At 73.3% G+C, this 57,671-nt stretch carries 42 protein-coding genes (1 of these 42 running past the window's edge); 9 read left to right on the forward strand and 33 right to left on the reverse strand.

Annotation, left to right across the window (positions count from 1 at the left end; translation table 11 throughout):
- Window positions 1-401 precede the first annotated feature (401 nt).
- The 9 genes from ABT048_RS33960 to eccD form a co-directional block, all read right to left on the reverse strand.
- On the reverse strand, window positions 402-2,087 hold the full coding sequence (locus ABT048_RS33960) for a ribonuclease J (protein WP_350525438.1): 1,686 nt from the start codon (window positions 2,085-2,087) through the stop codon (window positions 402-404).
- A gap of 168 nt (window positions 2,088-2,255) precedes the next feature.
- Window positions 2,256-3,155, reverse strand: a complete 900-nt coding sequence (dapA, locus tag ABT048_RS33965) for a 4-hydroxy-tetrahydrodipicolinate synthase (RefSeq protein ID WP_350525439.1) — start codon at window positions 3,153-3,155, stop codon at window positions 2,256-2,258.
- 227 nt (window positions 3,156-3,382) lie between these two features.
- Window positions 3,383-4,114, reverse strand: a complete 732-nt coding sequence (gene thyX / locus ABT048_RS33970; protein ID WP_350525440.1) for an FAD-dependent thymidylate synthase — start codon at window positions 4,112-4,114, stop codon at window positions 3,383-3,385.
- Window positions 4,111-4,569 (reverse strand): tetratricopeptide repeat protein, encoded by a 459-nt coding sequence (locus tag ABT048_RS33975; protein WP_350525441.1) that lies wholly within the window; start codon window positions 4,567-4,569, stop codon window positions 4,111-4,113. Before ABT048_RS33975 ends, thyX begins: the two co-directional genes overlap by 4 nt.
- Before the next feature lie 25 nt (window positions 4,570-4,594).
- Window positions 4,595-5,341, reverse strand: coding sequence for a 4-hydroxy-tetrahydrodipicolinate reductase (gene dapB / locus ABT048_RS33980; protein WP_350525442.1), 747 nt, complete (start codon window positions 5,339-5,341; stop codon window positions 4,595-4,597).
- Window positions 5,342-5,354: 13 nt separating this feature from the next.
- The gene (locus tag ABT048_RS33985) at window positions 5,355-6,707 is read right to left on the reverse strand and encodes a M16 family metallopeptidase (protein ID WP_350525443.1); all 1,353 of its coding nucleotides are present in this window, start codon (window positions 6,705-6,707) and stop codon (window positions 5,355-5,357) included.
- 122 nt (window positions 6,708-6,829) lie between these two features.
- Window positions 6,830-9,037 carry a polyribonucleotide nucleotidyltransferase gene (locus tag ABT048_RS33990; protein WP_350525444.1) on the reverse strand — a complete coding sequence of 736 codons (2,208 nt, stop codon included), beginning with the start codon at window positions 9,035-9,037 and terminating at the stop codon, window positions 6,830-6,832.
- A gap of 457 nt (window positions 9,038-9,494) precedes the next feature.
- A complete protein-coding gene (rpsO, locus tag ABT048_RS33995) occupies window positions 9,495-9,785 on the reverse strand; it encodes a 30S ribosomal protein S15 (protein ID WP_030245440.1) in 291 nt (96 codons plus the stop codon).
- Window positions 9,786-10,019: 234 nt separating this feature from the next.
- Window positions 10,020-11,483 carry a type VII secretion integral membrane protein EccD gene (gene eccD, locus ABT048_RS34000; RefSeq protein ID WP_350525445.1) on the reverse strand — a complete coding sequence of 488 codons (1,464 nt, stop codon included), beginning with the start codon at window positions 11,481-11,483 and terminating at the stop codon, window positions 10,020-10,022.
- 391 nt (window positions 11,484-11,874) lie between these two features.
- Between eccD and eccCa the strand changes: the two genes are divergently transcribed.
- Window positions 11,875-15,816, forward strand: a complete 3,942-nt coding sequence (gene eccCa, locus ABT048_RS34005) for a type VII secretion protein EccCa (RefSeq protein ID WP_350525446.1) — start codon at window positions 11,875-11,877, stop codon at window positions 15,814-15,816.
- A 470-nt stretch (window positions 15,817-16,286) separates the two neighbouring features.
- Entirely contained in the window at window positions 16,287-17,690 is a 1,404-nt protein-coding gene (locus ABT048_RS34010; RefSeq protein WP_350525447.1) for an APC family permease, read from the forward strand.
- 81 nt (window positions 17,691-17,771) lie between these two features.
- Here the strand turns inward: ABT048_RS34010 and ABT048_RS34015 are convergent, their stop codons facing one another.
- From ABT048_RS34015 to eccB, 6 genes are all read right to left on the reverse strand, one after another.
- Window positions 17,772-19,007 carry a hypothetical protein gene (locus ABT048_RS34015; protein WP_350525448.1) on the reverse strand — a complete coding sequence of 412 codons (1,236 nt, stop codon included), beginning with the start codon at window positions 19,005-19,007 and terminating at the stop codon, window positions 17,772-17,774.
- Between the two features lie 92 nt (window positions 19,008-19,099).
- Entirely contained in the window at window positions 19,100-19,642 is a 543-nt protein-coding gene (locus ABT048_RS34020) for a SigE family RNA polymerase sigma factor (protein ID WP_350525449.1), read from the reverse strand.
- 102 nt (window positions 19,643-19,744) lie between these two features.
- Window positions 19,745-21,046: a S8 family serine peptidase gene (locus ABT048_RS34025; RefSeq protein WP_350525450.1), complete on the reverse strand. Its 1,302-nt coding sequence runs from the start codon at window positions 21,044-21,046 to the stop codon at window positions 19,745-19,747.
- Window positions 21,047-21,129: 83 nt separating this feature from the next.
- Entirely contained in the window at window positions 21,130-21,423 is a 294-nt protein-coding gene (locus ABT048_RS34030; RefSeq protein ID WP_350525451.1) for a WXG100 family type VII secretion target, read from the reverse strand.
- A 102-nt stretch (window positions 21,424-21,525) separates the two neighbouring features.
- Window positions 21,526-21,831 (reverse strand): WXG100 family type VII secretion target, encoded by a 306-nt coding sequence (locus tag ABT048_RS34035; RefSeq protein ID WP_350525452.1) that lies wholly within the window; start codon window positions 21,829-21,831, stop codon window positions 21,526-21,528.
- 183 nt (window positions 21,832-22,014) lie between these two features.
- Window positions 22,015-23,715 carry a type VII secretion protein EccB gene (gene eccB / locus ABT048_RS34040; protein WP_350525453.1) on the reverse strand — a complete coding sequence of 567 codons (1,701 nt, stop codon included), beginning with the start codon at window positions 23,713-23,715 and terminating at the stop codon, window positions 22,015-22,017.
- A 221-nt stretch (window positions 23,716-23,936) separates the two neighbouring features.
- Here eccB and eccE point away from each other — a divergent pair, with 221 nt between their 5' ends.
- The 3 genes from eccE (at window position 23,937) to ABT048_RS34055 (ending at window position 28,515) form a co-directional block, all read left to right on the forward strand.
- A complete protein-coding gene (gene eccE / locus ABT048_RS34045; protein ID WP_350525454.1) occupies window positions 23,937-25,307 on the forward strand; it encodes a type VII secretion protein EccE in 1,371 nt (456 codons plus the stop codon).
- The gene (locus ABT048_RS34050) at window positions 25,307-26,074 is read left to right on the forward strand and encodes a hypothetical protein (RefSeq protein ID WP_350525455.1); all 768 of its coding nucleotides are present in this window, start codon (window positions 25,307-25,309) and stop codon (window positions 26,072-26,074) included. Before eccE ends, ABT048_RS34050 begins: the two co-directional genes overlap by 1 nt.
- 131 nt (window positions 26,075-26,205) lie before the next feature.
- Window positions 26,206-28,515 carry a MinD/ParA family ATP-binding protein gene (locus ABT048_RS34055; protein WP_350525456.1) on the forward strand — a complete coding sequence of 770 codons (2,310 nt, stop codon included), beginning with the start codon at window positions 26,206-26,208 and terminating at the stop codon, window positions 28,513-28,515.
- Window positions 28,516-28,599: 84 nt separating this feature from the next.
- Here the strand turns inward: ABT048_RS34055 and ABT048_RS34060 are convergent, their stop codons facing one another.
- From ABT048_RS34060 to rimP, 10 genes are all read right to left on the reverse strand, one after another.
- Entirely contained in the window at window positions 28,600-29,544 is a 945-nt protein-coding gene (locus ABT048_RS34060) for a bifunctional riboflavin kinase/FAD synthetase (protein ID WP_350525457.1), read from the reverse strand.
- Between the two features lie 66 nt (window positions 29,545-29,610).
- Window positions 29,611-33,249 (reverse strand): serine protease, encoded by a 3,639-nt coding sequence (locus ABT048_RS34065; protein WP_350525458.1) that lies wholly within the window; start codon window positions 33,247-33,249, stop codon window positions 29,611-29,613.
- 237 nt (window positions 33,250-33,486) lie between these two features.
- Window positions 33,487-34,416 (reverse strand): tRNA pseudouridine(55) synthase TruB, encoded by a 930-nt coding sequence (gene truB / locus ABT048_RS34070; RefSeq protein WP_350525459.1) that lies wholly within the window; start codon window positions 34,414-34,416, stop codon window positions 33,487-33,489.
- 42 nt (window positions 34,417-34,458) lie between these two features.
- The gene (locus ABT048_RS34075) at window positions 34,459-35,562 is read right to left on the reverse strand and encodes a DHH family phosphoesterase (RefSeq protein WP_350525460.1); all 1,104 of its coding nucleotides are present in this window, start codon (window positions 35,560-35,562) and stop codon (window positions 34,459-34,461) included.
- A gap of 2 nt (window positions 35,563-35,564) precedes the next feature.
- Window positions 35,565-36,005, reverse strand: a complete 441-nt coding sequence (rbfA, locus tag ABT048_RS34080) for a 30S ribosome-binding factor RbfA (protein ID WP_350525461.1) — start codon at window positions 36,003-36,005, stop codon at window positions 35,565-35,567.
- A gap of 153 nt (window positions 36,006-36,158) precedes the next feature.
- Window positions 36,159-36,455: a DUF503 domain-containing protein gene (locus ABT048_RS34085; protein WP_030289887.1), complete on the reverse strand. Its 297-nt coding sequence runs from the start codon at window positions 36,453-36,455 to the stop codon at window positions 36,159-36,161.
- A gap of 150 nt (window positions 36,456-36,605) precedes the next feature.
- A complete protein-coding gene (infB, locus tag ABT048_RS34090; RefSeq protein ID WP_350525462.1) occupies window positions 36,606-39,755 on the reverse strand; it encodes a translation initiation factor IF-2 in 3,150 nt (1,049 codons plus the stop codon).
- Between the two features lie 231 nt (window positions 39,756-39,986).
- Window positions 39,987-40,280 carry a YlxR family protein gene (locus tag ABT048_RS34095; RefSeq protein WP_350525463.1) on the reverse strand — a complete coding sequence of 98 codons (294 nt, stop codon included), beginning with the start codon at window positions 40,278-40,280 and terminating at the stop codon, window positions 39,987-39,989.
- 88 nt (window positions 40,281-40,368) lie between these two features.
- A complete protein-coding gene (gene nusA / locus ABT048_RS34100; RefSeq protein ID WP_350525464.1) occupies window positions 40,369-41,370 on the reverse strand; it encodes a transcription termination factor NusA in 1,002 nt (333 codons plus the stop codon).
- A gap of 55 nt (window positions 41,371-41,425) precedes the next feature.
- The gene (rimP, locus tag ABT048_RS34105) at window positions 41,426-41,965 is read right to left on the reverse strand and encodes a ribosome maturation factor RimP (RefSeq protein WP_350525465.1); all 540 of its coding nucleotides are present in this window, start codon (window positions 41,963-41,965) and stop codon (window positions 41,426-41,428) included.
- Window positions 41,966-42,258: 293 nt separating this feature from the next.
- Between rimP and ABT048_RS34110 the strand changes: the two genes are divergently transcribed.
- The gene (locus ABT048_RS34110) at window positions 42,259-43,305 is read left to right on the forward strand and encodes a ferritin-like domain-containing protein (RefSeq protein WP_350525489.1); all 1,047 of its coding nucleotides are present in this window, start codon (window positions 42,259-42,261) and stop codon (window positions 43,303-43,305) included.
- 69 nt (window positions 43,306-43,374) lie between these two features.
- On the forward strand, window positions 43,375-44,298 hold the full coding sequence (locus ABT048_RS34115; protein WP_350525466.1) for an aminoglycoside phosphotransferase family protein: 924 nt from the start codon (window positions 43,375-43,377) through the stop codon (window positions 44,296-44,298).
- Between the two features lie 25 nt (window positions 44,299-44,323).
- Here the strand turns inward: ABT048_RS34115 and ABT048_RS34120 are convergent, their stop codons facing one another.
- The 5 genes from ABT048_RS34120 to dxr all read right to left on the reverse strand — a co-directional run bounded on the left by ABT048_RS34120 (window position 44,324) and on the right by dxr (window position 49,924).
- Entirely contained in the window at window positions 44,324-44,872 is a 549-nt protein-coding gene (locus tag ABT048_RS34120; RefSeq protein ID WP_350525467.1) for a GNAT family N-acetyltransferase, read from the reverse strand.
- Between the two features lie 76 nt (window positions 44,873-44,948).
- On the reverse strand, window positions 44,949-45,824 hold the full coding sequence (locus ABT048_RS34125) for a GNAT family N-acetyltransferase (RefSeq protein WP_350525468.1): 876 nt from the start codon (window positions 45,822-45,824) through the stop codon (window positions 44,949-44,951).
- Between the two features lie 166 nt (window positions 45,825-45,990).
- Window positions 45,991-47,151, reverse strand: a complete 1,161-nt coding sequence (ispG, locus tag ABT048_RS34130) for a flavodoxin-dependent (E)-4-hydroxy-3-methylbut-2-enyl-diphosphate synthase (RefSeq protein WP_350525469.1) — start codon at window positions 47,149-47,151, stop codon at window positions 45,991-45,993.
- Between the two features lie 143 nt (window positions 47,152-47,294).
- Complete coding sequence (locus ABT048_RS34135; protein WP_350525470.1) at window positions 47,295-48,599, reverse strand: M50 family metallopeptidase; 1,305 nt, start codon at window positions 48,597-48,599, stop codon at window positions 47,295-47,297.
- Window positions 48,600-48,679: 80 nt separating this feature from the next.
- Window positions 48,680-49,924, reverse strand: coding sequence for a 1-deoxy-D-xylulose-5-phosphate reductoisomerase (dxr, locus tag ABT048_RS34140; protein WP_350525471.1), 1,245 nt, complete (start codon window positions 49,922-49,924; stop codon window positions 48,680-48,682).
- Between the two features lie 105 nt (window positions 49,925-50,029).
- On the opposite strand from dxr, the gene ABT048_RS34145 reads away from it, so the two are divergent.
- Entirely contained in the window at window positions 50,030-50,698 is a 669-nt protein-coding gene (locus ABT048_RS34145) for an SDR family oxidoreductase (RefSeq protein ID WP_350525472.1), read from the forward strand.
- A 166-nt stretch (window positions 50,699-50,864) separates the two neighbouring features.
- On the opposite strand, the gene ABT048_RS34150 is transcribed toward ABT048_RS34145, so the two are convergent.
- The 3 genes from ABT048_RS34150 to ABT048_RS34160 form a co-directional block, all read right to left on the reverse strand.
- Entirely contained in the window at window positions 50,865-52,307 is a 1,443-nt protein-coding gene (locus tag ABT048_RS34150; protein WP_350525473.1) for an aldehyde dehydrogenase family protein, read from the reverse strand.
- A gap of 347 nt (window positions 52,308-52,654) precedes the next feature.
- Window positions 52,655-54,223, reverse strand: coding sequence for a PucR family transcriptional regulator (locus ABT048_RS34155; protein ID WP_350525474.1), 1,569 nt, complete (start codon window positions 54,221-54,223; stop codon window positions 52,655-52,657).
- A gap of 177 nt (window positions 54,224-54,400) precedes the next feature.
- Window positions 54,401-56,473 carry an ATP-binding protein gene (locus tag ABT048_RS34160; RefSeq protein ID WP_350525475.1) on the reverse strand — a complete coding sequence of 691 codons (2,073 nt, stop codon included), beginning with the start codon at window positions 56,471-56,473 and terminating at the stop codon, window positions 54,401-54,403.
- A gap of 242 nt (window positions 56,474-56,715) precedes the next feature.
- On the opposite strand from ABT048_RS34160, the gene gabT reads away from it, so the two are divergent.
- Window positions 56,716-57,671 carry the 5' portion of a 4-aminobutyrate--2-oxoglutarate transaminase gene (gabT, locus tag ABT048_RS34165; protein WP_350525476.1) on the forward strand. Its footprint extends 400 nt past the window's final position, so 956 of the gene's 1,356 nt are visible here — the first part of the coding sequence; the start codon lies at window positions 56,716-56,718; the stop codon falls past the right edge of the window.

The raw sequence follows: 57,671 nt of genomic DNA on the forward strand, positions 1-57,671 counted from the left end.
AAAGGAATCTCCAACCCCAGAACAATCTGAGGCCGGGGATGTCAACATATCTGGCGTTGACTTTTGGCACGCTGTTGAGTTCTCAAGGAACGGACGCTTCCTTCGGATCGCCTTCCAGCGGACCCTCCGGGCTTCGTTCTTTCGTGTTTCCAGCTTATCAGATGTTTTCCGCTCCGTTTTCCGGAGTTTCATTCATCCAATCGGCTTTTGCCTTTCGGCGCTCCCGAACTCTACCAGAGTTTTTCGGGCCGTTTTCCCCGGTCGTTCTCGAATTCAGATTCGAGCCCGTTTCCGAGGGGCCGTCCCGTGGGGCAACCCGGAGAACATTACGCACCGGGCCGCCCCACGTCAAACCGGCCTCGGCCGGGGACGAACGAGCGTCAGGGCTCGACGAGCGAGCGTCAGACCTCGACCACGACCGGCAGGATCATCGGCCGGCGGCGGTAGTTGTCCGCGACCCACTTGCCGATGGTCCGGCGGACCAGCTGCTGCACCTGGCGGGGCTCCAGCACGCCGTCACCCGCCGAGCGGTCCAGGGCCTCCTGGAGCTTGGCGACGACGGGGACGAACGCGTTGTCGCCGATGCCGGAGCCGCGGGCCTGGATGGTCGGGCCACCGATGATCTTGCCGTTGGTCGAGTCGACCGCGACGAAGACCGAGATGAAGCCCTCCTCGCCGAGGATCTTGCGGTCCTTGAGCGAGGCTTCGCTGATGTCGCCGACCGAAGCGCCGTCCACGTAGACGTACCCGGCCTGCACCTTGCCGACGATCCGGGCGACGCCGCCCTCAAGGTCGACGCAGACGCCGTCCTCGGCGATGACCACGCGGTTGCGCGGCACCCCGGTGGCTACGCCCAGCTCGGCGGCCGCGCGCAGGTGGCGCCACTCGCCGTGGACCGGCATCAGGTTGCGCGGCTTGCAGATGTTGAAGAAGTAGAGCAGCTCGCCGGCCGAGGCGTGGCCGGAGACGTGCACCTTGGCGTTGCCCTTGTGCACGACCTTGGCGCCCCAGCGGGTCAGGCCGTTGATCACCCGGTAGACGGCGTTCTCGTTGCCCGGGATCAGGGAGGACGCGAGGACGACGGTGTCGCCCTCGACGATGCGGATCTGGTGGTCGCGGTTGGCCATCCGGGACAGCGCGGCCATCGGCTCGCCCTGCGAACCGGTGCAGATCAGCACGACCTCCTTGTCCGGGAGGTCGTCCAGCTGCTTGACGTCCACGACCATGTTGCCGGGGACCTTCAGGTAGCCCAGGTCACGGGCGATGCCCATGTTGCGGACCATCGAGCGGCCGACGAAGGCGACCTTGCGCTTGTACTCGTGCGCGGCGTCCAGGACCTGCTGGATGCGGTGCACGTGGCTGGCGAAGGAGGCGACGATGATGCGCTTGTCGGCGTTGGCGAAGACGTTCCGCAGCGCCGCCGAGATGTCCCGCTCGTGCGGGATGAAGCCGGGGACCTCGGCGTTGGTGGAGTCCACCAGCAGCAGGTCCATGCCCTCCTCGGCCAGCTTGGCGAAGGTCGGCAGGTCGGTGAGGCGGCCGTCGAGCGGCAGCTGGTCCATCTTGAAGTCACCGGTGGCCACGACCATGCCGGCGGGGGTGCGGACGGCCACGGCGAGGGCGTCCGGGATGGAGTGGTTGACCGCGATGAACTCGCAGTCGAAGGGGCCGATGCGCTCGCGCTCGCCCTCCTTGACCTCCAGCACGTACGGGCGGATCCGGTGCTCGGCGAGCTTGGCCTCGATCAGGGCCAGGGTCAGCTTCGAGCCGATCAGCGGGATGTCCGGGTTCTCCCGCAGGAGGAACGGGACGGCGCCGATGTGGTCCTCGTGCCCGTGGGTGAGCACGATGCCGTCGATCTTGTCGAGGCGGTCCCGGATGTAGCTGAAGTCCGGGAGGATCAGGTCCACGCCGGGCTGCTCGTCCTCCGGGAAGAGGACGCCGCAGTCGACGATCAGGATGCGGCCGCCGTACTCGAAGACCGTCATGTTGCGGCCGATCTCGCCGAGGCCGCCGAGCGGAGTGATACGGAGGGCGCCCTCCTTCAGGGCCGGGGGCGCGCCGAGCTCGGGGTGCGGGTGGCTCAAAAGACTCTCCTCACGACGCACGCCATATGCCCGGGGTCCTCCCCCGGAGACATATGGCGTGCGTACTCAGTGTCGTTTTCCTACTGGGTCTGTGCTCTCGCGCCTTCGGTCCGGTCCAGCGGCGGACCCGGGGGTCCGGCGAGCCGGGGCGCGCACGTCTGTGTCTGCTTAGAGGTGTACCCCGCCGGCGGCGAGATCCTGCTTCAATCGCGCGATCTCCTCGGCCGTCGCGCCCACCAGCGGCAGTCGCAGCGGGCCGGCCGGCAGGCCCTGGAGTTCCAACGCCGCCTTGGTGAGGATCACACCCTGCGTGCGGAACATACCGCTGAACACCGGCAGCAGGCGCTGGTGCACGCTGGTGGCCTTGACCACATCGCCGGCCAGGTGGGCCTCGATCATCGCGCGCAGCTCGCCGGCCACCACGTGTCCGACGACGCTGACCACGCCGACGGCCCCGACCGACAGCAGCGGCAGGTTCAGGATGTCGTCGCCGGAGTACCAGGCCAGGTCGGAGCGGGCGATCGCCCAGGCCGCGGCGCCGAGGTCGCCCTTGGCGTCCTTGTTGGCGACGATCCGCGGGTGCTCGCCGAGGCGGACCAGCGTCTCGTGGCTCAGCGCCACCCCGCTGCGGCCCGGAATGTCGTACAGCATGACCGGCAGCTCGGTCGCGTCGGCCAGGGCGACGGTGTGCCGGTACAGGCCCTCCTGCGGGGGCTTGCTGTAGTACGGCGTGACGGCCAGCAGGCCGTGCGCACCGGCGGCCTGCGCCTGCCGGGCCAGCTCGATGCTGTGGTGGGTGTCGTTGGTGCCGACACCGGCCACCACGTGGGCGCGATCCCCGACCGCCTCCACCACGGCGCGGACCAGTTGGGCCTTCTCGGCATCGCTGGTGGTCGGAGACTCACCTGTGGTGCCGTTGACGACGAGGCCGTCGTTCCCGGAGTCGACGAGGTGCGTGGCGAGGCGCTGGGCGCCGTCGAGGTCGAGTCCGCCGTCGGCGGTGAACGGGGTGACCATCGCGGTCAGGACCCGGCCGAACGGCGTCTGGGGGGTGGAGATCGGAGCCATGCGTCCAAAACTACTCGTAGGCGGTGGGGCGGTTTCCACACCGGTCCAGGGTTCGGACAGGGGCAGCGGCGATGAGCGGCGGGAACGGGCGGTGCAATGGGATTCCGGTGCTGCCCGCTCGGGGGTTCGGGCAGCACCGGAATCCGTGCTCACGAATGTAGGGAGCGGCTAGAAAAGCCGCAATCCAGACATGCCAGACACTCTGCCCATATGCCTGTCGTCCCAGGTCAGGGGGCGACTCGGCCGTGCTTCTCGAAGGCCGCATGGGTGAGCGGCATGAGCTGCGCCCACTGCTGCTCCATCTGCTCGGCGACCATCTCGATCTCGCGCTGCGGGAAGGACGGCACCGTCGCGTTGTCCCGCTTGGTCCGCAGCGACAGGAAGTGCATCAGCGAGCGCGAGTTGCAGGTCGCGTACATCGAGGAGAACAGGCCGACCGGCAGCACCGCGCGGGCCACCTCGCGGGCCACCCCGGCCGCCAGCATCTCCTGGTAGCGGGTGTAGGACTCGCGGTACGCGGCCTCCATCGCCTCGGTCGTGGTCCTGTGCTGCTCGGGCGTGCCCTCGTGGAACTCGTACTTGCCCGGGCGGCCCTGCTGGACCAGCTTGCGGTCCTCCGCCGGGACGTAGAAGACCGGGTGCAGCTCGCGGTAGCGGCCGGACTCCTCGTTGTACGACCAGCCGCTGCGGTGCCGGTGGAACTCCCGGAACACGAAGATCGGCGCACTGATGAAGAAGGTCATCGAGTTGTGCTCGAAGGGCGTGCCGTGCCGGTCCCGCATCAGGAAGTTGATCAGGCCCTTGGACTTCTCCGGGTCCTGCGAGAGCGCCTCCAGGGACTGCTCCCCCGCGGTCGAGACGCGGGCCGCCCAGATGACGTCCGAGTCGGCGGCGGAGCTGCGGACCAGCTCCACCGTCACGTCGCTGCGGAAGCTGGGGGCTGTCGGTTCGTCGCTCACGCGTTACTCCTTGCGGGTTCGGTGCTGTGCAGCTTGATGGCGTGCTGCATGGTCTTGCGGGCACGCGGGGTGTCCCCGGCGTCGGCGTAGGCCACGGCGAGGCGGAACCAGACCCGCCAGTCGCCCGGCGCGTCCTCGGCCTCGGCCTGCCGGCGCGCGAAGACCGCGTCGGCCGAGGCCCGGTCGATCCGCCCGCCCGTGCTGCGCTTGAGCTCGTCCACCGGCAGGCCGCCCTCGGCCTCCAGCTCCCGGGCGAGCCGCTCGCTGTCCCGGCCGAAGCGGACGGTCTGGCGCAGGAACCAGACGCCGATCACCGGGATGACGAAGGCGCAGACACCGATGCCGATGCCCAGCGGCTTGCCGGTGGCGATCAGCTGGACGCCCTCCCCCACGCAGAGCAGGGCGACCAGCAGCAGCACGCCGGACAGGACGAAGAAGCCGGTACGAGAGGTCATGTCACGCTCCCTGGAATCACCACGGTCACACGTCCAGGAAGTGTTCGAGGCCGAAGGTCAGCCCCGGCGTCCCGACGACCCTGCGCGCGCCCAGCAGGATGCCCGGCATGAAGCTGCTGTGGTGCAGCGAGTCGTGCCGGATGGTGAGCGTCTCACCGGTGTCGCCGAACATCACCTGCTGGTGGGCGAGCAGCCCGCGCAGCCGGACGGCGTGCACCGGCACCCCGTCCACGTCGGCGCCGCGCGCGCCGGGCAGGCTGTGGGTGGTCGGGTCCTGCTGCGGCGGGCGGCCGGCCTCGGCACGGGCGGCCGCGATCAGCTGCGCGGTCCGGGTGGCCGTGCCGCTGGGGGCGTCGGCCTTGCGGTCGTGGTGCAGCTCGACCACCTCGACCGACTCGAAGTACTTCGCCGCGATCTGCGAGAACTTCATGCCGAGGATCGCGCCGATGGAGAAGTTGGGCGCGATCAGCAGACCGAGTTCCGGGGCCTGGTCCAGCCAGCCGCGGACGGTGGCGAGCCGCTCGTCCGTCCAGCCGGTGGTGCCGGTGACCACGTGGATGCCGTGGTGCAGGCAGTGGTCGAGGTTGCCCATCACCGAATCCGGGTGGGTCAGCTCGACGACGACCTGCGCCCCGGCCTCGGTCAGCTCCTCCAGCGCCGACCCGCGGCCGAGGGCGGCCACCAGTTCCATGTCGGGCGCGGCCTCGACGGCCCTGACCGCCTCGGAGCCGATCCTGCCCTTGGCCCCGATCACGGCGACACGCAGCGTCATAGCGAAAGTCCTCTCACACCAGCAGCTCGGCGAGCTTGGCGGCCCGCTTGTCGTTGACCGGGCCGATCAGCGCCAGGGACGGCCGGTACGCGCCCAGCACATCACGGGCCACCTCGTGGACGTCCTCCAGGGTCACCGAGGCGATCCGCGCCAGCATGTCGTCCACCGACAGGTGGTGCCCGTAGCTGAGCTCGGCCTTGCCGATTCGGTTCATCAGCGAGCCGGTGTCCTCCATACCGAGCACGGTGGAGCCGGAGATCTGCCCGATCGCGCGCTGCAGCTCCTCCTCGGTGATGCCGTCGGCGACCACCTTGGCCAGCTCGGCGCGGCAGATCCGCAGCACCTCCTCGACCCGCTTGGGCTGGCAGCCGGCGTAGATGCCGAACAGGCCGCTGTCCGCGTACGACGAGGAGTACGAGTAGACCGAGTACGCCAGGCCGCGCTTCTCCCGGACCTCCTGGAACAGCCGGGAGCTCATCCCGCCGCCCAGGGCCGCGTTGAGCACGCCCATCGCCCAGCGGCGCTCGTCGTGCCGCGGCACCCCGGGCACGCCCAGCACCAGGTGGGCCTGCTCGGTGGACCGGTTGAGCACCTCGACCTTGCCGGCCGTCCGCAGCGCCTTGACGCCGCGGCGGGCCTCGGCGGGGGCCGCGTCGGAGCGGGCGAGCACCGGGGCGAAGGCCTGCTCGACCTGCTTGACCACCTTGCGGTGGTCGAGGTTGCCCGCCGCGGCGACGACCAGCTGCTCGGGGCGGTAGCGCCGGTGGTAGAAGCCGGCGATCTGGTCCCGGGTGAGCGTCCTGATGGTCTCCTGGGTGCCGAGGATCGGGCGGCCGAGCGGGCCGCTGCCGTAGATCACCTTGGCGAACAGGTCGTGCACCACGTCGCCCGGGTCGTCCTCGGCCATCGCCATCTCTTCGAGGATGACGCCGCGCTCGGCCTCCACGTCCTCGGTGCGGATCAGCGAGCCGGTGAGCATGTCGCAGACCACGTCGATGGCCAGCGGCAGGTCGGTGTCCAGGACCCGGGCGTAGTAGCAGGTGTTCTCCTTCGCGGTGAAGGCGTTCATCTCGCCGCCGACCGCGTCCAGGGCCGCCGAGATGTCCAGCGCGCTGCGCCGCTCGGTGCCCTTGAAGAGCAGGTGCTCCAGGTAGTGGGTGGCGCCGTTGAGCTGCGGGGTCTCGTCCCGCGAGCCGACGCCGACCCAGATGCCGAAGGTCGCGGAGCGCACCGTCGGCAGGGTCTCGGTGACGACCCGCAGGCCGCCGGGGAGGACGGTGCGGCGCACCGTGCCGGCGCCGTCGACGCCCTTGAGCAGGGTCCGGGTGGTGCCGGGACGCTGCTTTACCGCCGGGGCCTGCGCCACGGGGGGTACCTCCAGAGGAAACGCACGCGAGGAAGGCACGTGCGGACGTAAGCGTGTGGACAACGGGGTGCGGCCCGCACGCCGGGAGGCGTACGGGCCGCAAGGGGTCAGCTAGCGGCGCTTCACTCGGAAGCGGCCTCGCCGGCCTCCTCGCCCTCGATGACCGGGATCAGGGAGAGCTTGCCGCGCGGGTCGATCTCGGCGATCTCGACCTGGACCTTGGCGCCGACACCGAGGACGTCCTCGACGTTCTCGACGCGCTTGCCACCGGCCAGCTTGCGGATCTGCGAGATGTGCAGCAGGCCGTCCTTGCCCGGCATCAGCGACACGAACGCGCCGAACGTCGTGGTCTTGACCACGGTGCCCAGGTAGCGCTCGCCGACCTCCGGCATGGTCGGGTTGGCGATCTGGTTGATCGTGGTGCGGGCGGCCTCGGCGGCCGGGCCGTCGGCGGCACCGATGTAGATGGTGCCGTCGTCCTCGATCGTGATCTCGGCGCCGGTGTCCTCCTGGATCTGGTTGATCATCTTGCCCTTGGGGCCGATGACCTCACCGATCTTGTCCACCGGGATCTTGATGGTGATGATGCGCGGCGCGTTCGGGGACATCTCGTCCGGGGAGTCGATGGCCTCGTTCATCACGTCGAGGATGTGCAGGCGGGCGTCCTTGGCCTGCTTCAGCGCGGCGGCGAGCACCGACGCCGGGATGCCGTTCAGCTTGGTGTCCAGCTGGAGGGCGGTGATGAAGTTGCGGGTACCGGCGACCTTGAAGTCCATGTCGCCGTACGCGTCCTCGGCGCCGAGGATGTCGGTCAGCGTGACGAAGTGGGTCTCGCCGTCGATCTCCTGGGAGATCAGGCCCATCGCGATGCCGGCGACGGCGGCCTTCAGCGGCACACCGGCGTTCAGCAGCGACATGGTCGAGGCGCAGACCGAGCCCATCGAGGTGGAACCGTTGGAGCCGAGCGCCTCGGAGACCTGGCGGATGGCGTACGGGAAGTCCTCGCGGGAGGGCAGCACGGGCAGGATGGCCCGCTCGGCCAGCGCGCCGTGGCCGATCTCGCGGCGCTTGGGCGAGCCCACGCGGCCGGTCTCGCCGACGGAGTACGGCGGGAAGTTGTAGTTGTGCATGTAGCGGCGACGCGTCTCCGGGGAGAGCGTGTCCAGCTGCTGCTCCATGCGGAGCATGTTCAGCGTGGTGACACCCAGGATCTGGGTCTCGCCGCGCTCGAACAGGGCCGAGCCGTGCACCCGCGGGATGGCCTCGACCTCGGCGGCCAGGGTGCGGATGTCGGTGACGCCGCGGCCGTCGATGCGGACCTTGTCCGTGATGACGCGCTCGCGGACGATCTTCTTGGTCAGCGCGTTGTAGGCGGCGCTGATCTCCTTCTCGCGGCCCTCGAACTCGGGGAGCAGCTTCTCGGCGGCCAGCGCCTTGACGCGGTCCAGCTCGGTGTTGCGCTCCTGCTTGCCCGGGATGGTCAGGGCCTGGGCCAGCTCGTCCTTGACGGCGGCGGTCAGCGCGGCGAGGACGTCGTCCTGGTAGTCCAGGAAGACCGGGAACTCACCGGTCGGCTTGGCGGCCTGGGCGGCCAGCTGCGACTGCGCGGCGCAGAGGACCTTGATGAACGGCTTGGCGGCGTCGAGGCCGGAGGCGACGACCTCCTCGGTCGGCGCCTCGGCGCCGCCCTCGACCAGCTTGATGGTCTTGTCGGTGGCCTCGGCCTCGACCATCATGATCGCGACGTCGCCGTCCGGCAGGACGCGACCGGCGACGACCATGTCGAAGACGGCCGACTCCAGCTCGCTGTGGGTCGGGAAGGCGACCCACTGGCCGTTGATCAGCGCGACGCGGACGCCACCGATCGGGCCGGAGAACGGCAGGCCCGCCAGCTGGGTGGAGGCGGAGGCGGCGTTGATCGCGACCACGTCGTACAGGTGGTCGGGGTTGAGCGCCATCACGGTGACGACGACCTGGACCTCGTTGCGCAGGCCCTTGACGAAGGACGGGCGCAGCGGGCGGTCGATCAGGCGGCAGGTGAGGATCGCGTCCTCGGAGGGCCGGCCCTCGCGACGGAAGAACGAGCCGGGGATGCGGCCCGCGGCGTACATCCGCTCCTCGACGTCCACGGTCAGCGGGAAGAAGTCGAAGTGCTCCTTCGGCTGCTTGGACGCGCTGGTGGCCGACAGCACCATGGTGTCGTCGTCCAGGTAGGCCACGGCGGAGCCGGCGGCCTGACGGGCCAGGCGGCCGGTCTCGAAGCGGATGGTACGGGTGCCGAAGGAACCGTTGTCGATCACGGCCTCGGCGTAGAACACGTTCTCTTCCACCTGGAAGATCTCCTCTTTCGTACGTCTCCGGGAGAGCGTCCCCGCGCACTGCCTGTCGAGTGGCCCTGGGTGCCCTCGTCAGGGAGGGCGGCAGTCGGGCCGGTCTTCGATCGAAGCCTCCGGAGTGCCCCGCTCGGTCTGCGGGGGTTCCGACGGCCACTACCGAGGACCGGCGCCTCACGGCTGCCGGGCCGGGACGGGCGTTCCGCGTCTGGACGCTCTCTCGGATGCGGGCGGCTTCCGTTTGAAGCCTTCGTCCCGCGGGGGGTTGGGGTCTGTCTGCCCGGGTGGCGCTCTGGTGCGCCATCACCCGGCATGCCCACAACCCTACGGTGCAATCCTCGGCCACCTGGGGAGGTGCGCGCGAGTTGTTATGTCAGGGCGCCGCGGCCGGACGGCCGCGGCATACGCGCGAGGGGCGGCTCCCCGGTGTGGGGAGCCGCCCCGAGCGGCGGTCTTAGCGGGCGCCACCGGCGGCACCGCGGCGGATGCCCAGGCGGTCGACGAGCGTACGGAAGCGCTCGATGTCCTTCTTGGCCAGGTACTGCAGCAGGCGGCGGCGCTGGCCGACCAGGATCAGCAGGCCGCGGCGCGAGTGGTGGTCGTGCTTGTGCAGCTTGAGGTGCTCGGTCAGGTCCGAGATGCGGCGGGAGAGCATGGCGACCTGGACCTCGGGGGAGCCGGTGTCGCCCTCCTTCTGGCCGAACTCGGCGATGATCTGCTTCTTGACGTCAGAGGCGAGAGCCACTGCAACTCCTTCGGGTGTACCGAGCGGTCCTGGTCGACAACACAGGACTCATCGAGAACTCGGTGTCGTGAGCGCGGCCGGCACTCTGCAGCCCACGGAGGGGCGGCGGACACACGGCTGCGCTCGAAGGCCAAGCGTACCAGTGCCGCCCACCCGGCCGTTCGGCGGCCCGGAGGGGTCGCGCGCGCTCCTCCGCGGAGCGGGGCCCGGGGGCGGCACCGGGGGCGGGCCTGGTCAGCCGGTGGCGCCGCGGACCAGCCGGTAGATGTCCAGGACGGCGAGCGCCAGCGGGACGAGCGCGATCAGGGTGAGGCTGTCGACCAGGTCCAGGATGCGCCCCCAGAACGGGGAGACGCCGAGCCGGGGCACCACCAGGGCGATCGCGACGAGCAGCGCGGCGCCGAAGGCGATGCAGGCGGCCAGCCAGACGGTGCGCAGGTCGAGCTGGGTGGTGGAGCCCGCCACCCGCAGGAAGAACTGCGGGGTGTGCAGGGACAGTCCGACGATCAGCAGGCACAGGCCGAGCAGGCCCGCCACGGTCAGGCTGAGGACCTGCGCGGTGTAGCGGAACAGCCGGGCCCGCAGCATGGTGGCCAGGCCCAGGGCGAGGGCGAGCAGCTCGGGGAAGGTCTCGTCGGTGAAGCCGAGGACGGCGCAGGCGCCGACCACGACCGCGGCGCAGCCGCCGACCAGGCCGACCAGCACCTCGTGGCCGCGGCGGGCCTGGTGGGCGATCCTCTCGTACTGGACGGCCTCGGCGCGCTCGGCTTCCTCGTCGTAGTCGCGGCTGCGGGTGCGGGTCTGGCCGGGGGCGCTGAAGCCGACCGGCAGCCGGGCGAAGCGGGCGGAGAGGCTGGGCAGGAAGCCGACGGCGGCGACGGCGGCGACACCGGTGACGGCGGCGATGTGGCCGGCCGGGGTCCCGGGCATCAGGACGGCGGCGAAGGTGGCGAGCGCGCCGGCGGCGGCGACCAGGGCGGCGGCGACGAACACCGCGTCCTTCTCCGGCAGCAGGCCGGTCAGCAGCACGGCGACCACCAGGACGGCCACGCAGCCGGCCAGGAACTGGAGCCGGCCGGGGCCGTCCCACGGATGGGCGACGGCGATGACGCCGCTGCCGCCGATCATGGCGTGCGGCAGCGCGCCGAGGCCGAGCGCGAGGGCGGCGTGGGCGTCCTGGTAGACCCGGGCGCGCACACCGGCCAGCGCGGTGAGCACGACGGCGGTGACGCAGGCCAGGACGCCGGGCAGGCCGTGCATGTCGTGGCGCAGGTCGGAGAACCAGAGCGCGAAGCCGAGCAGGGTGAGCAGCACCCCGGCGCCGATCAGGCCGAAGCCGCGCATCAGTTCGGCGGACCAGAACCGGCGGTCGGCCTCGACGGCGCTGGCGATGGCGTCGGCGACGTCGTCGTAGACCGCGGGCGGGAGCGACTCGGCGAAGGGGCGCAGCGCGAGCAGGTCGCCGTCGCGGACCTGCTGCGCGGCCAGCGGCAGGCCGCTGTCGAGGACGGTGCCGTCGCGGCGGACCAGGTGGAAGCCGGTGGGGGTGCCGTCGGGCTGGCTCTGGTTGGCCAGCCGCAGCACCTCGGGGTAGACGTCCGCGAGCGGGACGTCCTCGGGCAGGGCGACGTCGATGCGGCGGTCCGGGGCGACGACCGTCACCCGGCAGTAGCCGGTCGCGGCAGCAGCACTGCTCATGCTCCGGCCTCGCTTCGCCCGGCAGGCGCTCCGCACAGTGCGCGGCGTTCGATGAGGAGCCCGCTCCGCTCGCTCATGAGCCGCACCTCGTTCCTTCGACGCACGTGGCGCTCCCCCTTGTTGACGGTGCCGAGGCACGGCGGCGCTCGGTGTGGCTGTGGAACCGGCCCGACCGGGCCGCGAATTGGCGCGGCGTTACCCTACCCGCTCGGTTGGTGACCGGGGCCTGGCGGGCGGTGCGGGAGCGACCGTTAGGATCGGCGCCTGCGCAAAGGTACGGGGGCTGCGCTGTGTGGGGCGTCCTCAGCCGCCGGATTCCCGTACGGACCGTACGCAGTCGCGTGAGGGCTGATGCCGAAGTGATCGATCGACGCCACGGGGTGGATGACACATGGGTGTGATCACGGTCAAGCGACCGGCCAGGGCCTATCCGCCCACCGTGCCGGACGAGCCGGTGGAGCTGGTGAGCCCGCCCGAACTGCCTCGGCAGGGCGGCGAGGACTGGCTGATGAGCATCCTGCCGATGCTCGGCATGGGCGGTTCGGCGGTGTTCTTCTTCTCGCCCGGCGCGGCCGCCCCGATGAAGATCATGGGCGGTCTGATGATCGCCTCGACGGTCGGCATGGTGCTGGCCCAGATCGTGCGGGCCCGCAAGGGCGGCTCGACCGCGATGGCGGACGAGCGCCGCGACTACCTCAAGTACCTGCAGCAGACACGCCGCCAGGTGCGCCGCACGGCGGAGCGCCAGCGCGGCGCGCTGCTGTTCCTGAACCCGGCGCCGGACCAGCTGTGGTCGATCGTCGAGGACGGCCGGCGGCTGTGGGAACGGCGCACCGCGGACGGCGACTTCGCGCAGATCCGGGTGGGCCTCGGACCGGTGCAGCTGTCCACGCCGCTGGTGGCGCCGCAGACCGCGCCGATGGACGAGCTGGAGCCGCTGTCGGCGGCCGCCATGCACTCCTTCCTGAAGGCGCACGGCACCCTGCACGACCTGCCGCTGGCGGTGTCGCTGCGGGCGTTCTACCACATCACGGTGTGCGGCGACCCGGACTCGGTGTACGGCAACGTGCGGGCGATGATCGCCCAGTTGACCACCCTGCACTCGCCCGACGACCTGCTGGTGGCGGTCGCGGCGGCTCCCGGCGCGGCCGAGGAGTGGGAGTGGACCAAGTGGCTCCCGCACAACCAGCACCGCAAGGAGGCCGACGGCGCGGGTTCGCGCCGGCTGTTCGCCGCGGACCTGGGCGACCTGGAGTACCTGCTGCAGGACGAGCTGGCCGGGCGTCAGCGCTTCGTCCGGGACGCGTCGCCCTCGGCGGACCAGCCGCACCTGGTGGTCGTCATGGACGGCGCCGGGGTGCCGCACGACTCGCTGCTGGCGAGCCCGGAGGGCGTGCAGGGCGTGACCGTCATCGAGGTGGTCCCGGGCGAGGTCGACGAGCCCAGCGGGCACCTGATGGTGACGGTCAACGCCGAGGAGCTGGTGCTGCGTTCGGCCTCCGGCGCGACGTACACCGGCAAGCCGGACCTGCTCTCGGTGTGGCAGTCCGAGGCGCTGGCACGGCAGTTGGCGCCGTACCGGGTGTCGGCCGGCGGGGACGACGAGCCGCTGCTGTCCAACCTGGACTTCACCGACATGATGAACTCCGGGGACCCGGGCTCCTTCGACGCGAACCGCAGCTGGCGCCAGCGCGCCCAGCACGAGCGGATGCGGGTGCCGATCGGCGTCGGCGCCAACGGCGAGCACGTCTACCTGGACATCAAGGAGGCCGCGCTGGAGGGCATGGGCCCGCACGGCCTGTGCGTGGGCGCGACCGGCTCCGGCAAGTCGGAGCTGCTGCGCACCCTGGTGCTGGCGCTGGCGATGACGCACTCCTCGGAGATCCTGAACTTCGTCCTCGCCGACTTCAAGGGCGGTGCGACCTTCTCCGGCATGGCGGACATGCCGCACACCTCCGCGGTCATCACCAACCTGGAGGGCGAGCTCACCCTGGTCGACCGCATGCGCGACGCGATCGAGGGCGAGCTGCACCGCCGCCAGGAGCTGCTGCGCTCGGCCGGCAACTACGCCAACATCCACGAGTACGAGCGGGCCCGAGCGGCCGGCGCGGCGCTGGACCCGCTGCCCTCGCTGGTGCTGATCATCGACGAGTTCTCCGAGCTGCTCACCGCCAAGCCGGACTTCATCGAGATGTTCATCCAGATCGGCCGGATCGGCCGGTCGCTGGGCGTGCACCTGCTGCTGGCCTCGCAGCGCCTGGAGGAGGGCAAGCTGCGCGGCCTGGACACCTACCTCTCGTACCGGATCGGCCTGCGCACCTTCTCCGCGGCGGAGTCGCGGGCGGCGATCGGCGTGCCGGACGCCTACCACCTGCCGCCGGTGCCGGGCGTGGGCTACCTCAAGTTCGGCGAGGACGTGATGGACCGGTTCAAGGCCGCCTACGTCTCGGGGCCCTACCGGGCGCCGGGCCAGCAGCGGTCGACCGGCGGGCGGCGGGTCGCCGCGCGCCCGGTGGAGTTCACCGCGGCCTTCGTGGAGCTGCCGGACCCGGTGGAGGAGGAGGCGCCGCCGGTACCGGAGCAGGACGACGCGCTGGTGGACACCGTGCTGGACGTGTTCGTCCAGCGAATGTCCGGCCAGGGCCCGGCCGCGCACCAGGTGTGGCTGCCGCCGCTGGAGGAGGCGCCGAGCATGGACCACCTCCTGCCGCCGCTGCAGGTCGCGCCCGAGCGCGGGCTGACCGCCACCGGCTACCCGGTGGGCCGGCTGCGGGCGCCGATCGGCATCGTGGACAAGCCGCGCGAGCAGAAGACGGACATCCTGGAGGTCGACTACGCGGGGGCGGCCGGCCACGGCCTGGTCGTCGGCGGCCCGCGCTCGGGCAAGTCGACCGTGGTGCGCACCACGGTGGCCTCGTTCGCCCTCACCCACACCCCGCTCGAAGTGCAGTTCTACCTGCTGGACTTCGGCGCGGGCAGCTTCGGGTCGCTGTCCGGGCTGCCGCACGTCGGCGGGGTGGCCGGGCGCCTGGACGTGGACAAGGTGCGCCGGATGGTCTCCGAGGTGCACGGGGTGATGAACCGCCGCGAGGAGCTGTTCCGGGTCGCCGGGATCGACACCATCGGCACCTACCGGGCCCGTCGGGCGGCCGGGCAGCTGCCGGACGAGGCCTTCGGCGACGTGTTCCTGGTGATCGACGGCTGGAACACCTTCAAGCAGGAGTTCGAGGGCCTGGAGCCGGTGATCGGCGACATCGCCCAGCGCGGCCTCGGCTACGGCGTCCACCTGCTCATCACCGCGGCCCGGTACGCGGAGGTCCGCCCGGCGCTGAAGGACCTGCTGCAGAACCGCACCGAGCTGAAGCTCGGTGACGCGATGGAGTCCGAGGTGGACCGCCGGGCGGCGCAGAACGTCCCGCCGCTGGCCGGCCGCGGCATCACCCCGGAGCGGCTGCACTTCCTGTCCGGCCTGCCGCGCCTGGACGGCTCCTCCGGCGTGGACGACCTGCAGGAGGGCGTGGCCGGGCTGGTCGCGGCGATCGGCGGGGCCTGGAGCGGGCCGCGCGCCCCGCAGGTGCGGATGCTGCCGGCCGTCCTGGACGGGAACTCGCTGCCGAAGGGCTTCGAGCACCCGGAGCGCGGTGTGGCCTTCGGTGTGGACGAGGCGGAGCTCGCGCCGGTCTTCGTCAACTTCGAGACCGACCCGCTGTTCGTCGTCTTCGGCGACACCGAGTCCGGGAAGTCGGCGGTGCTGCGGATGCTGATCAAGCAGATCACCGAGCGCTACACGCCGGACCAGGCGGGCATCGTGGTCGGCGACTACCGTCGCGCGCTGCTGGGCGCGGTGCCGGCGGAGTACCTGGTCGAGTACGCGGCCGCGCAGCCGGCCATGTCGGCCGTGGTGGAGATGCTGCGCGGGGCCTGCTCCCGCCGCCTGCCGGGCCCGGACGTCACCGCGGAGCAGCTGCGCAACCGCAGCTGGTACAGCGGCAAGGACATGTTCGTGATCGTCGACGACTACGAGCTGGTCGCGACGGGCTCGGGCAACCCGCTGGCGCCGCTGGCCGAGTTCCTCCCGTTCGCCCGGGACATCGGCCTGCGGGTGATCGTGGCCCGCAGCGCGGGCGGTGCCGGGCGCTCGCTGTACGAGCCGGTGATGCAGCGCATCCGCGAGCTGGGCGGCCAGGGCGTGATCCTCTCCGGGAACCGGGACGAGGGCGCGCTGCTGGGGACGGTCAAGCCGCAGGCGCTGCCGCCGGGCCGCGGGGTGTACGTGTCGCGCCGCGCGACCAGCGGGCAGATGGTCCAGACGGGCTGGCTGCCGGTGGCCTAGCCGGGCCGGCTGTCACGGACGGTGAGCGGAGGGGTCGGACTCGGGCGAGTCCGGCCCCTTCGTCGTCCCAGGTGCTGAAACGTTACCTAGATCTTTCCGGGCGGGTGCTGCGGTTCCCGTACCCGGCCGGGGTGTGGCCGCACCCCTCGGGAGGCGCCTGGGCCTACCACCGTCCGATCGGATCTGCACCTTCGAATCCCGACCCGAGCGCTTTGTTCACCTTCGATTCAGGTGCGATCCAGCCAAGGTAACAAGTCGGACAAACGGCGCAATGACCAAACGTGATCATCGGATCGCATGTTTATGCCTTTTGCCGCAACGGATTCCGAAGCAGTTCCGACGTTGACGCGATCAATACGCCCAAGGTTCCATTGCGGCCCGGGAGCGACTGGACCAGAGACCCAGCACACCAGCCAGCGGAGGCGATACCGCTCCCACCCCAGGACCGCACAGAGCCGATCGGAAGCCACATGACCGACACGCTTCGCCCGCCACAGACCGTAGCCGCCTCGGCGGCCGGGGCGGCCGCGCCCCAGCAGCTCAAGCGCTCGATCGGCGTCGTGGGCGGAACACTGCTCACGCTGTCCTGCGTCACCCCGGCGTCGACGCTGTTCGTGATCGTGCCGGAGCTGTTCTCCAGCATCGGCAGCGCCACCGCCCTGGCCATCGCCATCGGCACCGTGCTCTGCGTCGCCGTCGCGTTCTGCTACTCCGAGCTCGGCACCCTGATCCCCAGCGCCGGCGGCGAGTACGCGATGGTCGGCACCCTGGCCGGACGGCTGATGGGCTGGCTGGTCTTCGTGCTCTCGCTGATCGTGGTGATGATCGTCCCCTCGGTCATCGCGCTCGGCACCGCCGACTACCTGGCCCCCGTGCTGCACGTCGACAAGGCCATGACCGGCGCCGCCGTGATGCTGGCCGCCACCCTGGCCGGCCTGCTCGACCTGCGCGCCAACGCCTGGATCACCGGCATCTTCCTGGTCCTGGAGGTCATCGCGGCCGGCGTCGTCTCGGTGCTCGGCTTCGCCCACGCCAACGACCACGCCCCCAGCCTGCTGCACGGCGTGGTCACCGGGGACGGCGGCGCCACCGCCACGGTGAGCATCGGCGCCATCGTCGGCGCGCTCGGCATCGCCCTGTTCATCACCCAGGGCTTCTCCACCGCCGTCTACCTCTCCGAGGAGCTGGAGAACCCCCGCCGCAACGTCTCGCGCACCGTGCTGTGGACGCTCGGCATCTCCGCCGCCGTCATCCTGATCCCGGTCGTCGCCATCACCATGGGCGCCCCCGACCTGCAGACCCTCACCTCCGGCGACATCTCCGGCATGGTCACCGCCTGGAGCAACTCCGCGGTCGGCACCTTCATCAGCCTCTGCGTCGCGCTGGCCATCATCAACGCCGGCATCGTCATGGTCATCCAGAACTCCCGGGTGCTGTTCGCCTCCGCCCGTGACAAGGCCTGGCCGGAGCCGGTCAACAAGGCCTTCGGCACCCTCGGCCGCTTCGGCTCCCCCTGGATCGCCACCCTGGCGGTCGGCCTGCCCGGCGCCGCGCTCTGCTTCGTCAAGGGCGAGCTGCTGAGCAACATCACCGGCGTCGCCGTCACCGGGATGTACCTGCTGGTCGCGATCGCCGCGCTGCTCTCCCGCCGCGCCCACCACAAGCACGCCGCCGCCTGGCGGATGCCGCTGTGGCCGGCCGTCCCGGTCGTCCTGATCGCCGTGCTGGTCTACGTGATGACCCAGCTGGACACCGAGCCCCTGCTGTGGACCGGCGGCATCACCGCCGCCGCCACCCTCTACTGGCTGTTCTACCTGCGCCCCCGGCAGGACACCCGCTGGGTGATCAGCCTCCCCGAGGACCAGCAGGACTGACCCCCACCCCCTCCCCCACCTCCCCCACACAGCGGTGCCCCGGGCCTCCCCCAAGCCCGGGGCACCGCCGCGTTCGCACCGCTACTTCCCGGCCTTCCAGGCCGGGCTGAGGGCGATCGCCCGCAGCTGCTCCTCGGTGAGCAGCGGCTTGCCGCTCGGGCCCTGGGCGGCCGTCACCGCGATGCCGTTCGGGTGCAGGGCGTTCACGGTGAGCGGCATCTTGTCGGCGCCGTCCGGGCCGCCCCGGGTGAGCACCTTGTTCCCGTCGGGCAGGGTGAGCGCGTCCTTGTAGGCCTGCTCGTCCGCGGACTTCGCGCGGTTCTCCACCCGCAGCACCACCGAGCCGGTGGTCTGGCCCTGGGCCAGCTGGAAGGTGGCCGCCAGCGGACTGCCGCTGCGACCGGTCACGGTCACCCCCGGCGGCAGCAGCCGGGTCAGGGTGGCCTCCCGCTCCTCCAGCGACAGGCCCGGGTCGAGCGCCGTGACGTCGACGCCGTCGAACCCGACCGACGCGACGACCCGGTCCCAGGACTTGTCGGTGACGATCGACTTCAGCTGGTCGAGGGTGAGCGGCGGCTCGGGACGGCTGTCCGGCGCACCCTTCTCCGCGGCCGCGTTCCACTCGCTCAGACTGATCTCCCGGCCGTCCGGACCGGTCAGCAGGGCGTGCCACTCCTTGGTGGTGGCCCGCTTGTCCGGGTACTCGTACCCCTGCAGGAGCTGGAGCCGGGAGCCGTCGGGCAGGGTCGTCCCGGTGCAGGAGTCGAGCTGGGCGAGCTTCAGGTCCGCCGGGCAGCTGTTCGACTGCCCCTGGCCGGGGCGGTGCTTCTGGATGCCGATCTGGATCAGCGACTTGCCCCGGCCGTCGTCGAAGACCACGTCCGCGGCGGCGAAGGTGCCCTTCGTCTGCTCGTCGTCGGTGCCGCGTCCCTTGCCCTGGGTGGTCTCGCCCTTGGGCAGCAGGGCCCGGAGGGTCGCCAGCACCTCGTCGCCGGTGACCACGTTCGGGGCGGAGGGCTGCGCCGTCGTCGGCGTGGCCACGGGGGTGCCGCTGCCGGCGGTGAAGGTCCGGGCGGGGGACGCGGCCACGGTGCCCGCGTCCTTCGCCGGGTGGCCGACCAGGTACACCGCGCCGGTGCCCACCAGGGCCAGCGCGGCCGCGCCGCCGACCAGGGCGGCGGTCGAGCGGCGGCGCCAGCGGCGGCGGCCGCGCTGGTAGCCGCCCGCGACCAGGCCGCCCTGCTCGGCGCGGAAGCCCTCACCCGTACGAGTGATGGCATAGAGAAGATCGTCCTCGAACTTGTCCGGTTCGGACATGGCTGTTTCACCGTCTCCTTGGGTCACGGGTCACGGGTCACGGGTCACGGGTTGCGGGTTGCGGGAAGTGCCGGTCGGGGCCGGGGCCGGTCTCAGCGGACGGCGAGCTCGGCCAACGAGTCGCCGAGCAGGGCGCGCAGCCGGGCCAGCGCACGGGTGGTGCGGGTCCGGACGGCGCCGGAGGACACCCGCATCACCTCGGCGGTCTCCTCGACGCTGCGGTCCTCCCAGTAGCGCAGCACCAGGACGGCGCGGTCCTTGGGCGGCATCCGGCCGAGCGCGTCCAGGAGGGTCAGCCGCAGGCTGCTGTCGGCGTCCTGCCCCGGCGAGTCCGGCAGGGCGTCGGTGGGCCGCTCGCCGCTGGAGCGGCGGCGCTGCTGGGCGAGGAAGGTGCGCACCATGACGGTGTGGGTGTACGCCGCCGGGTTGGCGATCCGCTCCCGGCCGCCGGTGAAGGCGCTGCGCCGCCAGAGCACGTACATCCGCCCGAGGGCCTCCTGGACGAGGTCCTCGGCGTAGTGGGTGTCACCGCTGGTGAGCAGGCAGGCCGAGCGGTACAGGTGGCTGGTGCGACCGGCGACGAGTTCCAGGAACTCCGCGTCCTTGGCCTCCCGGCCGTTCCTGATCCACCCCATGTCCGCCGCCCCCCGCGGTCCGTCCTCCCCGACACTTCATCGATGCGGTGGGAGGGCGGCGGTGTTACACGCGTGGCGGAGGAACTTTCCGGGACGTCCGGATCAGTCGGCGGACTTGCGCCGGTGGTCGCGCAGCACCACGCCGCCGCCGACCAGCAGGGCCACCAGCAGCGCGCCGACGCCGAGGACGTACGTCGCGGTGCGGCCGTCGCGGTCGGCCTGGGTCTCGCCGAGGCCGACCGGCCGCGGCACGATCGGCACGGAGGCGAGCTGAACCGGGGCGTCCGGGGTGGCGGCCATCGGCGCGACGTCGGGGGCCTTGGTGACGGCCTTGACCGGGTCCACCACGCCCCAGCCGACGAAGACGTCCGGGTCGCGCTGGGTGCGCTGGGCGGTCTGCTCGATCCAGGCCCGCACCTGGGCCGGCTTCCAGTCCGGGTGGGCGCCGACCAGCAGCGCGGCCAGCCCGGAGACGTAGGGGGCGGCGAAGCTGGTGCCGTTGTCCACGCACTGACCGCTGCCGGGCACGGTGGACAGCATGTCGACGCCCGGCGCGGCCACCTTCACGAAGGAGCCGTACTGGGAGAACGGCGCACGCTCGTTGTTGCGGTCGGAGGCGCCGACGGACAGCACGGTCGGGAAGGCACCCGGATAGGTGTCCCCCTCCTTGCCGTCGTTGCCGGAGGAGGCGACCACCACGACCTTGCTCGACTCGGCGAACTCGACCGCGGCCTTCAGCTCCTGGTAGCCGCCGAAGCGCGCGTCACCCGCGCCGCGCACGTCCTGGGAGATGTTGATGACCTTGGCGCCCTTGGCGACGGCCTCCCTGATCGCCTGGACCAGGGTGGCGACGTCGCCGTTGCCGTCGCTGTCGTTCTGCCGGATCGAGAGGATCTGGGCGTCGGGGGCCAGCCCGACGAAGCCGGTCTTGTCGCTCCTGCGGGCCGCGATGATGCCGGCCACCTTGGTGCCGTGACCGACCGGGTCCTCGTAGGAGTGGCCGGGGACCGGCTCCTTCGTGTCCCGGTTGACCAGCAGGTTGGAGCCCTCCTGGACCTTGTCGACCAGCGTCGGGGCACTCTTGTCGACGTTCGGATCGGTGGCCACGACCTGGCCCGCCAGCTGCTGGTTGACCCGGTCGACCCCGGTGTCGATGACCGCGACCTTCACGCCCTTGCCCGTGGTCCGCCCGCCCTGCCACAGCTCGTCCAGCAGCATCCGCTGGAGCGACCACGGCACGGTCTGCACGTCGGGCGCGTTCTTCGGGCAGTCACCCGCGGCGGCCAGGCCGGTCCCGCCGTCGGCGTACGCCGGAGCGGCGAGCGGGCCGCCCAGCACCGCGAGCGCGGCCAGTGCCGCGGCCGCCTTCCGGTACCCGCGTCCGGCCACCCTGCCACCCCTCATGTCGTCCACCCGTGCCGCGCGCCGAGGGGCGGGTGCCCGGAACCCGGGTACCCGCCCCTGTCGTTCCCGATGGGAACCCGTGATCAGTTGTGCCAGAGGCTGGCGTTCTTGTCCTCGGTGGTGCGGTAGCTCTGCGCCGCGTTCTCCAGCGAGGCCGCGATCTGGTTGCAGGTCGTGTGCAGGTCGTTGGCGGCCGAGTCCCACTTGTCCTGCTGGATCTTGTAGCCCTCCTGGGCCTTGCCCTGCCAGCTCTGGGCGATGCGGGTGACGTCCTTCTTCAGGTCGCTCAGCATCTGCTCGATGCGGCCGGCCGAGGCCTTGACCTCTTCGGCGGCGTTGTGAACGGTCTGGAAGTTGACGAGAATGTGGTCGGACACGTTGTCTCCCTTGACGAGGGTGCGGAGCGTCCCGCGGTCAGTGGCGGACACCCCGCCGAGCGGCGGTTCGGAACAGACCGGTGATCAGCGCGGGTGCGCCGATCAGCCCTGGGTGTTGGAGAACATCGCCTTCTGCTCTTCCTCGGTGGTCGCGTACTGCTTGGTGGTCGCCTCGATCGCGTGCTTGATCGCGGTCAGCGACTCCTTGAGTTTCCCGATGTCCTCGTTGACCTTGTTCTGCAGGTTCGTGTAGGCCGTCGCCGCCTGGCCCTGCCAGCCGACGGTGATGCCCGAAACCGTGCTGATCAGCTTGGCGCGCTCGCCCTCGATCTGGCCGATGGCCTGCTCGATCTTATTGGCGAAAGCCAGCATTTCCTGAGCAGTCATCGTGAACTGACCCTGAGCCATGCTCCACCGTCCCCCATGAGACAACAATTGCGTGTGCGGAGGGCCCCGGAGGACCCGACCGCCGCATCACAGGCGTGATGCCCAGCAGCACTGTAGTCGGCACACGCAGCTCGCCCAACACTGAGCACGGAGTAGTTACCAGACCATGACACTGCGGCCAATTCCGTTGCCGCGCTTGGCCGGTCAGGCGTTCTGCGGCTGCGCGGCGCTCTTCGCGGTGAGCGGCGGGCCCGCCGGCACCAGGTCCGACCACTCGTGCGGCACCGGCAGCGGCTGGAGACCCTGGTAGCCCAACCGCGCCTGGTTGCCGCCGGTTTCGTCCTGCGGCGGGCCCGACTGCTGGCCCTGCTGCTGGTCCGGCGCCCCCGGGTTCGGGGTGCTCGACGGCGGGGCCGGCGGCTTCGCCGCGCCGCTCTGACCGGGCTGCGCGCCCGGCGTCGGGGTCGCACCGCGGCCGCCGTCGCCGTTCGCCGGAACGGCGTAACGCAGCCCGGTCTCGGTGATCAGGAAGTCGGTGCCGGAGCCGGCGGTGGTGTTGTTCAGCGCGCGGTAGAACAGGCCGTGACCCGGGGTCACGTACGCGGCGCCGGCGCCGTTGTTGTACGGCGCGGGGTACGAAGTCCCGGCCCAGACACTGCGCTTGGGCGTCTTCCCGTCCTCGGCGACACCGTCGAAGGTGCTGCACACCACCAGCCGGGCGTCCTGGCGGTCCTGCCAGTTGTTCACCGGCGCACCGGACTTCAGCGGCCAGTCGGCCGCGGTGCCCGGCAGCGGGGTCTCGCTGCCCGACACGGACTGGTCGGCCGGGGTCATCTCGTCGCTGCGCGGCTTCTTGTCCTGGTCGTACTTGTAGAGCATCTGGAACGCCGGGTTCTGCCGGATCAGGTCCGCCTGGAACTGGGTGACCAGGAAGAGCCGGTCCTTGCCGACCACGTAGTTGCGGTCCTGGTAGTGCACCAGCCGGCCGATCCGGCGGTCGGCGACGTTCCCCAGCTGCACGGTGGAGTTGGCGTTCTGGCTGTCCGCCGCCCCCTCGACCTGCGGGAAGGTGATCGGAGTGCCGGTGACCAGGGTCTCCAGCCAGTCCCGCTTCACCCGCTGCGGCACCGCGTTGGGCCCGAAGACCGCGGTGATCAGCGACTTGCGCTCCTTGTCGTCCGACTGCGGGGAACCGATCTCGTGCTTGCGGCCCTGCGCGTCGACCAGGAAGACCTTCGGGCCCGTGGCGGCCTGCTGACCCGGCGCCGGCGCGGCGGAGACCTGCTGCTCGTCGGCCTGCTGCACCAGCATCAGCTGGTCCTGGCCGAGCTTCCGGTCCTTGGCCGCGAGCGCCGCCGCGTCCGCGCCCGCCGCCACGAACACCGCCTGGTTGACGGTCTCCTGCTTCTCGTCCGAGCCCGGGCGGTCGCACACCGTCCACTTCATCGACTGGCTCGCGTTGTCCTTGCTCGGCAACTTGTCCGGCGCGTACGGGATGCCGATGGTCGGACCGTGGTTCGGGTAGCGGTCGAGCACCCCGTCGTCGACCACCACGACCTTGGCCTCGGCGGGCAGCACCAGCCGCGCCGAGGACATGTTGAGCACCTGGTGCAGCCGCTTGGTCTTGCCGTCCGGGTCGGTCAGCACCACGTACCGGGTGGTCGACTGCTTGCCCTGGATGATGTTCTTGCCGTCGTCCCACTTCAGCGGGGCACTGGGCTTGAACACCCCCCAGACCCCGAACCCGGCCACGGCCACCGCGCCGACCAGGATGCTCGGGAGCACCGCCTTCACCGGACGCGGCGCGTCCTCGTCGCTCCCGCCGCCGGAGGGCAGCAGGAAGGCCCCCACCGTCCGCTTGCGCGCGAAGGTGTAGGCGTTGAGCTCGTCCCGGCGCGATGCCATCCTCGTCGTCCCCCTAGTCAGACGTTGTCGGACGTGTCAGACCGACCTGCCCCGTGGTCCACCCGCCGGGCGCGAACCGGCGCGAACCCTCTACGATGCGGCAGCAGACGGTGAGTACGGTACGGGTACGGTCCGCGAACCAGCCAGCCGGGCCGCGACAACGGATCAGAGAGGGCCACCGGGGGATGCCAAGCCAGACCGCTCCAGGACGCCGCCGCAGCGTGGGCGGCGGGAGGTCGCGCCGGTCCGGCCGGGCGCAGCAAGGCGGCCCGGCCGCCGAGCCGGGGCCCGTCCGACCGCAGCCGGACGCGGGTGGCGGCGGCGCCGTCCAGGTCCGCGTCAACCCCCGACCCGGGCTGCTCGGCGGGCGGCTGAAACTCCAACAGCTCGTCCTGGTCGAGGTCGCGGTGGCCCTGGTCGCGATCGGCTGGACCATCAGCCGCCCGGTCGCGGCCGGCTTCGGCGCGGTCGCGCTGGTGCTGCTCGTCCTCGCCGCCGTCCCGGTGCGCGGCCGGACCGTCCCCGAGCTGCTGCGGGTCCGATCCGCCCTCAAGTCCCGTCGCAAGCAGGCCCGTACGCTGCTGCCGCCGGCCGGCACCGACCCGGCCCTGGCGCCGGCGCTGGAGCTCGAACCGGGGCTGCGCACCTGCACCCACGCCACCGAGGCCGAGTTCGGCGGCCGCCCGGTGCGCCGCGAGACCGGCATGGTCGGCGACGGCACCTTCCTCAGCTCGGTGCTGCTCGTCCAGGCGAAGGACCAGCCGCTGCGCCCGGTGCGCACCGCCCTGCCGCTGCCGCTGGACGTGATCTGCTCGGCGCTCACGGTGGACGACATCACCCTGGAGTCCGTGCAGCTGGTCCAGCACACCCAGCCCGCCCCGGCCCCGCACCTGCCCGAGCAGTCGCTGGCGGCCCGCGCCTACCGCGAGCTGCCGGACGGCACCTCCACCCCCGGGCTGCGGCTGACCTGGGTCGCCCTCAAGCTCGACCCGGAGCGCGCGGCGACCGCCGTCCGCGCCCGCGGCGGCGGCGAGGAGGGCGCCCGCAAGGCGCTGCAGCGGGTGACCGACCAGCTGGCCGGACGGCTCAACAGCGCCGGGTTCAACGCGACCGTGCTGGACGAGCGCGAGCTGATCGCCGCCCTGTCCATCTCCGCCTGCGCCAACCCGATCGCGACGGCCGGCCGCCAGGGCACCGGCAGCGGCGGCGGCACCACCCGCCGCACCCAGGAGGGCAACCGGTTCTGGCGGATCGACGACCGCTGGCACACCACCTACTGGATCTCCCGCTGGCCGCAGCTGAGCCGCCCCGGCGGCTCGCCCGGCCGGATCGCCGCGCCGGACCTGGTCAACCTGATCACCGGCACCCCGGCCCTGGCCAGCACCTTCAGCCTGACCGCCGGACACGGCACCGGCGGCTCGGTGACCGTCAGCGGACACCTGCGGGTGACCGGGCGCAGCGAGAGCGAGGTCGGCCAGGCCGGCCGCCAGGTGGAGACCCGGGCGCAGAGCGCGGGCCTCGGCCTCGTCCGCCTCGACCTGGAGCAGGCCCCCGGCATGCTCGCCACCCTGCCGCTGGGAGGAGCGTCCTGATGGCGTACCAGACCTATCCCGCCCTCGGCCCGCAGCCCGGCGCCGAGCAGCGCCGGACCCGGCCGCGGATCCTGCCCGGCTTCGGGCTGCGCGGCCCGCGCCGGGAGAAGCACGTGCTCGAACCCGCCGACCTCGCCGCGCTGGCCTTCCCGGTCGGCGACGACGGCGTGGTCATCGGCGTCGACCCGCAGGGACTGCCCGCGGTGCTCGGCCTCTTCCGCCCCAGCGCGTACGACCTGGTGCTGGTCGGCGGCATGTGGACGGCGCAGGTCATCGCCCTGCGCGCGGCCGCGATCGGCGCCCGGGTCGTGGTGGAGACCGCCCGCGGACAGCTGTGGGGACCGCTGGCGCAGGCCGCCGGCGGCGGACAGCCGTGCGTGACGGTCCACCAGGTCGGCCGGCTCGGGCCGCAGGGCGCCTCGGTGGCCTCACCCGTCCTGGTGGTGCGTGACCTCGGCGCCCGTCCGCCGCGAAGCCGGCTCTCCGCCGCGCCCTGGCAGACCACCCTGACACTGCTGCCGTACCTGGGGCCGAACGCCTCCCGGGTGCTCAACGCCGCCGACCTGGTCGGTGTGCAGCGGATCTCCCCTCAGGAGGCGGAACTGACCGGCCGGGTGCTGTCGCTCCCGCCGGAGGACGTGGCCACGCTGCCCACCCTCGGCGACGACCTCACCCTGTGGGCGACCCGGATGCGTCGCCAGTACGTACGGGCCGTGGCGGGGCAGGCGGAACAGCAGGTGCTCGGCGGCCCGCGCCGGATGGACTGAGCGGTGGCTCGCCGCACCCGGCGGGCCGCCGCGGAACCGAAGCCGCCTTCAGCAGGGGTTGCCGTACGGCCTAGTCTTTGATGCGGCAACGGCACCGCTGAACAAGCGGCGGCGAACACGAGGGAGCCAGAGTGAGCAGCGATCGGGACGGCGTCTACGTCGGCGACAACGCGGCAGAGGACGACGACGACTGGTCGGACGCGCCTGACTACACTCCCCCGTCCTGGTACGTGCAGACGGACGCCCCGGCGGCTCCGGTGAGCCCGTCCGCCGGGCCGGCCGACGCGCCCGCGCAGGTGCCCGCGCCCGCGCCCGCCGCGGAGGCGGCGCACCCGGCTGCCCCGGTGGCGGCGCAGGCCCAGGCTCCGGTCCCGCACCAGGCGCCGGCCCCGACGGCCGCGCCGGTTCCGGCCCCGGTCCCGACTCCGGTGGCCGAGGTCGCGCCGACCGCCGTGCCGGCCACTGCCCCGGCACCCGTCCCGGCCACCGCGCCGGCCCCCGCGCCCGTCGCGCCGGTGCCCCCGGTGCCGCCCGTGCAGGCCGAGGCCCAGCACGTCCCGTTCCCGACGGCCACCCCGTCGGCCTCCGCCGCCCCGCTGCAGCCGCAGGCCACCGCCCCGGCCTGGCCGGCCGCGGAGGCCCCGGCACAGCAGCCCGCGCCCCAGCCGTACCCGGCGGCCCCGGCACCCGCCGCGACCGCGCAGCCGGGGCAGCCCGTCCCGCCGCAGTCCTACGCGCAGCCGCCCGCCCAGCCGCTCCCGCCGCAGAGTCCGCAGGGCTTGCAGGGCCCGCAGCACCCCCAGGAGCAGCCGGCCGCCTGGGACCCGCAGGCCGCGTGGGCGGCCCAGCAGGCGGCGGCCCAGGCCCAGCAGGCCCCCGTCGCCCAGCAGCAGCCCGCTCCGGCCCCGCAGGCCGGCCCGGTGGACCCGCGCCAGGGCGGCTGGCCGCAGCCCGCCGCGTACCAGCAGCCCGGCCAGCCCCTGCCGGGCCAGCCCCAGCCCGGCCAGCCGCTCCCCGGCCAGCCGCTCCCGGGCCAGCCCGTCCAGCCGCAGCAGACGCAGCAGCCGGGCCCCGCGCAGCCGTGGCAGCAGCAGCCGCAGGCGCAGCAGCCCGCCGCCTTTCAGCAGGCCGCCGCCCCGCAGCAGACCGCGCACGGCGCGCCGCTCGGCTACACGGCCGCCGTCGAGCTGTCCTCGGACCGGCTGCTGCGCAGCCAGCCCAAGCAGCAGCGCCAGCAGCCGCGGTTCCAGTTCGGCGGCAAGGCCGCGGCGGCCGAGAAGGCCCGCAGGCTGGAGATCATCCGCACGCCGGTGCTGAGCTGCTACCGGATCGCCGTGATCAGCCTCAAGGGCGGGGTCGGCAAGACGACGACCACCACCGCGCTCGGCGCGACCCTGGCCAGCGAGCGCCAGGACAAGGTGATCGCGATCGACGCCAACCCGGACGCGGGCACCCTGGGCCGCCGGGTCAAGCGCCAGACCGGCGCGACCATCCGCGACCTCGTCACGGCCATCCCGCACCTGCGCAGCTACATGGACATCCGTCAGTTCACCTCGCAGGACCTGAACTCGGGCCTGGAGATCCTGGCGAACGACGTCGACCCGGCGGTCTCCACCACGTTCAACGACTCGGACTACCGCCAGGTCATCGACGTGCTGGGCCGCCAGTACCCGATCATCCTGACCGACTCCGGCACCGGCCTGCTCTACAGCGCGATGCGCGGGGTGCTCGACCTGGCCGACCAGCTGATCATCGTCTCCACCCCCAGCGTGGACGGCGCCTCCAGCGCCTCGACCACCCTGGACTGGCTGTCCGCGCACGGCTACGCGGACCTGGTCCAGCGCAGCATCACGGTGGTCTCCGGGGTGCGCGAGACCAGCAAGATGATCAAGGTCGAGGACATCGTCGCGCACTTCCAGACCCGCTGCCGAGGCGTGGTCGTGGTGCCGTTCGACGAGAGCCTGGCGGCCGGCGCCGAGGTCAACCTCGACATGATGCGGCCCAAGGTCCGCGAGGCGTACTTCGAACTGGCCACCCTGGTCGGCGAGGACATCGCCCGGGCCCAGCAGGCCGCCGCCCAGCAGGCCGCCTGGCAACAGCCGCAGGCCCCGCAGCCGCAGCCCTACCAGGGCCAGGCCGCGCAGGCCCCGCAGCCCGCCCCCGGCGCGCCCTGGGGGCCACAGCAGGGCACGCCGCAGCCGGGTTACGACTACGACTGCTACCCGCCCGCCCAGGGCCAGCCCCCGGCACCTGCACCGGACGGCTACCAGCCCCCGCCGCCCGGCTACGGCTACCCGCCCGGCCAGGGCCAGCCCACCGCGCCCGGCTACGGCTACCCGCCCGGCCAGGGCCAGCCCACCGCGCCCGCGCCGCAGGCCGCACCGGAGGGCTACCAGCCGCCGCCCGGCTACGGCTACCCGCCGCAGGCACCGCGGCAGTGACGGAACGGGAAGGGCCCGCCGGTCAACGGCGGGCCCTTCCGGCGTCCCCGGGGCTCGGAACCCCGTCGACGCCGCTCGCGGCGCTCAGGCGCCGTCGGTCAGCTCGCGGGCGCGCTTGACGTCGTCGGCCATCCGGTCCAGCAGCGCCTCGATGGAGTCGAACTTCTCCATCCCGCGCAGGTAGGCCAGGAAGTCCACCGCGACGTGCAGCCCGTACAGGTCCAGGCCGACCCGGTCGATGGCGTACGCCTCGACGGTGCGGGCGGTGCCGTCGAAGGTCGGGTTGGTGCCGACCGAGATCGCGGCCGGCATCCTCTCGCCGTCAGCGGTCAGCCAGCCCGCGTACACGCCGTCCGCCGGGACCGCGCTGTGCGGGACGGTCTCGACGTTGGCGGTCGGGAAGCCCAGCTCGCGGCCGCGCTGCGCGCCGCGCACCACCTCGCCCTCGACCCGGTGCGGGCGGCCCAGCACCTCGTTGGCGCCCGCCATGTCCCCGGCCTCGACCAGCCGGCGGGTCAGGCTGGAGGAGAACGGCTCGCCGTCCCCGGCCGTGCCGCACACCTGCAGGTCGACCACCTCGACCTCGAAGTCGTCCGCCCGGCCCAGCTCCGTGAGCAACGCCACGTCGCCCGCGGCCCGGTGCCCGAAGCGGAAGTTGGGTCCCTCGATGACGACCCGCGCGTGCAGCGCGTCCACCAGGACCTGCCGGACGAAGGTCTCCGGGGACTCCTTCGAGAACTCGGTGGTGAACGGCAGCACCAGCACCGCGTCCACGCCGAGCTCCGCGATCAGCTCGGCCCGGCGCGGGTGCGGGGCGAGCAGCGGCGGGTGGCTGCCCGGGCGGATCACCTCGCGCGGGTGCGGGTCGAAGGTCACCACGACCGAGGGGAGGCCGAGTTCGCGGGCACGCTCGACCGCCTGCCCGATGATCAGCTGATGCCCGCGGTGCACCCCGTCGAACGAGCCGATGGTGACGACGCTGCGTCCCCAGTCACCGGGGATCTCCTCCAGGCCACGCCAGCGCTGCACCCGAACCGCTCCTTGTTCCGTACGGCGCGTACCCTCTGTACGCTCAAACGCTCAAAACCCGAACCCCTATAGCGTGCCATGCGCCTGCCCCGGCTCAGGCACCGGAATACGGGTTGAGCGCACCGGCGGCCGTACGGCCCGGTCCGGCGCCGTGCGTTCCGCCTCCGCGGCGGCGTACTGCGGGTCCCGGCCGGCCGCCGTCAGGGCCCGCATCCGGGCCAGCCGAGGACCCTCCGGCGCGGCCGGGGCGGCGTCGCTCGGCCACCGGACGAGCAGCCTGGCGAAGGCCGCGGAGTGCCCGGCGCAGCGCACCAGCAGCCCGTCGGCGTCCGCCAGCGCGGCCGTCGTCCGGGCCAGCACCGCGCGGGCCCGGGCCGGCTTCTCGGCCGCGCAGTGCTCGGCCAGGCGCTCCACGACGGCGGTCAGCACCGCGGGGTCGGTCTCGGTGGCGAGCAGGGTGTCCAGCAGTTCGCAGCGCAGCGCGTCCGCCGCCGGGTCGGCCACCGGGACGGACAGCACCTCGGCGAACGGCCGCCGCACCGCCGCCGCACCGGCGGCCAGCGCGGCGCCGAGCAGCGCCCGCAGCTCCAGCCGGTCGGCCGGGCCGGCACCGGACGCGCGCGCCAGCCGGCGGCCGAGGTAGTCGACGGCGACCGGACCGGCCAGTCCCGGGTGCGCGGCCAGCAGCCGGGCGGCCAGTTCGGTGCCCTGCCGCACGGCCACCGGCGCCGAGGCGTCGGCCAGCACCCGCAGGGTCTCGGCGGTGGCCGGGTCGGGCGCGGCCAGCCGGTCGGCGAGCGCGGCCAGGACGGGCCCCGGGTCGCTCTCCAGGGCCGGGGCCAGCGCGCTCGGGGTGAGGAAGGCGTCGCCGCCCGCCCGGTGCAGCGCGAGCGCGGCCGGCAGGTACTCGGCCCGGGTCGCCGGGTCGCCGACCAGCAGCGCCAGCGCCGCGCCGTGCAGGCCGGGCTCGTCCTCGCGGGCGAGCAGGGTCAGCGCGGCGAAGCGCAGCAGGTCCGCCGCGGCACCGGTCGCGTACGGGGCGGTCCGCAGTGCGTGCGCGGCCGCGGCGACGTGCCGCTCGGGCCGCCGGTCGTGGCTCCAGCGGTCCACCGCGCGGCAGAGCGCGGACGGCTCCTCGGCGGCGAGCACGGTGAGCAGCGCGTCCGCCCTCGGGTGCGCGGCGTCGGCCAGCGCGTCGACCAACTCGTCCAGGGCGAACCACCGGTGGGTGTACAGCAGGTCGTGCGCGAGGTCGGCGACGCCGGGGCACCCGTGGGCGCCCGGGCGGCCCGGCAGCCCGCGCGGGTCCTCGAACCAGGCGCAGAGCAGGGGGAACACCGTGACCGGGTCGCTCCGCAGCCGCCCGGCCACTGCGGCGAGGTAGCGCCGGCCGGGGCCGTCGGCGACCACCAGCCTTCGCAACAGGTCGAGTTCGGCCTCGACCGGCAGGCCGAGGCCGGTCCAGAACGCCGGGCCGAAGGAGCCGAGCCCGGCGGCCGGGAGCACCGCCGCCCCGCCTGCCGCGCCGCCCGCCGCGGCGGCCCGCTCGGCGATCCGGCCGGCCAACTGGTCGAGCAGCGCCCGGTGTTCGACCGGGTCGGGGCTGGCGGCCAGGCCGGCGGTGAGCAGCCGGGCCGCCCACCAGGCGGGGTCGCTGCCGGGCGGGCGCAGGTCCAGTGCGCGCCAGATCCGGTGCAGCCACGGGTCCAGCGCGGGGGCTCCCCAGGTCTCGCCCACCCGGCGCAGCGCGGCGGCGACCGGGCCGATCCGGTGCCGGGGGACGGAGTTCGCCCCGGCGGCCCGGCCGCGCTCCGCCGGCGCCCCGGCAGGCGACGGGGGCGTGTCCGCGGCCTCGCCGAGCAGCAGCCGCAGCGCCGCGTCCAGGTCCAGGTGCAGGCCCTGCAGCCAGTCGGCGAACTCCCCGTGCGCGAACCGGAATCCGGGCCCGGCGGGGACGAACAGGCCCTCGGCGAGCACTGCCGTGGCCCAGCCGCCGTCGACCGGGAACAGCTCCTCGAAGCCGGCCCGGTCCAGGCCGCCGGGCTCGCTGCCGAGCATCCGCCGGGCCGCCTCGTGCACCCGGCCCGCCACGGCCGCCGCCAGCCGGCGCACCCGCCCGTGGCGTGGTCCCTGCGGCCGGGCCGCACTCCGGCGGTGCGCACCGGGGCGGCGCGGCCGGCCGCCGTCGGCCAGCCGCTGGGCCACCCGCAGGCAGCGCAGGTCCAGGAAGGCGCCGAACAGTTCGCCCCGGCGCACCGGCCCGTCGCGCAGCCCCTCGGCCCACAGCTCCCCGGCCAGCCGGACGGCCAGCGGGTGCCGGGCGTCCTCGGCGGCGGCCGGGCGGCCGGGCGGCAGCCCGTACCGTCGGCGCACCCGCTCGGCGGCCTCGACCGGCAGCGGACCGAGCCGCTGCCCGGCCAGGCTCGGCGCGCCCGGGCCGCCGCCGTCCATCCGGACGGTGGGGGCGCTGCTCAGGTCCCCGTCCGGGAGCGGCTCCCCGGCGCGCTCCGCACCGGCCGTGCCGCTGCCCCAGGTCTCGGCCGCCAGCCGCTCCCAGAGCTCCTCGCCGCAGGCGGTCACCAGCCGTGCCCCGCAGCCCGTCAGCCACTGCCCGGCGCCGCGCAGCCAGCGGGCGTCCAGCCGCGCCGGGGCCTCCTCCGGGCCGTCCAACACGACCAGCAGCGGCCGTCCGGCCGCCGCGCACAGCGCCGCGACCGGCTCGGGCGCCGGTGCCGGGATCTCCAGCCCGGCCGCCGCCGCCGCCAGCGCCCGCTCCACCGGTTCGGCCAGCGAGCGGTCCTCGGCACGCAGGTCGGCGCCGCGCAGCCAGAGGGTGGGCAGCGGACGGGCGGCGCCGGAACGGCGGGCGGCCAGCGCGGCCAGTTCGGTGGAGCGCCCGCTGCCGGGGGCGCCGACCAGCGCGGTCACGGTCGCGGCCGGCTCGTCCCCGGTCAGGCCGTCCGGCCGGTCCACCCGGTCGGCGGCCAGTGCGGCCACCCGGCCCGGTCCGGCCCCGGCGCCGGCCAGTTGGGCCGCGGTCAGCCTCAGCACCCCGGCCAGGTTGAGCGCCGGGCCGTACGCGGGCGCGGCCGCCGCGTTGCGCGCCAGCAGCCCGGCCAGCGCCTCGGCGACCTCCACCGCCCCGCCCGCGACCGCCACCGCCGGCAGCGCCCCGCCGTGCTGCGGGCCCCGGACGGCGGGCGCGGCCAGCGCGACCACCGCCCCGCTGCGGGCGTCCAGCACCGGCGAGCCGGCCGGCACGGTGACGCCGCCGACCACCGGCACGTCCAGCAGCAGCACCCCGCCCAGCCGGTGCCCGCCGTACCCCGCGCCGGTGACCCCGAGCAGCCCGCAGCGCAGCACGACCGCCCGGCCGTCGTCGCCCGCCAGCGCCGGCAGCAGTACCTCGTGCCCGCCCCCGACGGCGGCCGCCGGCAGCGGCGGCACCGGCAGCCCGCCGACCGCGTCGGTGCGCAGCAGCGCCAGCCCGTGCTCGGGCAGCGGCAGGACGGCGTCCGGGCCGAGCACCCGGGTCTGCCCGCCGGGGGTGTGCAGGACGACGCGGTCCAGCCCGGCCACGCTCTCGTGCGCGGTGAGCACCCCGCCCTGCGGGTCGGCGACGAACCCTAAGCCGTGCAGCCGCCCGTTGAGGTCGCGGATCCGCAGCAGGTACCGCCCCGGATCGCCCTCCGGAAACCCCGACATGAATGCCCCTTCGACCGTCGCTCGCTCACCGCCGAGAGCCTGCCCGCCGGGGCGGCGCGCCGACCGCGCCCACGCCGCTCACCACGGGCGTTCACCTCGTGCGCTCCCTCGTGCGGGTGATCCGGTCCGACCGGAGGGGTCCCCTGGAACGGGACATCCCCGCCGGGAGTCCCGGCGGGGATGTCGCGCAGTACTGGAGCTGCGGGCGGCGGTGGGGCCGCGGGCGGCGGTGGGCCGTCAGCCGACGAAGACCGCGACCGGCTTCGCCTGCCCGCCCTTCTCCTCGACCAGGGCGAGGAAGCGCCCGTCCGGGCCGAACACCGCGATCGGCCCGTCCACGCCCAGCCCGGGCGCCTTGAGCCGCGCGCCGTGCGACAGCTTCTGCGCCGAGGCCTCGTCCAGGTCCCAGCGCGGGAAGGCGGCCGCCGCGGCCTCCGCGATCGGCAGCACCTCCAGGCCCGTGGCGGAGTCGCCGGTGACCGCCGCCTCCAGCTGTTCCAGGGTGCGCGCCGACTCCACCCCGTACGGCCCGACCTTGGTGCGCCGCAGCGCGGTCAGGTGCCCGCCGACGCCCAGCCCGGCGCCGAGGTCCCGGGCCAGCGCCCGGATGTAGGTGCCGGAGGAGCACTCGACGGTCACGTCCAGGTCGATCACCGGCGTGCCGTCCTCGGCGACCGCCGCGCGCTGGTCGTGCACGGTGAAGGAGTGGATCGTGGTCGGCCGGGCCGCGAGCTCGAAGTCCTCGCCCTCGCGCACCCGGGCGTACGAGCGCTTGCCGTCGATCTTGATCGCGCTGACCTTGGACGGCACCTGCATGATCTCGCCGGTGAGCGCCGCGATCCCGGCGTCGATCGCCTCCCGGGTGACGGCGTCGGCCGGGGTCGAGGCGGTGACCTCGCCCTCCCGGTCGTCGGTGACGGTGGTCTGGCCGAGCCGGACGGTCGCCTCGTACGTCTTGGCGGTGAGCATCAGGTGGCCGAGCAGCCGGGTGGCCCGCTCGACGCCGATCACCAGCACGCCGGTGGCCATCGGGTCCAAGGTGCCCGCGTGCCCGACCTTCCGGGTCCCGGCCAGCCACCGCAGCTTGGCGACGACCCCGTGGGAGGTGATGCCCTCGGGCTTGTCGACGATCACCAGGCCGTCCGGGCCGGTGCCTTTGCGCTTCATCGAGTTCTTTCTCTGAAAACTTCGGAATACGTCAGCAGGTGGTCAACGTACCGGGCGCAGTGCGCACCGGAACCGCTCGACCACGGCGGCCACGTCCTCCCGGACGCTGAATCCGGCCGCGTAGACGTGCCCCCCGCCGCCCAGTTCGGCACAGGCCGCGGCGACGTCCACCGCGCCCTTGGAGCGCGAGGAGCCGCGCAGCGTGCCGTCCGGGTCCTGCTTGAGCACCAGCGCCACCTCGGCCTCGGCCGGGCGGCGCACGATGTCGATCAGCCCCTCGATCTCCTCGACCGTGACGCTGAACAGCGCCAGGTCCTGGTACGGCACCCAGGTCCACACCAGGCCGAGGCCATCGGCCGCGTCCGGCTCGTAGACGGCCCGGTCGAGCGCGCCCGCGAGCACCTTGAGGTACCCGAAGGAGGAGGTGTCCCACAGCTGCCGGGAGATCAGGTCGTGCCGGATGCCGGTGGCCAGCAGCCGGCCGGCGAGTTCGTGGGTGGCGGGCGTGGTCGCCCGGTACTTGAACGAGCCGGTGTCGGTGGCGACGCCGGTGTAGAGGCAGGCGGCCAGGTCCCGGTCGAGCTCGACGCCGAGCCGGCGCAGCAGTTCGTCGACCAGCACGGCGGTGGCCGGCGCGGTCGGGTCGATCAGCTGGTGGGTGCCGAAGCCCGGGTTGGAGGCGTGGTGGTCGAACACCACCAGGACGGGCGCGGCGAAGGCCTTGTCGTGCAGCAGGCCGAGCCGGCTCTCCGCGGCCACGTCGAAGCACAGCACCAGCTCGGGCACGTCCGGCACCTCGGCGGCCGGCACGATCAGCTCCTGGCCGGGCAGGAAGGCCAGCGACTCGGGCACGACCTGCGGGTCGTCGCCGAAGGAGACCCGCACCTGCTTGCCGAGCGCGCGCAGCGCCAGCGCCGCCGCCAGCGAGGAGCCGAGCGCGTCGCCGTCCGGGCAGATGTGGCAGATCAGGTCGATCGAGCGGGCCCGCCCGATCTCCGCCACCACCTGCTGCCAGACCAGCTCGAACCCGCTCTCCTCGGTGCGCGGCCCCGGGAGCGCCGCGAGGGCACCCTCCACCGTGATGGTGGAGGGCGCCCCCGTGGTCGATCCGGTTCGCGAGGCGGCCTTCGCCGGCTCACCCGCCATGACTACTCGTCCTCGTCGTCACGCTCGGACGCCGGGACCCGGTACGGGTCCGCGTCGCCGGCGTAGGTCGCCCCGGCGGCCTGGGTGCGCACCTCGGCGTCGGAGTGCCGGGCGCGGTCGAGCAGGTCGTCGATGTTCCGGGCGTTGTCCGGCAGCGCGTCCGCGACGAAGGTCAGCGTCGGGGTGAAGCGCACCCCGATCTTGCCGACCTCGGAGCGGATGACGCCCTTGGCGCTCTCCAGCGCGGCCGCGGTGGCCTGACGCTCGGTCTCGTCACCGAAGACGGTGTAGAAGACGGTGGCCTCGCGCAGGTCGCCGGTCACCCGCGTGTCGGTGATGGTCACGAACCCCAGCCGGGGGTCCTTGATCCGTCGCTCCAGGGTCTGGGCGACGACCACCTGGATGCGGTCGGCGAGCTTGCGCGCCCTTGCGGTGTCGGTCACGTTGCCTCCTCGTGCAGTGGGCCCGGTACCCGGGCGAGCTGCGCACCCGTCGGGGCCCAAGCCCCAAAGTACCGGCCCGCGCCCGGCCTTGCGGGCGCTCTCGGTCCTGATCTGTGTGAGAACGGCGACTTCCGCCGACCGGCTCCACAGCTCTCATTCGTCGTCGTCGTTGTGGTACCTCCTCCTCGCGGAGAGGAGTTGCACCTCGGGGCGGCCGGCGACCAACCGCTCACAGCTGTCCAGGACCTCGGTGACGTACCCGGCTTCGCCGGACACCACCGCGAGGCCGATCTCGGCCCGGCGGTGCAGATCCTGGTTCCCGGTCTCGGCAGCGCACACGCTGTACTTGCGCTGCAGTTCGGCCACGATGGGCCGCACGATCGAACGCTTCTCCTTGAGCGAGTGGACGTCGCCCAGCAGCAGGTCGAAGGTGAGTGTTCCCACGAACATGTGTGACAGGTCTCGCCGACCTGGAAGGCCTCGGGGGGCAGCCCGGAACGGGCTGACGCCGCTACGTCTGAACTACCCCGGACCCTACACAGCGAGACCGGGGCCGGTCGACGGAAATACCACCCGTCGACCGGCCCCGGCTGACACCGACTAGGCGCGCGGCTTCTCGCGCATCTCGTAGGTCTCGATGATGTCCTCGACCTTGATGTCGTTGAACGACCCCAGGGTGACACCGGCCTCGAAGCCCTCGCGGACCTCGGTCGCGTCGTCCTTGAAGCGGCGCAGACCCTCGATGGTGAGGGCTTCCGCCACGACCTTGCCGTCGCGCAGCAGGCGGGCCTTGGCGTTGCGGCGGATGATGCCGTCGCGGACCAGGACACCGGCGATGTTGCCGAACTTGGAGGAGCGGAAGACCTCGCGGATCTCCGCGGCGCCGAGGCGCACCTCCTCGTACTCCGGCTTGAGCTTGCCCTTGAGGGCGTTCTCGATCTCCTCGATCGCCTGGTAGATGACCGAGTAGTACCGGACGTCCACGCCTTCCTTGTCGGCCGCGGTACGCGCACGGCCTTCGGCGCGCACGTTGAAGCCGATGATGATGGCGTCCGAGCCCATCGCCAGGTCCACGTCGGACTCGGTGATGGCACCCACACCGCGGTGCAGGACCCGGAGTTCGACCTCCTCGCCCACGTCCAGCTTGACGAGGGCGTCCTCAAGGGCCTCGACCGAACCGGAGACGTCACCCTTGATGATGAGGTTGAGCTGCTCGATGGAGCCGGCGGCGATGGCCTTGTCCAGGTCCTCCAGGGACACCCGGACCCGACGCTGCGCGAAGGCGGCGTTGCGGTCGCGGGCCGAGCGCTTCTCGGCGATCTGGCGGGCGGTGCGGTCCTCGTCGACGACGATGAAGCTGTCGCCGGCGCGGGGCACCGAGGTCAGACCGAGCAGCAGCACCGGGCGGGACGGGCCGGCCTCGGCGAGGCTGTTGCCGTTCTCGTCCAGCATGGCGCGGACGCGGCCGTAGGCGTCGCCCACGACGATCGAGTCACCGACGCGGAGGGTACCGCGCTGGACCAGGACGGTCGCCATGGCGCCGCGGCCCTTGTCCAGGTGGGCTTCGATCGCAATACCCTGCGCGTCCTGCTCGGGGTTGGCCCGCAGGTCCAGCGAGGCGTCCGCGGTCAGGACCACGGCCTCCAGCAGCTGGTCGATGTGCAGGCCCTGGCGCGCGGAGATGTCGACGAACATGGTGTCGCCGCCGTACTCCTCGGCCACCAGGCCGAACTCGGTCAGCTGACCGCGGACCTTCGTCGGGTCGGCGCCCTCGACGTCGATCTTGTTGACGGCGACCACGATCGGCACACCCGCGGCCTTGGCGTGGTTCAGCGCCTCGACCGTCTGCGGCATGACACCGTCGTTGGCCGCGACCACCAGGATCGCGATGTCGGTGGACTTGGCACCACGGGCACGCATGGCGGAGAACGCCTCGTGACCCGGGGTGTCGAGGAAGGTGATCGGACGCTGCTCGCCGTTCACCTCGGTGACCACCTGGTAGGCACCGATGTGCTGGGTGATGCCACCGGCCTCGCCGGCCACCACGTTGGACTTGCGGATGGCGTCCAGCAGGCGGGTCTTACCGTGGTCGACGTGACCCATGACGGTGACGACCGGCGGGCGCGGGGCCAGCTGGTCCTCGTCGCCCTCGTTGGCACCGAAGTCGATGTCGAACGACTCCAGCAGCTCGCGGTCCTCGTCGTCCCGGCTGACGATCTCCAGCTGGAAGCCCATCTCGCCGGCCAGCAGCTCAAGGGTCGCGTCGGAGACCGACTGGGTCGCGGTGACCATCTCACCGAGGTTGAACATGACGGAGACGAGCGCGGCCGGGTTGGCGTTGATCTTCTCCGCGAAGTCCATCAGCGAGGCGCCGCTCGACAGGCGAACGGTCTGGCCGTTGCCGCGAGGCAGCATCACACCGCCGACGGACGGGGCCTGCATGGCCTCGTACTCCTGGCGCTTCGCCCGCTTCGACTTGCGACCGCGCGCCGGGCGACCGCCCGGGCCACGACCGAAGGCGCCCTGCGTGCCACCACGGGCACCCGGGCCGCCGGGACGACCGCCGAAGCCGCCGGGACGCGGGCCGAAGCCGCCGCCGCCACCCGGGGCACCGCCACCGGGACGCGGACCGCCGAAGCCGCCGCCACCGGCCGGACGCGAGCCCGGACCGGCCGGACGACCCTGGAAGCCCGGACGGGCGCCACCGGCACCCGGACCACCCGGACGGCCACCGGGGCCACCCGGACCACGGCCACCGGGACCCGGACGCGGGCCGGCCGGACGCTGCGGCATCATGCCCGGGTTCGGGCGCGGCATGCCGGACGGGGTCGGGCCGCCGGGACGCGGCGCGGCCGGACGCGGCATGCCGTCGGGACGCGGACGGTCGCCACCCGGACGGGGAGCACCCGCACCCGGGGCACCGGCCGGACGCGGACGGTCGCCACCCGGACGGGGAGCACCCGCACCGGGACCACCCGGACGCGGACGGTCGCCACCCGGACGGGGAGCACCGGCACCCGGGGCACCGGCCGGACGCGGACGGTCGCCACCCGGACGGGGAGCACCCGCACCGGGACCACCGGCCGGACGCGGACGGTCGCCACCCTGGGCGCCCTGGCGGCGGTCGCCGGGGCGACCCATGCCGGTGGCGCTGCCCGAGGTGAACGGGTTGTTGCCCGGACGCGGGCCGGCCGGACGCGGGCCCGGACGGGCGCCGCCGGAGGCCTGGCCGCTCGGGCGCGGGGCCTGGGCGGCGGGACGCGGGGCGTCACCGGCCGGAGCCGGCGAGGAGAACTCGGCCGCGGGCGCGGCCGGGGCCGCCGGAGCCGCCGGGGCGGCGGGACGCGCGGCCGGGCGCGGGCCCGGAGTCGGCGCACCCGGACGCTGGGCAGCGGGGGCGGGGGCGGCCGGAGCGGCGGGAGCCGATCCGGCAGCGGGACCTGCGGTCTGTGCGGGGCGGGGACCAGGGGTCGCGCCAGGGCGCGGACCCGGGGTCGGAGCACCCGGCTTGGGTGCACCCGCGGCACCAGCCGCGGGCTGGGGCGCCGCGGGCTTCCGCGGGCCAGGCTTGGCAGCGCCACCACCGGTGGGGGCCACACCAAGCGCGTCAGTCAGCTTGCGCACGACCGGCGCCTCGATCGTCGAGGACGCCGAACGGACGAACTCACCGAGCTCGGTCAGCTTGGCCATGACGGCCTTGCTCTCCAAGCCAAGCTCCTTGGCGAGTTCGTAAACCCGGACCTTAGCCACTTCACTCCTGTCTATGAGTCCGGGGGTCTCGTCCGCCGGACTGTCGCTACTTCATGGGCGTACCCATCGCGTACTCATCGCGTACTCATCGAGTGCTCATCGCAATCTCGACCTACTTCCACATCGCGAGGTACCTGACTGGTGGCACGGCGCGCGGCTTCCCGAACGCTGTGCTTGTTGCGGTGGTTCTTCCGCCGCGTGGAGCGGCGGTCGTCGCGGGAGGTGGCCCGCCTAAGAGGCTCCGCCTACCCGCTCCCCGATGAACTCGCGGAGCCGCTCCGTGTCGAGCGCGCCCTGGAGCCGGAAGGCCCGGGGGAACGCCCGACGGCGGACCGCGAGGTCGAGGCAGGCCGGTTCGGGGTGCAGGTGAGCGCCCCGGCCCGGCAGTGCGCCACGGGGATCGGGGACGCACTCGCCCTCGACCGCCGTGACACGCAACAGCTGGTGCTTGGCCGCTCGCTTGCGGCAGCCCACGCAGGTGCGTTCCGGGCGTGCTCGGACGTGCGTCCGGCCAGACGAAGGCAAGTCTACCCCTCCGAAGCGACATGGCGCCGCCCCGCAGATCCCGGGGGACCGGCGAGGACGGCTACGACAACACGCACGACCGGTCGGGCTATTCCCGGCCGCCGTCCTCCGACTGGCCCTCGGTGTCCGGCCGGATGTCGATCCGCCACCCCGTGAGACGGGCTGCCAGACGGGCGTTCTGCCCCTCCTTGCCGATCGCCAGCGACAGCTGGTAGTCCGGCACGATCACCCGGGCGGAACGCTGGGCGGCGTCCACGATCTCCACGCTGGTCACCCGCGCGGGGGACAGCGCCGCGGCGACCATCTCGCGGGGGTCCTCCGACCAGTCGACGATGTCGATCTTCTCGCCGTGCAGCTCGCCCATCACGGCGCGCACCCGGGAGCCCATCGGACCGATGCAGGCGCCCTTGGCGTTCAGCCCGGCCCGGCGGGACCAGACCGCGATCTTGGTACGGTGGCCGGCCTCGCGGGCGATGGCGGCGATCTCCACGCTGCCGTCCGCGATCTCCGGGACCTCCAGCGCGAACAGCTTCTTCACCAGGTTGGGGTGGGTGCGCGACAGCGTCACCGAGGCCCCGCGGACCCCGCGGCGGACCGCCACCACGTAGCACTTCAGTCGGGTGCCGTGCCGGTAGTCCTCGCCCGGGACCTGCTCCTGCGGCGGCAGGATGGCCTCCAGCTTGCCGATGTCGACCAGCACGTTCTTCGGGTCGTTGCCCTGCTGGACGACACCGGTGACGATGTCGCCCTCCTTGCCCGCGTACTCGCCGAAGGTCTGGTCGTCGGCGGCGTCGCGCAGGCGCTGCATCATCACCTGGATGCCGATGCTGGACGCGATCCGGCCGAAACCGTTCGGGGTGTCGTCGAACTCCTTCGGCTCGACGCCCTCGTCCAGCTCCGTCGGGTCCTCCATGGCCCACACGGTGACGTGGCCGCTCTTGCGGTCCAGGTGCACCCGGGCGCGGCGGCGCGAGCCCTCGGTGCGGTGGTACGCGGTGAGGAGGGCGGACTCGATGGACTCGACCAGCAGGTCGAAGGGGATGTTCTTCTCGTTGACCAGCGTGCGCAGGGCACTCATGTCGATGTCCACGGCTACGCCTCCTCGTCTTTCGTCACGTTCGTCATGGTCGTACGGCACCCGGGGGTCACTCGGCGCCGTCGTCCCCCTCGTCGAAGTCGGCGGCCTCGTCCAGGAGCTTCTCGTCGTCCTTGCGGTTGAACTCGACCTGGACCCGGGCCCGGGCCACCTCGCCGTACTCCAGACGGCGCTCCTTCGGGCGGCCGCGCCCCTTCACCGGCTGCACCTCGACCAGCGCGCCGTCCTCGTCGGCCTCCAGCACCCGGGCGACGATCTCCCCGCCGTCGACCAGGTGGATCGCGGCCAGCCGGCCCTCGGCCCGCTGCCAGTGCCGGGGCAGCACCAGCGGACGCTCCGCACCCGGCGAGCCGACCTCCAGCAGGTAGGCGTCGTCCCCCATCAGGTCCGACTCGTCCAGGGCCTCGCCGACCACCCGGCTGAACTCGGCGATGGTGTCCATGTCCACGCCGCCGTCGGTGTCGACGTCGATCTGCACCTGCCGGCGGCTGCCCGCCTTGGTGACCCTGACGTCCTCCAGGTCCAGTCCGGCCTGTGCGGCCAGCGGCTCCAGCAACGCTCGCAGCCGGTCGGTGTGGGTGGTGCTCATCCGGGTGGACTCCTCGGCCGCGTCTGCTGTTGTCAGAAGGTCGCCCCGCGCCCTCGGCGCCACACCGGGTCACGGCAGCTCGGCCCAAAGCCTAGCCGGTGAAGCCCCCAACCACCGATTCCGGACCACCCCCGACCGCTCGCACGCCACCCACTGCGAGCAAGCTCACACGTGCCCACCCGTGGCCCGGTGTACCCGAACCGGGCCACGGAACGTGGGGATTCTGTAATCATTCACGCCAACGAGGTCCGGCGGGGAGGCCGCCCTCCCGTACACGCCCCGGAGTGACCCCGATGCAGCCGCACAGCCGACGGACCTTCCTGGCCCTCGGACTGCTCACCCTCACCGCCTGCACCGCCGACCACACCGGCCCCGCCTCCGGCACCGGGGGCCTGCGCCCCGACCCGGACACCCCCGTCCGCCTCCGCGCGATCGCCGCCACCGACGCCCTCCTCGCCGGGTACGACACCCTGCCCCCGCCGCCCGGCGTCCGGAGCGCCGACCTCCGCGCGGAGGTCGCCCGGCAGCGCGCCGCCCTCGCCGAAGGCCTGACCGCCGCGGCCGTCCCCTCGCCGCCCGTGACCACCGCTCCCACGTCCACCTCTCCCTCCCCCGCCGGTCCCTCCCCGGCAGGTCCCTCCCCCGCCGGTCCCTCCCCGGCAGGTCCCTCCCCCGCCGGTCCCACCCCCGCCGGTCCCGGCCTGGCCGAGCTGGAGCGCAGGACCGGCGAATCCCACCTCGCCGACCTGGAGGCCGCGAGCCCGTCCCTCGCCCGTCTGCTCGCCTCCGCCGCCGCCGCCAACGGCGTCCACGCGGCGATCCTGGGCGCCCCGGCCCCACCGGCGCCCGCCCGCGCCACCGCCTCCCCCTCGGCCACCCCCGCGCCGAGCCCCACCCCCGCGGCCCTCACCGCGCTCCAGAACGCCCTCGGCGCCGAACACGCCGCGGTCTACGGCTACGGCGTCGTCGGCGCCCACCTGCCCGGGGACTCCCGACTCGCCGACGCCCGCACGGCCTACGCCGCCCACCAGGCCCAGCGCGACACCTGGCAGCGTCTGGTCGCCGCCCTCGGCGCCGCCCCCACCCCCGCCGCCGGCGGCTACCGGCTGCCCTTCCCGGTCGTCTCCGCCGCGGACGCCGCCGGGCTCGCCGCCCACCTCGAAACCCGCCTGACCACCGTCTACGCCGACCTGGTCGCCGCGGTCCCCGCCCCGCACCGGCTCACCGCCGCCCTCGCCCTGCGCGACTGCGCCCTCCGCGCCCACCGCTGGGGCGCCCCCGACCAGCCCATCCCGGGCATCCAGGACCAGGCCCCGACCCCCTCGCCCACCGCCGGCTGAGGACCGGGAACCGCGACACCCGCCCGCCCGAGCACCCCGCCCGCGCCGCCGAAGCCCGACAATGGACCCATGTCGGGAGCCGCACCCACCATCACCGTCCCCACCTGGCTGACGGACACCGTCACCGCCACGCAGGGCGAAGCGGGCCGCCAGTGGCTCGCCGCCCTCCCCGCCCGGGCGGCCGCCCACCTCGCCGCCTGGGACCTCACCCTGGAACGCGTCCTCGACCCCGGCGGCAGCCTGAGCCTGGTCGCGTACGTCCACCGCGACGACCTCTCACCCGCCGTCCTCAAGGCCGGCCTGCTCACCCCCGAGACCGCCCACGAGCACGCGGCCCTCACCCACTGGGCCGGCCGCGGAGCCGTCCTCCTCCTCGACGCCGTCCCCTCCGAGGGCGTGCTCCTCCTGGAACGCCTGCACGGCGAGATCCCGCTGCGCTCCCTCGCCGAGCCCAAGGCCATGCTGGAGGCCACCAGCCTGCTGCACCGGCTCTGGGTGGAACTCCCCGGGGAACACCCCTTCCCCACCCTCGCCCAGCGGGTGGCCGCCACCGCCGACCGGGTCGTGGAGCAGCGCGCCCACCCCGCCGCCGCGGAGGCGCAGGCCCTGGTGGACGAGGCCCTGGAGACCGCCCGGAGCCTGGCCGACTCCGCCGAGGAGTCCTTCCTGCTGCACGGCGACTTCCACCACGGCAACGTCCTCGCCGCCGACCGCGCCCCCTGGCTGGCCATCGACCCGCGCCCCGTCGTCGGCGAGCGCGCCTACGACCTGGCCCGCCTCGCGCTGGACCGCGCGGACACCCTGCTCGGCTCCCCCGGCATCCCCGCCGCCGTCCGCCGGCGCCTCCACCAGCTGTCCGACGCGCTCGACGTGGACCAGGAACGCCTGCGCGGCTGGGCCCTCTTCCGCTCCGTCGACCTGGCGCTGCGCTCCCTCGCCGCGGACCGCCGCGAGGACGCCGAACTCCACCTCGAACTCGCCGGCTCGCTCTGACCGCGCTCCGTCCGGACGGCCCCGCTCAGCCCTCCGACCTCCGCAGCGGCAGCCGGGCCCCCATCACCGCGTACAGCCGCTCCGTCGCCGGGAAGCGCACCGCCCGCGCCAGGTCCTGGTACCCGAGCGCCCGGTACAACCGCCGCGCCGGCGTCTCCGCGTCGATCGCCGACAGGATGCTCCGGTCCAGTCCCGAGCGCTCGCACAGCGTCCGGATGAGCCGCGATCCGACGCCCTGCCCCTGGAACTCCGGCAGCACGTGCAGTTCGGTCACGGCGAAGACGCCGTCCAGCCAGTCCGCGTGCCCCCGGACGGTCAGGTAGGGCTCGATCACCGTGCTCCACCAGTGCTCGCGCTGGTTGGGCATCCCGTACCCGAAGCCGACCAGCCGCCCCTCGCTCATCGCGCCGAACGCGATCACCCCCGGCTGCTGGGCGTGCCGCCCGACGATGTGCAGCCGTACCGCGACCTCCTCGGGCGCCAGCCCGAACGCCACCGCCTGGACCTCCAGCGCCTGCGGCGCCCAGGCCGCAAGGTCGATGGCCCCGATCGTCACCCCGGTCAGCTGATCCATGCTCCGGACGTTACTACCAGCGGCCCCGCGACGCGGCGGAAGATCCGAACACGGCGGTCCGGTGCGGACGACGGCCTCAGAACAGCACGCTCATGAACGCCCCGACCTCCCGGAACCCCACCCGGCGATAGGCCGCCCTGGCCCGCAGGTTGAAGTCGTTGACGTACAGCGACACCACGGGCGCCACCTCTCGCAACGCGATGTCCAGGACGGCCGCCATCCCCGACTTCGACAGCCCCCGGCCCCGGTGCTCCGGCGCGACCCAGACGCCCTGGATCTGGCAGGCGCCCTGCGTCACGGCCCCGATCTCCGCCTTGAAGACGACCTGCCCGTCCTCCCCGAACCGCGCGAACGACCGCCCGGTGGAAACGAGTTCGGCGACCCGGGCCTGGTAGAGCAGCCCGCCGTCCCCCGCCAGCGGCGACACCCCGACCTCCTCGGTGAACATCGCCACGCAGGCCGGCATCAGCGTCTCGACCTCGTTGCGGTGCACCCTGCGGACCAGCGGATCCGGCGCGATCTCCGCCGACGGCACCGAGGTGGCCAACAGCGGCTGGTGGCCGCGGACTTCACGCGCCGGGCCCCAACTGCGCTCCATCAGCGCCCAGAACCCCGCGGTGGCCTCGGCCGGCCCGACGATCGAGGAGCAGCGCCGCCCCTGCCGGCGGGCCCGCTCGGCGAAGGCCGCGACCGCCTCCGGCCCGGCGTCGACCAGGACCAGGTTCGCCCCGGCGTAGCAGAGCGCGTCCAGCGCGCCGTCCCCGTCGTACCAGCCCCACATCTCCCCGCCGAGCCGCCACGGGTCGAGCCCGACGGCCTCGACGCGGGTCGCGACGAAGGCGTTGGCGACCGGGTCGCGGTGGAGGATCTCCAGGGCGTCCGCGAGGTCGGGCGGCTCCAGCACCCGGGTGGTGGCCAGGGCCCGGGCGGCCTGGAAAGAGCTCGGGAGCATCACACCTCGATCGAGCATCGAGACAGCACCTCACTGAGACGACTCTGGCCGCACCCTACTCCGTGGCCCCACCCGGCTACGGCTGCGGGGCCGTCCACGAACGGACGGCCCCGCTTCCGGAAGACTTCACGCGGGCATCCCCGCGCCATCAGGACACGCTACGGGTTCACTCGCCCGCGACGACGGTCGGCGCCCCCGCCTCGACGCCGGCCGCCTGCATCTGCTCGGCGAGCTTGAGCGCCTCCTCGATCAGGGTCTCGACGATCTTCGACTCGGGGACGGTCTTGATGACCTCGCCCTTGACGAAGATCTGGCCCTTGCCGTTGCCGGAGGCGACGCCCAGGTCGGCCTCGCGCGCCTCGCCCGGACCGTTCACGACGCAGCCCATGACCGCCACCCGCAGCGGCACCTCCATGCCCTCCAGGCCGGCGGTGACCTCCTCGGCGAGCTTGTAGACGTCCACCTGGGCGCGGCCGCAGGACGGGCAGGAGACGATCTCCAGGCCGCGCTCGCGCAGCCCGAGCGACTCCAGGATCTGGTTGCCGACCTTGATCTCCTCGGCCGGCGGGGCGGAGAGCGAGACCCGGATGGTGTCGCCGATGCCCTCGGCCAGCAGCGCGCCGAAGGCGACCGCCGACTTGATGGTGCCCTGGAAGGCCGGACCGGCCTCGGTCACGCCGAGGTGCAGCGGGTAGTCGCAGGCGGCGGCGAGCTGGCGGTAGGCGTTGATCATCACGACCGGGTCGTTGTGCTTGACCGAGATCTTGATGTCGCGGAAGTCGTGCTCCTCGAACAGCGAGCACTCCCACAGCGCGGACTCGACCAGCGCCTCCGGGGTGGCCCGGCCGTACTTCTCCATCAGGCGCTTGTCGAGCGAGCCGGCGTTGACGCCGATCCGGATCGGGACGCCCGCGTCCTTGGCGGCCTTGGCGATCTCGCCGACCTTGTCGTCGAAGGCCTTGATGTTGCCCGGGTTGACGCGCACGGCCGCACAGCCGGCGTCGATCGCCGCGAAGACGTACTTCGGCTGGAAGTGGATGTCCGCGATGACCGGGATCTGCGACTTCTTGGCGATGATCGGCAGCGCGTCGGCGTCGTCCTGCGAGGGCACGGCGACCCGGACGATCTGGCAGCCGGACGCGGTGAGCTGGGCGATCTGCTGCAGCGTGGCGTTGATGTCCGAGGTCACGGTGGTGGTCATCGACTGCACCGAGATCGGGGCGTCGCCGCCGACCGGCACGTTGCCGACCATGATCTGCCGGGAGTGCCGGCGCTTGGCGAGCGGCTTGAGCGGCAGGGACGGAATACCGAGCGAGATCGCGGTCATGTGCGCAGGGTTCCCCGGGGTAGAGGTGTGGTCGACCGCCCGGCCGTTGGGACGGCCGAGGCCGGGTGCGCTGACGTCGCGCACCCGGCCTCAACGGTACGGCACGGCAACGGGCCCCAGCACACCCGCCGTACCCGAACGCCCTAGCTGATCTTCACCGGGTTCACCAGGTCGGCGACCATCACCAGCAGCGTGAAGCCGATGAAGATGCTGGCCACGACGTACGCCACCGGCATCAGCTTGGCGACGTCGAACGGGCCCGGATCGGGCCGCTTGAACAGCTGTGCGAATCGGCGGCGGACCGCCTCCCAGACCGCGCCGGCGATGTGGCCGCCGTCCAGCGGGAGCAGCGGCAGCATGTTGAAGAGGAAGAGCGACAGGTTGATGCCGGCCAGCAGGTTCACGAAGAACGCGATCCGCTGGGTGCCGGGGATGTCGAGCGAGAAGACCTCGCCGCTCACCCGGGCGGCGCCGACCATGCCGATCGGCGAGTCCGGATCGCGCGGGGCGTCGCCGACGACGGCGTTCCACAGCCCGGGGATCTTGCCCGGCAGAGCGACCAGCGACTTCACCCCGCCCTCGGCCATGTCGTACATCCGGTCGAGCGACTGCCCGAAGCCCAGCCGGACGACACCACTCGCCGGAGTGAATCCGAGGAACCCGGCCTGGATGGTCTGGCCCTTGATCGGGACGTTGTTCCCGTCGTACTTCTGGACGTCGTTGACGGCGATGGTCGGGTTGAGGGTGACCTGCTGCCCGTCCCGCTGGACCACCACGGGGACGGTCCGCCCGGCCGACCGGCGGATGTCCGCCTGGAGCTGGTCGTAGGTGCGGATCCGGTCGCCGTCGAAGGAGACGATCTTGTCCCCGGCCTTCAGCCCGGCCTGCGCGGCCGGCGTCTGCGGGGCGCCCGCCGGGCAGTTGTCGGTCGGCTGGCCCGCCTTGACCACGCACTGCGCGACGGTGCTGACCGTCGGCACGTTCATGGAGACGCCGAAGCCCATCATGACCGTCAGGAAGAGCCCGAACGCCAGGACCAGGTTCATGAACGGCCCGGCGAACATCACGATGACGCGCTTCCAGGGCTTGCGGGTGTAGAAGAGCCGGTGCTCGTCCCCCTCCTGGAGCTCCTCGTAGGAGGCCTCGCGGGCGTCCTCGATCATGGTCCGCCAGGGCGAGCTGCTGCGCTTGGTGATCCGGCCGTCATCGCCCGGCGGGAACATCCCGATCATCCGGATGTACCCGCCGAACGGGATCGCCTTGATGCCGTACTCGGTCTCGCCCTTGCGGCGCGACCAGAGGGTCGGGCCGAAGCCGACCATGTACTGCGGCACCCGGATGCCGAACAGCTTGGCCGTGGAGAGGTGGCCGAGTTCGTGCCAGGCGATCGAGATGAGCAGCCCGATGACGAAGACCAGGATGCCGACCACCGTCAAAACCGTTGCCACCGCTGGTCCTCCGTCATGCCGCTCCGCTCATCGTCTCGTCCTACCGCTATCGAGGCCGTCAGTCCGCCGTCGGCCGACCGTCAGCCGGCCGCCAGCTCGCGGGCCCGGGCGCGCGCCCAGTCCTCCGCGTGCAGGACGTCCTCCACCGTCAGGGAAGTTCCCGGGGCCGCCGACCGACCGTCCTGCTGTCCGTGCTCGGCCACGACCTTGGCAACAGTGTCCACGATTCCGGTGAAGGCGAGGCGGCCCTTCAGAAATGCCTCCACACACTCCTCGTTCGCCGCGTTGAACACGGCCGGGGCGGTACCGCCCAGGGTGCCCACCTCACGCGCCAGCTCCACCGCCGGGAACGCCACGTCGTCCAGCGGGAAGAACTCCCAGGTGGCGGCCTTCGTCCAGTCGCAGGCGGGGGCGGAGTCCGGCACCCGGTCCGGCCAGCCCATGCCCAGCGCGATCGGCATCCGCATGTCCGGCGGGCTGGCCTGCGCCAGCGTCGACCCGTCGGTGAACTCCACCATCGAGTGCACCACCGACTGCGGGTGGACCACGACCTCGATCCGGTCGAACGGCACGTCGTACAGCAGGTGCGCCTCGATCACCTCCAGGCCCTTGTTGACCAGGGTGGCCGAGTTGATCGTGACCACCGGGCCCATCGCCCAGGTCGGGTGCGCCAGCGCGTCCTGCGGGGTCACCCCGGCCAGCTGCTCACGGGTGCGGTTGCGGAACGGGCCGCCGCTGGCGGTGACCACCAGCTTGCGCACCTCGGCACGGGTCCCGCCGGCCAGCGCCTGGAACAGCGCCGCGTGCTCGGAGTCCACCGGCACGATCTGGCCCGGCTTCGCCACCGCCTTCACCAGCGGACCGCCGACGATCAGCGACTCCTTGTTGGCCAGCACCAGCACCCGGCCGGCCGCCAGCGCGGCCAGCGTCGGCCGCAGGCCGATCGACCCGGTGATGCCGTTCAGCACCGAGTGGCACTCCACGGCGGCCAGCTCGGTCGCCGCGTTCGGGCCCGCCAGCACGGCCGGCAGCGGACGGCCCGCCGCCTTCGCGGCCAGCGCCTCGCGCAGCGCCGGCTCGGCCGCGGGATCGGCCACCGCCACGGTGTGCACACCCAGCTGCAGCGCCTGCTCGGCCAGCAGCTCCACCCGGCCACCGGCCGCCGACAGGGCGACCACCCGGAAGCGGTCCGGGTTGCGGAGCACCACGTCGATGGCCTGGGTGCCGATCGACCCGGTGGAGCCGAGGATCACCAGCTCCCGGGGGCCGGAGGGGTCCGCCACGGTGGGCGTGAAGCGCAGCTGCGGGTGGGCGAGCGAAGTCATGGGCCCATTGTGTCCTGTCCGCGACCGCACCGGTCCCCGGCACCTCCCCGGTGCTCCGCGGGCTTCCCCAGGACGAGGCGGCACCCCCGGGCTACCGTCGGAGCCATGCGCACCGTCATCGCCGGGGGCCACGGACAGATCGCGATGGAACTGGAACGGCTGCTCGCCGCCCGCGGCGACCGCCCCGCCGGGATCATCCGCCGCCCCGAACAGGCCAGGGACCTGATCGACGCCGGAGCCGAGCCGCTGCTGCTCGACCTGGAGGCCACCACCGCCCCCCGGCTCGCCGAACTGCTCACCGACACCGACGCGGTGGTCTTCGCCGCCGGAGCCGGACCGGGCAGCGGCGCCGCCCGCAAGAACACCGTCGACCGCGACGCCGCCGTCCTGCTCGCCGACGCCGCCGAAATCGCCGGCGTCCGCCGGTACGTGATCGTCTCCTCGATGGGCGCCGACGCCGCCGCCCACCACCCCGCCGACGAGGTATTCGAGACCTACCTGCGCGCCAAGGGCGCCGCCGACGACGCGGTACGGGCCCGGACCGCGCTGGACTGGACGGTGCTGCGCCCGGGGCGGCTCACCGACGGCCCCGGCACCGGCCTCGTCCGGCTGGCCCCCTCGGTCGCCCGCGGCGCGGTGGACCGGGCCGACGTGGCCGCCGTCCTGGCCGCCCTGCTGCACGAACCCGGCACCGCCGGACTCACCCTGGAGCTGGTCGCCGGGAACGCCACCGTCGAGGAGGCCGTCGCCGCCGCGGCCGGGCACGACGGCTGAACGCGCGCAGGGCCCGGTTCGTCGAACCGGGCCCTGCGTCAGCGGATCACTCGATCGGTCGATCGGTCGGCCAATCGGCCGGATGGCCGGTCGGCCGATTCGGCGGTCGGCCGATTCGGCGGTCGGTCGGTTCAGCGGTCGAACCGACCGACCGGGATCGAGTCGATCAGAGGTCGAGGCCGGTCAGGACCAGCACCTTCTCGACCGTGTAGTCGTCCATCGCGTACTTGACGCCCTCACGGCCGACGCCGGAGTCCTTCACACCGCCGTACGGCATCTGGTCGGCGCGGTAGGACGGCGCGTCGCCGATGATCACACCGCCGACCTCCAGCTCCCGGTGGGCGCGGAAGGCGGTCTGCACGTCGTGCGTGAACACGCCCGCCTGCAGGCCGAACGCGGAGTCGTTGACGGCGGCGAAAGCCTCGTCCACGCCGTCCACCTTGTGCAGCGACAGCACCGGGCCGAACACCTCGGCCTTGGCCAGGATCGCGTCCTCGGGCAGCTCGGCCAGCACGGTCGGGGCGTAGGTCGCGCCCTCGCGGGTGCCACCCGTCAGCACCTTGGCGCCCTTGGCGACCGCGTCCTCCACCCAGGACTCCACGCGCTTCGCGGCGTTCTCGTCGACCAGCGGGCCGACGTCCGTCGCGGAGTCGTTCGGGTCACCGGTGACCTGCGCCTTGACCTTGGCCACGACCTTCTCCACCAGCGCGTCGTACACCGACGCGTCGGCGATCACCCGCTGCACCGAGATGCAGGACTGGCCGCCCTGGTAGTTGGCGAACATCGCGATCCGGGTGGCCGCCCAGTCCAGGTCGGCCTCCGAGGACCAGTCCGCGAGGACCACGGCCGCGGCGTTGCCGCCCAGCTCCAGGGTGCAGTGCTTGCGCGGCACCGAGTCCATGATCTGGTAGCCGACCTTGTCCGAACCGGTGAACGAGATCACCGGCAGGCGGTCGTCCTGCACCAGCGCCGGCATCCGGTCGTTCGGGACGGTCAGGATCGACCAGGAACCGGCCGGCAGGTCCGTCTCGGCCAGGATCTCGCCCAGCACCATCGCGGACAGCGGGGTCGCCGGAGCGGGCTTCAGGATGATCGGGGCGCCGACCGCGATCGCCGGGGCGACCTTGTGGGCGACCAGGTTCAGCGGGAAGTTGAACGGGGCGATGCCCAGCACCACACCGCGCGGGAAGCGGCGCACCACCGCGAAACGGCCCACGCCGCCCGGGTCGGTGTCCAGCCGCATGGTCTCGCCGTTGGTGCGGCGCGCCTCCTCCGCGGCCCAGCGGAAGACGGACACCGCGCGGCCGACCTCGCCGCGGGCCCACTTGATCGGCTTGCCGTTCTCGGCGGTGATCAGCTGGGCGAGCTCCTCGGTGCGCTCCGCCAGCCGCTTGGCCACGTGGTCCAGGGCGGCGGCACGCTGGTGCGCCGGGGTCGCGGCGAACACCGGCAGCGCGGCGACGGCGGCGTCCAGCGCCTCCTCGACCTGGGCCTCGGTCGGGATGCTCACCTTGCCGACCAGACGGCCGTCCCAGCTGTTGTGCACCTCGAAGTCGGCGTCACCGCTCGCCCGGCGGCCGGCGAGCCAGAAATCGTACGTGGTGGTCACCGTGGTACCGGCCCTCTCCTCGTCGTCGTACGGCCCGCACGGACGTGGGACCAGAACCCGAGGGTAGGTGGGTCGGCGCGCCGACCGGATTGGCCGACTAGGAGCGTTCGGGTCCGGGGCCACTCCACCGCGTCCAGCGGAGCGCCCGAGCGGGCGTTCGGGCGGGTGTCCGAACGAGTCCGGGGCGGGTGTCCGTGCGGGCCTCGGGGCGGGTGTCCGTGCGGGCCTCGGGGCGGGTGTCCGTGCGGGCCTCGGGGCGGGTGTCCGTGCAGGCCTCGGGGCGGGTGTCCGTGCAGGCCTCGGGGAGCGGTGCGGCAAGGCTTTCGGGCCGGTGCCGGCCGGGTGGTCTACTCCTCGCCGGAACGGAGGGCCAGCCAGAGCTCCATCCGCACGTCCGTGTCGTCCAGCGAGCGGCCCAGCAGCTCCTCGACCCGCCGCATCCGGTAGCGCAGCGTGTGCCGGTGCACCCCCAGGTCCGCCGCGGCCGCGTCCCACTGGCCGTGCCTGGACAACCACGCCCGCAACGACGCCACCAGGTCACCGCGGGCCGTCCGGTCGTGCTCGCGCAGCGGCCGCAACAGCCCCTCCGCGAACGCCGTCACCGCGTCCTCCCCGAGCAGCGGCAGCAGCGAACCCGCGCCGACCTCCTCGTGGTCCACCGCCCGGCGGCCGCCGCGCAGCGCCACCGCCAGCGCCCGCTCGGCCTGCGCGTGCGCCGTCCCGGCCTCCTCCAACGCGGCCGGCGCCGACACGCCCAGCGACAGGCCCTCGTGCTCCTCCACCACACCCAGGCACGCCCGGTGCACCGCGCCGTTGTCCAGCGCCAGCACCATCAGCCGCGGCCCGTGCGCGCCGTCCTCCCGCGCCACCAGCAGCTTCTCGCCCACCCGGGAACCCGCCTGCTCCGCCCGGTCGCCCAGCTCCCCGAGCGCCTCCGCGGCATCCGCGTTCCCCGCACCGGCACCCGCCACCAGGACCCGTATCGTCCCCTCCGGCAGACCGCCGAACAGCCCCGCCGCCACCTGCCGGGCCGTCACCACCTCACCCGCCAGCACCATCCGCAGCAGCGCGGCGCCCATCCGCTCCTCCGCCTGCCGCAGCTCGCGCGAGCGCTCCAGGGTGAGGGTCAGCAGCGCCACCGCCGCGTTCAGCACGTACCGCTCGGTCGGCGTGATCCGGTCCTCGGTCCCGACCGCGAGGAAACCCCGCGCCCGCCGGTCCGCCCCCAACGACTGGACGACCACGTAGTCCTCGTCCGCCGTGTCTATCCCCGGCGCGCGCCCCTGCAGCGCGGCACTCGACGGCGCCGGCCGCCGACGCAGCCGGTCCACCTCCGCCGCCAGCCGCCCGGCCCGCCGCGCCGCCCAGTCCGGCGCCACCACCGACAGCGCGCCCGACCCGTCGTACAGCGCCGCCCAGCCACCCAGCCGCGCCGCCAACCGGCGCACCACGGCCGTCGTACCGTCCTTGCCCAGCGCCGCCCGGGTCAGCTCCTCCTGCGCCTCGAAGCTCGTCGTCACCGCCTCGTACTGCTCCGCGGCCAGCGCCGCCGACACCACCTTGCTGATCGCGATGAACGGCGTCGGCTCCGGCACCCGCAGCAGCGGCAGCCCCCGCTGCGCCGCCGCGTCCACCAGCGGCTGCGGCACCTCGGTGTGCGACAACCCCACCCCGAGCCCCAGCCCCACCACCCCGGCATCGGCCAGCCGGTGCACGTACGCCTGCAACTGCGCCGCCGTACGGCCCAGCTTGATACCGGTGGTGAGCAGCAGCTCGCCACCCTCCAGGAACGGCGTCGGGTCGTCCAGCTCACTGGTGTGCACCCAGCGGACCGGCCGCTCCAGGTGGTCCGCGCCGGCGAGGACCGTCAGATGGAGCGAGCTGTTGCGGACGACGGAGGCGAGTGTGGGGGGCATGGCACCTTCGGGGGATCGACCTGACCGCGCCATTGCGGCCGGGCGAGGAGAGGGGCGTGGGAATGGTGAGGGTCTCTCCCCTTCATTATGGACGCCCCGGACAACCGGCACTGCCGAATCCACCTCGAAGGCGACTTCCACCCCTTCTCCCGCCGCGCCCTGGGGCCCGCCCGGAACTCACCCCCGCAGATCCACCAGCAACGGCGGCACCTGCTCCCCCGACACCGCCGTCAACGACACCACCGCGTGCCCCGCCGGCAACGCGTGCGCCAGGTCCGACGGCGACCACCGCAGCCGCTCCACGTCCCGCGTCGTCACCGACTCCGTCTGCGCCGTCGTCCCCGACAACGCCTTCCGCCCGACCCGCCCCGCCCGCCGTATCACCCCACCGGAGGTGTCGGGGGTGTGGGTGACCGCCGTCTCCTGCACCAGGTGCGTCCCCCAGGCCTCCGAGAACAGCCGCCCGTCCCACGGCGCGATCCCCGGGAACGCCATCCGGCAGCCGACCGCGCCGAACAGCGGCGCCCGCAGCGCCTCCGGCAGGTCCACCAGGGTGCGCAGCAACAGCACCGCGCCCGCGTTCGCACCGCGCATCCGCTGCAGCCCGCGCACCGCGGTGGCGTCCAACGCCGCCGAGGCGTCGTCGACCACCAGGCCCGCGAACAGCGAGCGGTCCTCGCGGACCCCCGCCGCCTGGACGAACTGCCCCACGACCAGCCGGGACAGCATCCGGGCCACCTCGGGGTGGCTGCGCTCGGGCAGCTTCACCCGCACCCGCAGCGGATGGTCCAGCACCCGCATCGCGAACGGGGGCCGGCCGGTGCCGTCGGTCGTGAAGGCACCCTCGAAGGCGGGCCGGTCCAGCAGCGCCAGCCGGTCCGCCAGCAGCGCCCCCGGGTCGTCCGCCCGGTCCCGCTGGCGCTCGCGGTACTCCAGGTCCCGCTCGTGCAGCGCCAGCCGGCCCGCCGTGCCGAGCGCCTTCACCAGGGCCGCCAGCGCGTCCGGATCACCACCCAGCAGCGCCCGCAGCTCACGCACCCCCGGGTAGCGGCCGTACGCGGCGTGGAACGGTCCCACCACCTGCTGCAGCGCGGTGCGGGCGTTCTCCGCGCGGGCGGTCAGCTCTTCCGGCAGCAGCGCCTCGGCCAGCCGGGCGGCCCCCTCGTCCGGGTCCCGCGCGGCGCCGTAGAGGTCCAGCCCGTACACCGAGGACAGGTCCCCGGGCGCGATCACCACGTCGTACCAGGCGTCCGGGCCGAGATCGGCGTCGGCTGACCCGACCACCACCGCACACGCGGTGCCGGCCAGCGCCTGCAGGCACAACGCCTCCGCCACCGGCCGGGCCAGCCGCGCGGTCTTCCCCGTCCCGGCCGGGCCCACGGCCAGCACCGAGGTGCCCAGCAGCGCCGGATCCAGCGCGAAACCGGCCGCCCGGTGGCTCAACGGGTTCTTCGGCACGTCCTGCGCGGTACCGAGCCGGACCTGACCGAGCAGCAGATCGTGCTGCTCGGCGCGGCCGGGCAGCACACGCGCCTCGGAGGGGTGGGCGAAGGCCGCAGCGCCGCGGGCGGCCACCTGCTCGGCGAAGGCCGGCACGAACACCGGGTCCGCCTGCGCGGACTCCCAGGCGCGCTGGATCCGCACGTAGTCGACGTCCCCCACGGTCTCCGCGTCGAGCCGCGCCGCCGCGTCGGCCGCGCCGCCCTGCCGCAGCCCGTCCCACGGGTCCTGCCGCCGCGCCGCCTCGGCCGCCGCCGGGGCGTCCTCCTCGGCGCGCTGCTCCTGCGTCACCGTCCGCGACAGCAGCGGCGCCACGTACCGGCGCCACACCTCGGGCCAGCGGCCCATCCGGCCGAAGACCTTGATGACAGCCGCTGCAACCACGAGGTTGACGGAGAGGCCGACAACGGTCACCAGGGTCTCGGTGGGGTGTTCGACCCAGACGGTCATCACGATCACGTGGAGCACCAGCTGGGTGCCGTAGACGAAGGCCAGCCAAGCCACCACCGCGTTGAGCCCGGCCCGCAGCAGCAGCGGCCAGGTCTCGACCTTGGCCGCCTCCGACCGCTCCGGGTCGATCCGGCGGTAGCCGAGGCGGTAGACGCCCGGTTCGGCTTCGGGGCGCGGAGCGCAGGCCCAGGCGGGGAGGTCGAAGGAGGAGGGGGAGGCGCCGGGCCGTTGGTGGGGCAGGGGGGTCGGGGGTCTGGTGGTGGTGCGCTCGCCGTGGTGGTGTGACCCGTCCTGTGCCATGTACGGCCCCGCTCCCTCGCCCGCCCCGGCCCGACCGCCGTCGGTGCCGCCATACCCATGCCGCCGTACCGGCGACACGCCCGCGCTCAGGGTAGTGGAGCGGGGCCTGCGGGTAGTCGCGCAACCCGCGCTGGCCGCGCAGGACAAGTCGGACGGCGCACTGCTACCGAGTGGCGCATGCCTGGGCGGGGAGGGCGGCCGTAGCCTGCGAACCACCGAGCCGAGAAGTCTGGAGAAACCCCATGAGCGCCGCAACGCCGCTCCCGCAGGAGCGCCGTCTGGTCACCGCGATCCCCGGTCCGAAGTCGCAGGAGCTGCAGGCCCGCAAGCTGGGTGCGGTGGCGGCCGGCGTCGGCACCACCCTGCCGGTGTACGTGTCCCGTGCCAACGGCGGTGTGCTGGAGGACGTGGACGGCAACTCGCTGATCGACTTCGGCTCCGGCATCGCCGTGACCAACGTCGGCAACAGCGCCGAGGCCGTGGTGGCCAAGGCGAGCGAGCAGCTGGCCGCCTTCACGCACACCTGTTTCATGGTGACCCCGTACGAGGGTTACGTGGCCGTCGCCGAGCAGCTGAACGAGCTGACCCCGGGTGACCACGAGAAGCGCACCGCGCTGTTCAACTCGGGCGCCGAGGCGGTCGAGAACGCGGTGAAGATCGCCCGCGCCTACACCAAGCGCACCGCCGTCGTGGTGTTCGACCACGGCTACCACGGCCGTACGAACCTGACCATGGGTCTGACGGCGAAGAACATGCCGTACAAGCAGGGCTTCGGTCCGTTCGCCCCGGAGATCCACCGGGTGCCGGTGGCCTACCCCTACCGCTGGCTGACCGGTGCGGAGAACTGCGCCGCCGAGGCCGCCGCGCAGGCTATCGACATCATCAACAAGCAGATCGGCGCGGAGAACGTCGCCGCGATCATCATCGAGCCGATCCAGGGCGAGGGCGGCTTCATCGAGCCGGCCAAGGGCTTCCTGCCGGCGATCGTGGAGTACGCGAAGGCGAACGGCATCGTGTTCGTCGCGGACGAGATCCAGACCGGCTTCTGCCGCACCGGCCAGTGGTTCGCGTGTGACGACGAGGGCATCGTCCCGGACCTGATCACCACCGCCAAGGGCATCGCCGGCGGTCTGCCGCTGGCCGCCGTGACCGGCCGCGCCGAGATCATGGACGCCGCGCACGCCGGCGGCCTGGGTGG

The sequence above is a fragment of the Kitasatospora sp. NPDC096140 genome, from assembly GCF_040303045.1.
Taxonomy (GTDB): domain Bacteria; phylum Actinomycetota; class Actinomycetes; order Streptomycetales; family Streptomycetaceae; genus Kitasatospora.

What these genes read in the sequence shown, in the direction of transcription:
- dapA (WP_350525439.1), bottom strand. Translation starts at nt 3,155, where the DNA reads ATGGCTCCGATCTCCACCCCCCAGACGCCGTTCGGCCGGGTCCTGACC.
- ABT048_RS33975 (WP_350525441.1), bottom strand. Translation starts at nt 4,569, where the DNA reads ATGACCTCTCGTACCGGCTTCTTCGTCCTGTCCGGCGTGCTGCTGCTG.
- dapB (WP_350525442.1), bottom strand. Translation starts at nt 5,341, where the DNA reads ATGACGCTGCGTGTCGCCGTGATCGGGGCCAAGGGCAGGATCGGCTCC.
- eccD (WP_350525445.1), bottom strand. Translation starts at nt 11,483, where the DNA reads ATGAGCAGTGCTGCTGCCGCGACCGGCTACTGCCGGGTGACGGTCGTC.
- eccCa (WP_350525446.1), top strand. Translation starts at nt 11,875, where the DNA reads ATGGGTGTGATCACGGTCAAGCGACCGGCCAGGGCCTATCCGCCCACC.
- ABT048_RS34010 (WP_350525447.1), top strand. Translation starts at nt 16,287, where the DNA reads ATGACCGACACGCTTCGCCCGCCACAGACCGTAGCCGCCTCGGCGGCC.
- ABT048_RS34015 (WP_350525448.1), bottom strand. Translation starts at nt 19,007, where the DNA reads ATGTCCGAACCGGACAAGTTCGAGGACGATCTTCTCTATGCCATCACT.
- ABT048_RS34020 (WP_350525449.1), bottom strand. Translation starts at nt 19,642, where the DNA reads ATGGGGTGGATCAGGAACGGCCGGGAGGCCAAGGACGCGGAGTTCCTG.
- ABT048_RS34025 (WP_350525450.1), bottom strand. Translation starts at nt 21,046, where the DNA reads ATGAGGGGTGGCAGGGTGGCCGGACGCGGGTACCGGAAGGCGGCCGCG.
- ABT048_RS34035 (WP_350525452.1), bottom strand. Translation starts at nt 21,831, where the DNA reads ATGGCTCAGGGTCAGTTCACGATGACTGCTCAGGAAATGCTGGCTTTC.
- eccB (WP_350525453.1), bottom strand. Translation starts at nt 23,715, where the DNA reads ATGGCATCGCGCCGGGACGAGCTCAACGCCTACACCTTCGCGCGCAAG.
- ABT048_RS34050 (WP_350525455.1), top strand. Translation starts at nt 25,307, where the DNA reads ATGGCGTACCAGACCTATCCCGCCCTCGGCCCGCAGCCCGGCGCCGAG.
- ABT048_RS34065 (WP_350525458.1), bottom strand. Translation starts at nt 33,249, where the DNA reads ATGTCGGGGTTTCCGGAGGGCGATCCGGGGCGGTACCTGCTGCGGATC.
- truB (WP_350525459.1), bottom strand. Translation starts at nt 34,416, where the DNA reads ATGAAGCGCAAAGGCACCGGCCCGGACGGCCTGGTGATCGTCGACAAG.
- ABT048_RS34075 (WP_350525460.1), bottom strand. Translation starts at nt 35,562, where the DNA reads ATGGCGGGTGAGCCGGCGAAGGCCGCCTCGCGAACCGGATCGACCACG.
- ABT048_RS34085 (WP_030289887.1), bottom strand. Translation starts at nt 36,455, where the DNA reads ATGTTCGTGGGAACACTCACCTTCGACCTGCTGCTGGGCGACGTCCAC.
- rimP (WP_350525465.1), bottom strand. Translation starts at nt 41,965, where the DNA reads ATGAGCACCACCCACACCGACCGGCTGCGAGCGTTGCTGGAGCCGCTG.
- ABT048_RS34110 (WP_350525489.1), top strand. Translation starts at nt 42,259, where the DNA reads ATGCAGCCGCACAGCCGACGGACCTTCCTGGCCCTCGGACTGCTCACC.
- ABT048_RS34115 (WP_350525466.1), top strand. Translation starts at nt 43,375, where the DNA reads ATGTCGGGAGCCGCACCCACCATCACCGTCCCCACCTGGCTGACGGAC.
- ABT048_RS34120 (WP_350525467.1), bottom strand. Translation starts at nt 44,872, where the DNA reads ATGGATCAGCTGACCGGGGTGACGATCGGGGCCATCGACCTTGCGGCC.
- ABT048_RS34125 (WP_350525468.1), bottom strand. Translation starts at nt 45,824, where the DNA reads ATGCTCCCGAGCTCTTTCCAGGCCGCCCGGGCCCTGGCCACCACCCGG.
- ispG (WP_350525469.1), bottom strand. Translation starts at nt 47,151, where the DNA reads ATGACCGCGATCTCGCTCGGTATTCCGTCCCTGCCGCTCAAGCCGCTC.
- dxr (WP_350525471.1), bottom strand. Translation starts at nt 49,924, where the DNA reads ATGACTTCGCTCGCCCACCCGCAGCTGCGCTTCACGCCCACCGTGGCG.
- ABT048_RS34145 (WP_350525472.1), top strand. Translation starts at nt 50,030, where the DNA reads ATGCGCACCGTCATCGCCGGGGGCCACGGACAGATCGCGATGGAACTG.
- ABT048_RS34155 (WP_350525474.1), bottom strand. Translation starts at nt 54,223, where the DNA reads ATGCCCCCCACACTCGCCTCCGTCGTCCGCAACAGCTCGCTCCATCTG.
- ABT048_RS34160 (WP_350525475.1), bottom strand. Translation starts at nt 56,473, where the DNA reads ATGGCACAGGACGGGTCACACCACCACGGCGAGCGCACCACCACCAGA.